This is a genomic window from Haemophilus sp. HMSC71H05 (assembly GCF_001838635.1).
Lineage (GTDB): Bacteria > Pseudomonadota > Gammaproteobacteria > Enterobacterales > Pasteurellaceae > Haemophilus_D > Haemophilus_D parainfluenzae_R.
Genome location: NZ_KV838037.1, coordinates 208063 through 265131, shown reverse-complemented (window position 1 = coordinate 265131; position 57069 = coordinate 208063). Strand labels below are relative to the sequence as shown.

The 57069-nt window shown below is 39.4% G+C and carries 60 protein-coding genes, 6 tRNA genes and 1 other annotated feature (1 of these 67 only partly in view); of the genes, 25 read left to right on the top strand and 41 right to left on the bottom strand.

All coding sequences use genetic code 11. The features are described 5' to 3' along the window. From hscB to HMPREF3279_RS07520, 19 genes are all read right to left on the bottom strand, one after another. On the bottom strand, positions 1-444 hold the 5' portion of the coding sequence (gene hscB / locus HMPREF3279_RS07605) for a Fe-S protein assembly co-chaperone HscB (protein WP_070868777.1). It extends 78 nt beyond the left edge of the window; only the first 444 of its 522 coding nucleotides appear in the window; it begins with the start codon at positions 442-444; the stop codon falls past the left edge of the window. 9 nt (positions 445-453) lie between these two features. Next, positions 454-777 carry an iron-sulfur cluster assembly protein IscA gene (iscA, locus tag HMPREF3279_RS07600; protein ID WP_032822628.1) on the bottom strand — a complete coding sequence of 108 codons (324 nt, stop codon included), beginning with the start codon at positions 775-777 and terminating at the stop codon, positions 454-456. Between the two features lie 50 nt (positions 778-827). Continuing rightward, a complete protein-coding gene (gene iscU, locus HMPREF3279_RS07595; RefSeq protein WP_005696665.1) occupies positions 828-1211 on the bottom strand; it encodes a Fe-S cluster assembly scaffold IscU in 384 nt (127 codons plus the stop codon). 54 nt (positions 1212-1265) lie between these two features. Beyond that, positions 1266-2480 carry an IscS subfamily cysteine desulfurase gene (locus tag HMPREF3279_RS07590; protein ID WP_049369200.1) on the bottom strand — a complete coding sequence of 405 codons (1215 nt, stop codon included), beginning with the start codon at positions 2478-2480 and terminating at the stop codon, positions 1266-1268. A gap of 63 nt (positions 2481-2543) precedes the next feature. Then, positions 2544-2999, bottom strand: a complete 456-nt coding sequence (gene iscR / locus HMPREF3279_RS07585) for a Fe-S cluster assembly transcriptional regulator IscR (protein WP_049366379.1) — start codon at positions 2997-2999, stop codon at positions 2544-2546. Between the two features lie 59 nt (positions 3000-3058). Beyond that, positions 3059-3778 (bottom strand): tRNA (cytosine(32)/uridine(32)-2'-O)-methyltransferase TrmJ, encoded by a 720-nt coding sequence (trmJ, locus tag HMPREF3279_RS07580; protein WP_083327181.1) that lies wholly within the window; start codon positions 3776-3778, stop codon positions 3059-3061. 122 nt (positions 3779-3900) lie between these two features. Continuing rightward, a tRNA-Lys gene (locus tag HMPREF3279_RS07575) sits at positions 3901-3976 on the bottom strand. A 29-nt stretch (positions 3977-4005) separates the two neighbouring features. Then, a tRNA-Lys gene (locus HMPREF3279_RS07570) sits at positions 4006-4081 on the bottom strand. A 25-nt stretch (positions 4082-4106) separates the two neighbouring features. Next, a tRNA-Lys gene (locus HMPREF3279_RS07565) sits at positions 4107-4182 on the bottom strand. A gap of 176 nt (positions 4183-4358) precedes the next feature. Beyond that, positions 4359-4826: a peptidoglycan-associated lipoprotein Pal gene (pal, locus tag HMPREF3279_RS07560; RefSeq protein WP_005696669.1), complete on the bottom strand. Its 468-nt coding sequence runs from the start codon at positions 4824-4826 to the stop codon at positions 4359-4361. 24 nt (positions 4827-4850) lie between these two features. Further along, a complete protein-coding gene (tolB, locus tag HMPREF3279_RS07555) occupies positions 4851-6134 on the bottom strand; it encodes a Tol-Pal system beta propeller repeat protein TolB (RefSeq protein WP_049364498.1) in 1284 nt (427 codons plus the stop codon). Between the two features lie 41 nt (positions 6135-6175). After that, positions 6176-7423 carry a cell envelope integrity protein TolA gene (gene tolA, locus HMPREF3279_RS07550; protein WP_070868776.1) on the bottom strand — a complete coding sequence of 416 codons (1248 nt, stop codon included), beginning with the start codon at positions 7421-7423 and terminating at the stop codon, positions 6176-6178. Positions 7424-7441: 18 nt separating this feature from the next. After that, on the bottom strand, positions 7442-7861 hold the full coding sequence (gene tolR, locus HMPREF3279_RS07545; protein ID WP_032803822.1) for a colicin uptake protein TolR: 420 nt from the start codon (positions 7859-7861) through the stop codon (positions 7442-7444). A 78-nt stretch (positions 7862-7939) separates the two neighbouring features. After that, positions 7940-8626 carry a protein TolQ gene (gene tolQ / locus HMPREF3279_RS07540; RefSeq protein ID WP_049369196.1) on the bottom strand — a complete coding sequence of 229 codons (687 nt, stop codon included), beginning with the start codon at positions 8624-8626 and terminating at the stop codon, positions 7940-7942. Positions 8627-8646: 20 nt separating this feature from the next. After that, positions 8647-9075: a tol-pal system-associated acyl-CoA thioesterase gene (gene ybgC, locus HMPREF3279_RS07535; protein ID WP_005696676.1), complete on the bottom strand. Its 429-nt coding sequence runs from the start codon at positions 9073-9075 to the stop codon at positions 8647-8649. 71 nt (positions 9076-9146) lie between these two features. Then, positions 9147-9434: a cyd operon protein YbgE gene (gene ybgE / locus HMPREF3279_RS07530; RefSeq protein ID WP_070868775.1), complete on the bottom strand. Its 288-nt coding sequence runs from the start codon at positions 9432-9434 to the stop codon at positions 9147-9149. 2 nt (positions 9435-9436) lie between these two features. Further along, positions 9437-9535 carry a cytochrome bd oxidase small subunit, CydX/CbdX family gene (locus HMPREF3279_RS10105; protein ID WP_101494276.1) on the bottom strand — a complete coding sequence of 33 codons (99 nt, stop codon included), beginning with the start codon at positions 9533-9535 and terminating at the stop codon, positions 9437-9439. 11 nt (positions 9536-9546) lie between these two features. Next, positions 9547-10686, bottom strand: coding sequence for a cytochrome d ubiquinol oxidase subunit II (gene cydB, locus HMPREF3279_RS07525; protein WP_070868774.1), 1140 nt, complete (start codon positions 10684-10686; stop codon positions 9547-9549). Positions 10687-10700: 14 nt separating this feature from the next. Continuing rightward, positions 10701-12266 (bottom strand): cytochrome ubiquinol oxidase subunit I, encoded by a 1566-nt coding sequence (locus HMPREF3279_RS07520; RefSeq protein ID WP_070868773.1) that lies wholly within the window; start codon positions 12264-12266, stop codon positions 10701-10703. Between the two features lie 459 nt (positions 12267-12725). Here HMPREF3279_RS07520 and HMPREF3279_RS07515 point away from each other — a divergent pair, with 459 nt between their 5' ends. Beyond that, positions 12726-13037 carry a DUF5339 domain-containing protein gene (locus HMPREF3279_RS07515; RefSeq protein WP_070868772.1) on the top strand — a complete coding sequence of 104 codons (312 nt, stop codon included), beginning with the start codon at positions 12726-12728 and terminating at the stop codon, positions 13035-13037. 56 nt (positions 13038-13093) lie between these two features. Here the strand turns inward: HMPREF3279_RS07515 and ruvB are convergent, their stop codons facing one another. The 8 genes from ruvB to aspS all read right to left on the bottom strand — a co-directional run bounded on the left by ruvB (position 13094) and on the right by aspS (position 20517). Next, the gene (gene ruvB, locus HMPREF3279_RS07510; protein WP_070868771.1) at positions 13094-14101 is read right to left on the bottom strand and encodes a Holliday junction branch migration DNA helicase RuvB; all 1008 of its coding nucleotides are present in this window, start codon (positions 14099-14101) and stop codon (positions 13094-13096) included. A 13-nt stretch (positions 14102-14114) separates the two neighbouring features. Next, a complete protein-coding gene (gene ruvA, locus HMPREF3279_RS07505) occupies positions 14115-14726 on the bottom strand; it encodes a Holliday junction branch migration protein RuvA (protein WP_049366387.1) in 612 nt (203 codons plus the stop codon). 58 nt (positions 14727-14784) lie between these two features. Then, on the bottom strand, positions 14785-15357 hold the full coding sequence (ruvC, locus tag HMPREF3279_RS07500; protein ID WP_005697069.1) for a crossover junction endodeoxyribonuclease RuvC: 573 nt from the start codon (positions 15355-15357) through the stop codon (positions 14785-14787). A 50-nt stretch (positions 15358-15407) separates the two neighbouring features. Continuing rightward, complete coding sequence (locus HMPREF3279_RS07495) at positions 15408-15842, bottom strand: hypothetical protein (protein ID WP_049372933.1); 435 nt, start codon at positions 15840-15842, stop codon at positions 15408-15410. Positions 15843-15859: 17 nt separating this feature from the next. Continuing rightward, complete coding sequence (locus HMPREF3279_RS07490) at positions 15860-16600, bottom strand: YebC/PmpR family DNA-binding transcriptional regulator (RefSeq protein WP_049372934.1); 741 nt, start codon at positions 16598-16600, stop codon at positions 15860-15862. Between the two features lie 47 nt (positions 16601-16647). Then, entirely contained in the window at positions 16648-17106 is a 459-nt protein-coding gene (nudB, locus tag HMPREF3279_RS07485) for a dihydroneopterin triphosphate diphosphatase (RefSeq protein WP_070868770.1), read from the bottom strand. A gap of 101 nt (positions 17107-17207) precedes the next feature. Next, positions 17208-18476 (bottom strand): NRAMP family divalent metal transporter, encoded by a 1269-nt coding sequence (locus tag HMPREF3279_RS07480; protein ID WP_070583071.1) that lies wholly within the window; start codon positions 18474-18476, stop codon positions 17208-17210. Positions 18477-18750: 274 nt separating this feature from the next. Continuing rightward, a complete protein-coding gene (gene aspS, locus HMPREF3279_RS07475) occupies positions 18751-20517 on the bottom strand; it encodes an aspartate--tRNA ligase (protein WP_070868769.1) in 1767 nt (588 codons plus the stop codon). 184 nt (positions 20518-20701) lie between these two features. Here aspS and cmoA point away from each other — a divergent pair, with 184 nt between their 5' ends. After that, on the top strand, positions 20702-21427 hold the full coding sequence (gene cmoA / locus HMPREF3279_RS07470) for a carboxy-S-adenosyl-L-methionine synthase CmoA (RefSeq protein ID WP_049381649.1): 726 nt from the start codon (positions 20702-20704) through the stop codon (positions 21425-21427). Positions 21428-21516: 89 nt separating this feature from the next. On the opposite strand, the gene HMPREF3279_RS07465 is transcribed toward cmoA, so the two are convergent. After that, positions 21517-23226, bottom strand: a complete 1710-nt coding sequence (locus tag HMPREF3279_RS07465) for a pectate lyase family protein (protein WP_257283929.1) — start codon at positions 23224-23226, stop codon at positions 21517-21519. Positions 23227-23472: 246 nt separating this feature from the next. On the opposite strand from HMPREF3279_RS07465, the gene gloA reads away from it, so the two are divergent. The 4 genes from gloA to priC all read left to right on the top strand — a co-directional run bounded on the left by gloA (position 23473) and on the right by priC (position 26904). Then, the gene (gene gloA, locus HMPREF3279_RS07460; protein ID WP_070868767.1) at positions 23473-23880 is read left to right on the top strand and encodes a lactoylglutathione lyase; all 408 of its coding nucleotides are present in this window, start codon (positions 23473-23475) and stop codon (positions 23878-23880) included. A 10-nt stretch (positions 23881-23890) separates the two neighbouring features. Further along, the gene (gene rnt / locus HMPREF3279_RS07455) at positions 23891-24580 is read left to right on the top strand and encodes a ribonuclease T (protein ID WP_083327180.1); all 690 of its coding nucleotides are present in this window, start codon (positions 23891-23893) and stop codon (positions 24578-24580) included. A 117-nt stretch (positions 24581-24697) separates the two neighbouring features. After that, positions 24698-24824, top strand: a sequence feature (His leader region). 106 nt (positions 24825-24930) lie between these two features. Beyond that, positions 24931-26283, top strand: a complete 1353-nt coding sequence (locus HMPREF3279_RS07450) for a Na+/H+ antiporter family protein (RefSeq protein WP_070868765.1) — start codon at positions 24931-24933, stop codon at positions 26281-26283. Positions 26284-26322: 39 nt separating this feature from the next. Next, positions 26323-26904 carry a primosomal replication protein PriC gene (priC, locus tag HMPREF3279_RS07445; RefSeq protein ID WP_070868764.1) on the top strand — a complete coding sequence of 194 codons (582 nt, stop codon included), beginning with the start codon at positions 26323-26325 and terminating at the stop codon, positions 26902-26904. Between the two features lie 69 nt (positions 26905-26973). On the opposite strand, the gene HMPREF3279_RS07440 is transcribed toward priC, so the two are convergent. Both HMPREF3279_RS07440 and rne read right to left on the bottom strand, forming a co-directional pair. Continuing rightward, positions 26974-27063, bottom strand: a tRNA-Ser gene (locus HMPREF3279_RS07440). A gap of 155 nt (positions 27064-27218) precedes the next feature. Beyond that, entirely contained in the window at positions 27219-30020 is a 2802-nt protein-coding gene (gene rne / locus HMPREF3279_RS07435) for a ribonuclease E (RefSeq protein ID WP_070868763.1), read from the bottom strand. A 427-nt stretch (positions 30021-30447) separates the two neighbouring features. On the opposite strand from rne, the gene rluC reads away from it, so the two are divergent. From rluC to hflX, 3 genes are all read left to right on the top strand, one after another. Then, entirely contained in the window at positions 30448-31428 is a 981-nt protein-coding gene (gene rluC, locus HMPREF3279_RS07430) for a 23S rRNA pseudouridine(955/2504/2580) synthase RluC (protein WP_070868762.1), read from the top strand. A gap of 86 nt (positions 31429-31514) precedes the next feature. Further along, positions 31515-31796, top strand: a complete 282-nt coding sequence (hfq, locus tag HMPREF3279_RS07425; protein WP_070868761.1) for an RNA chaperone Hfq — start codon at positions 31515-31517, stop codon at positions 31794-31796. 9 nt (positions 31797-31805) lie between these two features. Continuing rightward, on the top strand, positions 31806-33161 hold the full coding sequence (gene hflX, locus HMPREF3279_RS07420) for a ribosome rescue GTPase HflX (RefSeq protein WP_070868760.1): 1356 nt from the start codon (positions 31806-31808) through the stop codon (positions 33159-33161). Here the strand turns inward: hflX and HMPREF3279_RS07415 are convergent. The 6 genes from HMPREF3279_RS07415 to mepM all read right to left on the bottom strand — a co-directional run bounded on the left by HMPREF3279_RS07415 (position 33151) and on the right by mepM (position 39411). Continuing rightward, positions 33151-34101, bottom strand: coding sequence for a sigma 54-interacting transcriptional regulator (locus HMPREF3279_RS07415; RefSeq protein ID WP_070868759.1), 951 nt, complete (start codon positions 34099-34101; stop codon positions 33151-33153). The two genes, hflX and HMPREF3279_RS07415, sit on opposite strands and share 11 nt — an antisense overlap. A gap of 120 nt (positions 34102-34221) precedes the next feature. Further along, on the bottom strand, positions 34222-35130 hold the full coding sequence (locus HMPREF3279_RS07410; protein WP_070868758.1) for a siderophore ABC transporter substrate-binding protein: 909 nt from the start codon (positions 35128-35130) through the stop codon (positions 34222-34224). Between the two features lie 14 nt (positions 35131-35144). Next, positions 35145-35906 carry an iron ABC transporter ATP-binding protein gene (locus HMPREF3279_RS07405; protein ID WP_070868757.1) on the bottom strand — a complete coding sequence of 254 codons (762 nt, stop codon included), beginning with the start codon at positions 35904-35906 and terminating at the stop codon, positions 35145-35147. Next, positions 35897-36856, bottom strand: coding sequence for an iron chelate uptake ABC transporter family permease subunit (locus tag HMPREF3279_RS07400; protein ID WP_070868756.1), 960 nt, complete (start codon positions 36854-36856; stop codon positions 35897-35899). The genes HMPREF3279_RS07405 and HMPREF3279_RS07400 overlap by 10 nt, the downstream gene beginning before the upstream one ends. After that, positions 36849-37802 (bottom strand): ABC transporter permease, encoded by a 954-nt coding sequence (locus tag HMPREF3279_RS07395; protein WP_070868755.1) that lies wholly within the window; start codon positions 37800-37802, stop codon positions 36849-36851. Before HMPREF3279_RS07395 ends, HMPREF3279_RS07400 begins: the two co-directional genes overlap by 8 nt. Before the next feature lie 133 nt (positions 37803-37935). Next, positions 37936-39411: a murein DD-endopeptidase MepM gene (mepM, locus tag HMPREF3279_RS07390; protein ID WP_070868754.1), complete on the bottom strand. Its 1476-nt coding sequence runs from the start codon at positions 39409-39411 to the stop codon at positions 37936-37938. Positions 39412-39589: 178 nt separating this feature from the next. On the opposite strand from mepM, the gene znuC reads away from it, so the two are divergent. From znuC to tilS, 5 genes are all read left to right on the top strand, one after another. Further along, complete coding sequence (znuC, locus tag HMPREF3279_RS07385) at positions 39590-40381, top strand: zinc ABC transporter ATP-binding protein ZnuC (RefSeq protein WP_049369153.1); 792 nt, start codon at positions 39590-39592, stop codon at positions 40379-40381. A 9-nt stretch (positions 40382-40390) separates the two neighbouring features. Next, entirely contained in the window at positions 40391-41176 is a 786-nt protein-coding gene (znuB, locus tag HMPREF3279_RS07380; RefSeq protein ID WP_005699689.1) for a zinc ABC transporter permease subunit ZnuB, read from the top strand. An 87-nt stretch (positions 41177-41263) separates the two neighbouring features. Beyond that, entirely contained in the window at positions 41264-42211 is a 948-nt protein-coding gene (gene accA / locus HMPREF3279_RS07375) for an acetyl-CoA carboxylase carboxyl transferase subunit alpha (RefSeq protein ID WP_049369151.1), read from the top strand. Between the two features lie 117 nt (positions 42212-42328). After that, positions 42329-43195 (top strand): pyridoxal kinase, encoded by an 867-nt coding sequence (pdxY, locus tag HMPREF3279_RS07370; protein ID WP_049366409.1) that lies wholly within the window; start codon positions 42329-42331, stop codon positions 43193-43195. Then, positions 43195-44487 (top strand): tRNA lysidine(34) synthetase TilS, encoded by a 1293-nt coding sequence (gene tilS, locus HMPREF3279_RS07365; protein WP_070868753.1) that lies wholly within the window; start codon positions 43195-43197, stop codon positions 44485-44487. The genes pdxY and tilS overlap by 1 nt, the downstream gene beginning before the upstream one ends. Before the next feature lie 14 nt (positions 44488-44501). Here tilS and mutH read toward each other — a convergent pair whose 3' ends face one another. From mutH to HMPREF3279_RS07350, 3 genes are all read right to left on the bottom strand, one after another. Next, on the bottom strand, positions 44502-45173 hold the full coding sequence (gene mutH / locus HMPREF3279_RS07360; RefSeq protein WP_049366411.1) for a DNA mismatch repair endonuclease MutH: 672 nt from the start codon (positions 45171-45173) through the stop codon (positions 44502-44504). After that, on the bottom strand, positions 45170-45709 hold the full coding sequence (locus HMPREF3279_RS07355; RefSeq protein WP_070868752.1) for a methylated-DNA--[protein]-cysteine S-methyltransferase: 540 nt from the start codon (positions 45707-45709) through the stop codon (positions 45170-45172). Before HMPREF3279_RS07355 ends, mutH begins: the two co-directional genes overlap by 4 nt. Positions 45710-45799: 90 nt before the next feature. Next, on the bottom strand, positions 45800-47170 hold the full coding sequence (locus HMPREF3279_RS07350; RefSeq protein WP_070868751.1) for a porin: 1371 nt from the start codon (positions 47168-47170) through the stop codon (positions 45800-45802). Between the two features lie 208 nt (positions 47171-47378). Between HMPREF3279_RS07350 and HMPREF3279_RS07345 the strand changes: the two genes are divergently transcribed. From HMPREF3279_RS07345 to mtgA, 10 genes are all read left to right on the top strand, one after another. Beyond that, on the top strand, positions 47379-47666 hold the full coding sequence (locus HMPREF3279_RS07345; RefSeq protein ID WP_049369142.1) for a YfcZ/YiiS family protein: 288 nt from the start codon (positions 47379-47381) through the stop codon (positions 47664-47666). A 153-nt stretch (positions 47667-47819) separates the two neighbouring features. After that, complete coding sequence (gene purM / locus HMPREF3279_RS07340) at positions 47820-48857, top strand: phosphoribosylformylglycinamidine cyclo-ligase (RefSeq protein WP_070868750.1); 1038 nt, start codon at positions 47820-47822, stop codon at positions 48855-48857. A 68-nt stretch (positions 48858-48925) separates the two neighbouring features. Next, positions 48926-49564: a phosphoribosylglycinamide formyltransferase gene (gene purN / locus HMPREF3279_RS07335; protein ID WP_070868749.1), complete on the top strand. Its 639-nt coding sequence runs from the start codon at positions 48926-48928 to the stop codon at positions 49562-49564. A 111-nt stretch (positions 49565-49675) separates the two neighbouring features. Beyond that, positions 49676-50431, top strand: a complete 756-nt coding sequence (locus HMPREF3279_RS07330) for a beta-methylgalactoside transporter (protein WP_070868748.1) — start codon at positions 49676-49678, stop codon at positions 50429-50431. 1 nt (position 50432) lies between these two features. Further along, positions 50433-50987, top strand: a complete 555-nt coding sequence (locus tag HMPREF3279_RS07325) for a septation protein A (RefSeq protein ID WP_049366418.1) — start codon at positions 50433-50435, stop codon at positions 50985-50987. Beyond that, positions 50987-51457 carry an acyl-CoA thioester hydrolase YciA gene (yciA, locus tag HMPREF3279_RS07320; RefSeq protein ID WP_070868747.1) on the top strand — a complete coding sequence of 157 codons (471 nt, stop codon included), beginning with the start codon at positions 50987-50989 and terminating at the stop codon, positions 51455-51457. The genes HMPREF3279_RS07325 and yciA overlap by 1 nt, the downstream gene beginning before the upstream one ends. An 11-nt stretch (positions 51458-51468) precedes the next feature. Then, positions 51469-51765 (top strand): YciI family protein, encoded by a 297-nt coding sequence (locus HMPREF3279_RS07315; protein WP_070868746.1) that lies wholly within the window; start codon positions 51469-51471, stop codon positions 51763-51765. Between the two features lie 66 nt (positions 51766-51831). Further along, positions 51832-54024, top strand: a complete 2193-nt coding sequence (locus HMPREF3279_RS07310; protein ID WP_070868745.1) for a transglycosylase SLT domain-containing protein — start codon at positions 51832-51834, stop codon at positions 54022-54024. 32 nt (positions 54025-54056) lie between these two features. Next, on the top strand, positions 54057-54365 hold the full coding sequence (trpR, locus tag HMPREF3279_RS07305; RefSeq protein WP_070868744.1) for a trp operon repressor: 309 nt from the start codon (positions 54057-54059) through the stop codon (positions 54363-54365). Beyond that, the gene (mtgA, locus tag HMPREF3279_RS07300) at positions 54343-55089 is read left to right on the top strand and encodes a monofunctional biosynthetic peptidoglycan transglycosylase (RefSeq protein ID WP_070868743.1); all 747 of its coding nucleotides are present in this window, start codon (positions 54343-54345) and stop codon (positions 55087-55089) included. Before trpR ends, mtgA begins: the two co-directional genes overlap by 23 nt. A gap of 56 nt (positions 55090-55145) precedes the next feature. Here mtgA and HMPREF3279_RS07295 read toward each other — a convergent pair. Further along, positions 55146-55221, bottom strand: a tRNA-Ala gene (locus tag HMPREF3279_RS07295). Between the two features lie 80 nt (positions 55222-55301). Further along, positions 55302-56744, bottom strand: coding sequence for a glutamate--tRNA ligase (gene gltX / locus HMPREF3279_RS07290; RefSeq protein ID WP_014064865.1), 1443 nt, complete (start codon positions 56742-56744; stop codon positions 55302-55304). Between the two features lie 172 nt (positions 56745-56916). Here gltX and HMPREF3279_RS07285 point away from each other — a divergent pair. Then, positions 56917-56992 (top strand) — tRNA-Val (locus tag HMPREF3279_RS07285). The last annotated feature ends 77 nt before the right edge of the window (positions 56993-57069 follow it).

Genomic DNA, 57069 nt, shown 5'->3' with positions numbered 1-57069 from the left:
CTGTGCAGCAGGTGACCATTGTTGCTCATTAAGCTGTGCTTCAAGTGCGGTCAACATTTCTTTTGTTTCTTTTTTGACACGTTTTGCAAAGGATTCTAGCGCATTTTCATCCTGGCTTTGCTCAATATTTTCGAGCTCTTCTCGCCATTCTAATTGCTGCATTAAAAATGTGACATCTTGCGTACTTTTTTGCTCTAAATCCTGTGTTTTCCCTGTATTTAACGCAATAATCGCTTCCGCGCGTAAAATCGGGTCTTTCAAGGTTTTTAATGCATCATTAACTTCTGTGGATTTTTGCATTGCAATGCGTTGTTCTTGCGTATCTGCCGTAACAAAATTATCCGGATGCAAACTCTTTTGAAGCACTAAATAGCGTTCAGATAAAAGTGTTTGATCAACATTGAAAGCAACGGGCAAATCAAAAATAGCAAAAGGATTTGTCATCTTTATTCCTTAAACATGGAAACTTTCACCACATCCACATGATTCTTTCACATTTGGATTGTTATATTTAAAGCCTTCGTTCAATCCTTCTTTGACATAATCTAGCTCAATGCCATCTAAATAAACCAAGCTTTTTGGATCGACTACCACTTTCACGCCATGCTGCTCAAAAACAAGATCGTCATCATTGAGCACATCAACGAATTCAAGCACATAGCCTAAACCCGAACAACCTGATGTTTTCACACCTAAGCGTAAACCGATGCCTTTTCCACGATTTTCAAGAAAAGTACGAACTCGTTGTGCCGCTTTTTCAGTGAGTGTTATAGACATATTCTGATCCTTAAATTGATAAAGTGCGGTCATTTTCACCCGCACTTTGATTACTTACCTTGTTTATTTTTATAGTCAGCGATAGCGGCTTTAATTGCGTCCTCTGCTAAAATTGAGCAGTGAACTTTTACTGGTGGTAATTCAAGTTCTTCCGCAATTTGACTGTTTTTGATTGCACCTGCTTCATCTAAAGATTTGCCTTTTACCCATTCGGTGATTAAAGAACTTGATGCAATCGCAGAGCCACAACCATAAGTTTTAAATTTCGCATCTTCAATAATGCCGCTGTCATTTACTTTGATTTGTAACTGCATAACGTCACCACAAGCCGGTGCGCCAACCATACCCGTTCCTACTGAATTATCTTTTTTATCCATCGAACCTACATTTCGTGGATTTTCATAATGATCGATAACTTTTTCGCTGTACGCCATATTATGTTCCTTTCCTAAATAAGTTGCTATCAGACGGTCTAGCCGCCTTGAAAATTAGTGGGCCGACCACTCAATTGTATTTAAATCAATGCCTTCTTTGAACATATCCCAAAGTGGCGATAATTCACGAAGTTTTGCGACTGCATTACGTGTTAAATTAATGGTGTAATCAATTTCTTCTTCCGTTGTCCAACGACCGAGCGTGAAACGAATTGAGCTATGTGCTAACTCATCATTACGACCTAATGCACGTAGTACATAAGATGGCTCTAAACTCGCGGAAGTACAAGCTGAACCAGAAGAAACTGCCACATCACGCAATGCCATCATTAAGGATTCACCTTCAACATAGTTAAAGCTGATATTTAAATTATTTGCTACGCGGTGTTCCATTGATCCATTTACATAGGTTTCTTCAATTTCTTTTAAACCATTATATAAACGATCGCGTAAAGCTCTGATACGCGGAATCTCTGTCGCCATTTCTTCTTTTGCAATACGATAAGCTTCGCCCATACCCACAATTTGGTGTACAGGTAATGTACCTGAACGCATACCACGCTCATGACCACCACCATGGATAATTGCTTCTAAACGAACACGCGGTTTACGACAAACATATAATGCACCGATACCTTTTGGTCCGTACAATTTGTGGCTAGACATTGACATCAAATCAACCGGTAATTCAGCAAGATTAATTTCGACTTTACCGACACTTTGGGTCGCATCTACGTGGAAAATCGTTTTATTTGCACGGCAAAGCTCACCAATTGCTTTAATATCCTGAATCACACCAATCTCATTATTCACGTGCATAATTGACACAAGAATCGTATCTGGACGCAATGCAGCTTTGAATTTCTCAAGATCGATTAAACCATCTTCTTCTGGATCTAAATAAGTGACTTCAAAGCCTTCACGCTCTAACTGACGACAAGTATCCAATACGGCTTTGTGCTCAGTTTTACAAGTAATAATGTGTTTACCTTTTGTTTGATAAAAGTGCGCCGCACCTTTAATTGCAAGGTTATCTGCTTCTGTTGCACCTGAAGTAAACACAATTTCACGTGAATCTGCACCAATCAAATCCGCAATTTGATTACGTGCAATATCAACCGCTTCTTCAGCTTGCCAGCCAAATTTATGTGAACGAGATGCAGGATTACCGAATACACCATCAATGGTTAAATATTCCATCATTTTTTTAGCCACACGTTCATCAACTGGACATGTTGCAGCATAATCTAAATAAATTGGTAATTTCATTTTCACTCCTAAATAACCACTAAAAATGCTATCAATTTGACCGCACTTTAATCTACTTTCCCATTATTGGTTGACTACAATTAAGTCATCAAAATCTTTGTGAGCTTTATGCTTCCCAGCTTTTTTCTCTACAAGCTCAGCTAATGTAATCTCATCTAAAAAATCAGAAATACGATCACTTAAATCTTGCCATAATGTATGAGTTAAACACTCAACTCCACCTTTGCAATTTCCTTTACCAAGACATCTTGTGACATTAATATTCTCATTTACGGCTGAAATCACCATGCCAATAGAAATTTGATCAGTTGGTAACGCTAAACGATAGCCACCACCTGGGCCACGAACACTTTTTACTAATCCACCACGACGCAATTTTGCAAATAATTGCTCAAGATAAGAAAGTGAAATATTTTGACGTTCTGAGATATCCGCTAAACAAACTGGATTTGTTCCTGCGTGTAGTGCGATATCTAAAATTGCGGTAACCGCATATCGTCCTTTAGATGTTAGTTTCATAAAGCATCCCTATAAATCGCCATCTGGGTAGTTTACCTATCTGACTATGATAGTCAATTTTACTCTTTTTGCAGATTAAGGCGTTTTTCAACCGCACTTAACATTCCTCGCAAAATATTTAGTTCATTTTTTTCTAGAGAAGAACGGTTATAAAGTCGTCTTAACTTTTGTATAACCCCTTGATTTTGAATAAAACCAAGAGACTGATACACCTGTTCCGTATGAGCAAAAAAATACTCCATTTCTTGTGCTGTTGGATAGATATCTTCTATCGTTGAAAGTGCATTTTCCGTTTTATCTTTCGCTAAAAATGCCATTCGCATTTCATAACTTACCAACTGTACTGCCATCGCTAAATTGAGCGAAGAATATTCGGGGTTAGCAGGGATATTTAAATGATAATGACATTTAAGTAATTCTTCATTTGTGAGCCCAACACGCTCACGACCGAACACGATCGCTACTTGACCTTGATGTGCACTGGCTTTCTCTGCACACTCTCTTGGCTCAATCAGCGTACTCTGTAAATGACGTAATCTCGCACTCGTACCAATCACTAATGAGCAATCTTCTATTGCTTGTTCAAAAGTATCAACAATGTGGGCATTACGCACGACATCATCAGCACCTGCTGCTAATGCAATAGATTGCTCATCCACTGATTTTGGTGAGACCAAATAAAGATTGGATAATCCCATTGTTTTCATCGCACGCGCCGCAGAACCGATGTTCCCGCTATGTGATGTTTCAACCAAAACAATTCGAATATTTTGTAACATTTTATGCCCGACTTAAATTTGTGGATATTCTACCATAATAACCGCTAAATATAGTCAAGAATTTTGAAAATATTTTAATTTTTTGTAAATTTTTTAACAAATAGGAGGAATAAGATGTTGACTGGTGGGCTGTGAGAGGCTCGAACTCTCGACCGACGGATTAAGAGTCCGCTGCTCTACCAACTGAGCTAACAACCCAACCGGTTAAATAATGATCTTTAAATAGATGGTGGGTCGTGAAGGATTCGAACCTTCGACCAACGGATTAAAAGTCCGCTGCTCTACCGACTGAGCTAACGACCCATTTGGGAATTCTTCGAAATAAAAGTGGTGGGTCGTGAAGGATTCGAACCTTCGACCAACGGATTAAAAGTCCGCTGCTCTACCGACTGAGCTAACGACCCACATCATTTCGTAACAGGTGCGTATATTACCGATTTTATTTTCTGACGCAAGAAAAATCTGAAGAAATTGTGTTAATTGCGTGAATACTCGTCAATTTCTGACAATATCTTAGAATAAATAAAAAAGGAGAGTATTTCTACTCTCCCTTTTTCTAAGAATCAAAATTCTCTAAAAATTAGTATGCTAACACTGCACGACGGTTTTTAGAGTATGCTGCTTCATCGTGACCTAACACCGCAGGTTTTTCTTCACCGTAAGAAACAGTTGATACTTTACCAGCGTCAACACCTTTACCAGCTAAGAAACCTTTAACTGCATCAGCACGACGTTGACCTAAAGCGATGTTGTACTCTGGAGTACCACGTTCGTCAGTGTTACCTTCAACAACAACTTTAGAAGCTGGAGTTGCATTTAAGTATGCAGCGTGAGCATCTAAGATTTGAACGTATTCACCTTCGATGTTGAATTTGTCGAAACCGAAGTAAACGGTGTTGTAACGTTGTTGAAGATCTTCAACAGAGTAACCACCGAAAGTTTGACCGTTGTTAGCACCGTTGCCTGCTGCATCGTTGTTTGATGAGCTACATGCTGCTAATGCAGCTACTGAACCAGCAACTAATAATGATTTAACAAATTTGTTCATTAGATTTCTCCTCAATGAGTTTTTTTATTTAGTCAAGTATGGAGACCAAGCTGGAAATTTCACTTGGCCATTACTTCCTGGAAGACTCGCTTTAAAGCGACCATCTGCAGAAACTAATTGTAACACCTTTCCTAGCCCTTGTGTAGAGCTGTAAATAATCATGATACCATTAGGAGAAATACTTGGGCTTTCACCTAAGAAAGATGTACTTAATACTTCAGAACTACCGCTAGTGAGATCTTGTTTCACCACGTTGTTATTACCGTTGATCATCACGAGTGTTTTACCATCACTACTGATTTGTGCACTACCGCGACCACCAACTGGTGATGCACCACCACCACTTGCGCTCATGCGATAAACTTGTGGCGAACCGCCTCTATCTGAAGTAAAGAGAATTGAGCTACCATCTGGAGACCATGATGGTTCTGTATTATTACCCGCACCTCGAGTTAATTGAGTCGGTGTACCACCATTTGAGCCCATTACATAGATGTTTAACAAACCATCTTGTGAAGAAGCAAAGGCAAGTTTAGAACCGTCTGGAGAGAATGCTGGCGCACCGTTATGTCCTGGGAAAGAGGCGACCACTTTACGAGAACCTGAACCTAAGTCTTGTACAACAAGTTGGGATTTTTTGTTCTCAAAAGATACGTATGCTAAACGTTTACCATCTGGAGACCAAGCTGGAGACATAATTGGTTGTGAGCTACGATTTACGATAAATTGGTTATAACCATCATAATCTGCTACACGAACTTCATAAGGTTGTGAGCCACCATTTTTTTGTACCACATAAGCGATACGAGTTCTGAAAGCACCACGAATACCGGTTAATTTTTCAAATACTTCATCACTCACAGTATGTGCACCATAACGTAACCATTTATTTGTCACTGTATAGCTATTTTGTGCAAGCACCGCACCAGGTGTACCTGATGCACCTACCGTATCAACCAATTGGTAAGAAATGTTATAACCGCTACCAGTTGATGTCACTTGACCTACCACAACAGCATCAATACCTAAAGCAGTCCAAGCTTCTGGCTTCACTTCAGCTGCAGTCGTTGGTTGTTGTGGCATTTGGCTTACTGGAATTGGGTTAAATTTACCACTATTACGTAAGTCATCTGCAACAATTTGACCAATATTTTCAGGTGCAGAACCTGCGAAAGGAACAACTGCGATAGGACGAGCGCCATCAACACCTTCATCAATCACAATTCGAACTTCATCTTCTGCCATTGCTGTGCTTGCAAATGCAAACATCACCACAAATAGCCCCATAACACGTTTGATCAATTTCATTTAATCACCTTATTTTAACGTTGTTACTTTCTTAAAACCGATTATCGAGCATTGATATCAAAATCGATAGTCGGCGCTTTATATTTCTCATAAATAGCATCAGATGGTGCTGCTGGAACTTTTTTCGTTCTCGCTACCGCACTTAATGCTGCAGTACAAATATCATCAGGTCCAGAAACACGTTGGTAGCCTAAAATAGTACCATCTCGACCGAGCTGGATTTTAATACTACAAACTTTACCGGCAAAGCTTGGGTCTTTTAAGAAACGGCGTTGAATTTCACGTTTAATGACACCCGCATATTGGTCACCAACTTTACCACCATCTCCAGCACCAAGTCCTGCACCACTACCTTGTGTACCACCTTTATTTGCATTACCACCTTTAGATGCACTACCACCACCGACATCACCGCCGTTCATGAAGTCATCTAAAGCCGCTTGATCTGCTTTACGTTTTGCTGCGTCAGCTTTTGCCTTCGCATCAGCCTTCGCTTTCGCTTCTGCATCCGCTTTAGCTTTAGCTTCAGCCTTCTCTTTCGCCTCTGCATCGGCTTTCGCTTTTGCATCGGCTTCAGCTTTTGCCTTAGCCTTGGCATCCGCCTCAGCTTTCGCTTTAGCATCTGCTTCTGCCTTGGCCTTCGCTTTTGCTTCAGCATCGGCTTTCGCTTTTGCCTCAGCCTTCGCTTTAGCATCAGCTTCAGCTTTTTCTTTTGCTTTTTGAGCTTCAGCTTGTGCTTTAGCTTTTGCTTCTTCCTCAGCCTGTTTAGCGGCTGCCGCTAAACGTTTCGCTTCCGCATCAGCTTTTAACTTCGCTGCTTCAGCGGCTTGTTTTGCTTTCGCTTCTTCAGCTTGTTTCTGCTTTTCTAACGCCTCTTGACGAGCAAGTTCTTGTTGCTGTTTTTGCTTCTCAATTTCTTGCTGCTTTTGTTTTTCAAGTTCTTTTTGACGTTGAATTTCCTGCTGACGCTTAATCTCTTCTTGTTTCGCAATTTCTTGCTGATTTGGTTCAGGTTCTGGCTCTGGTTTTTTCTCTTCGACTACAGGTTCTGGTTTTTTCTGTTTATCAGTTTGACCTTTTTTCTGTTGTTGAATACGTCCCCATTCCTGCGCTGCGCTGCCAGTATCGACCATCACAGCTCCCATGGCATCACCTTCACCTTCTCCACCACCCATTATTTCAACGGTTTGATAAAGAGAGCTCCAAATCAACAAACCAAACAATGCAAGGTGCATCGCAATAGAGATGACAAACTCATTTGCACGTTTTTTTCGTCGATTATTCTGCACGGTTTTACCTACTTATTCTTAAATTGGGTTGGTCATTAAACCCACAGACTTAATGCCGGCAAGATGTAGTAAATTCAGTGCTTTAATCACTTCTTCATAAGGTACATCTTTTGCTCCGCCCACTAAGAACATTGTGTTATTGTCTTTATCAAATTCTTGTTTTGATAATTGGGTTACCATTTCTTCGTTAAGGCCTTCTTGGCGTTGACCACCAATAGAAATCGAATACTGCCCTACACCTGCTACTTCTAAGATAACCGGTGTTTTATCTTCATTTGATACATTTTGACTTTGCACCGAATCAGGGAGTTCCACTTGAACGCTCTGACTGATAATCGGCGCGGTTGCCATAAAAATTAACACTAAAACTAAAAGAACATCGAGAAATGGCACGATGTTAATTTCAGATTTAATGTCTTTACGCTGACGACGAGCCATAATTTCCTCTAAAACTTCGCTAAAATCCACCGCACTTTTCGTCTTATTTATTAAGTGCGGTCAATTTTTCATTTATTTTTAATGGGGCGCTTTACCAAAAGCTTGACGATGTAAAATTGTGGTGAATTCATCAATGAAGTTACCATAATTTTGTTCAATCGCATTTACACGTAAGCTTAAACGGTTATACGCCATTACAGCTGGAATCGCCGCAAACAAACCAATTGCGGTTGCGATCAAGGCTTCTGCGATACCTGGAGCAACCATTTGTAATGTTGCTTGTTTCGCACCACTTAATGCCATAAATGCGTGCATGATCCCCCAAACGGTACCAAATAAACCAATATATGGACTTACAGAAGCCACTGTTGCTAAGAAAGGTACACGACTTTCAAGCGCTTCTACTTCACGATTCATCGCAAGGTTCATCGCACGAGTCGTACCTTTGATAATTGCCTCTGGCGCATTCGCATTCACTTGTTTTAAGCGAGAGAATTCTTTAAAGCCGACAAAGAAAATTTGTTCGCTACCCGTTAATACTTCACGACGATTAGATAAACCATCATAAAGCTTATTTAAATCTTCACCAGACCAAAAACGATCTTCAAAAGTGTTTGCTTCTTTTAACGCGCTCGTCAAAATACGGCTACGTTGAATGATGATTGCCCAAGAAATAATTGAGAACGAAATTAAGATCACAATTACAAGTTGAACAACGATACTCGCTTTTAGAAAAAGATCTAAAAAGTTCAATTCTGCAGTCATTGCATACTCCGAAAAGTTATTTACTTTAAAAATGCCGCTTTTAATTCTTCAGGAATTGCGACAGGTTTCATTTTGCCTAGATCAACACAGGCTACCTTAACAGTAGCCTTTGATAACACCACCGTCTCACGAACTAACCGCTGTTCAAAGAGAATTGTTGCTCCTTTCACTGCCGTTATTTCAGTTTCGACAATAAGATAATCATCCAATTTTGCCGGAATACAATAGTCAATAGACATGGTTTTGACCACAAAAGCTAATTGTTGTTCCTGCAATAATGATTGTTGGGAAAAATTAAGCGTTCTTAAATATTCAGTTCGCGCACGCTCAAAGAAATGTAAGTAACGTGCGTGATACACTACTCCGCCCGCATCCGTGTCCTCATAATAGACACGAACCGGAAAGGTAAAACATTGGTTATTCAAAATAATGCTCAAATTATCAGCCATAACAAGCCACTTATTTTAGAACCTGTTCATTAGATGTGCAAGCTCCAAATAATAATATTTGTCTATCGTTCTTATAAAAACCAATGCTGAACAATAGCAATTATTGTGGTGAAATAACCAATATATGGCAAGAAAACAAGCTGCCATATTGCTCGGCGAATATCGAATCCGATACCGTGGATCCACAAATTAATCAATCCCCAAAAAATCGCAAGAACCCAAGCTGGATGTGCAGTACGAAGTGCGGTCGAAAATTGATTTAAATTTAAAAAGAAAGCCGCGGTTAAAAATAACGCTAAAATAAACGAAAGGGTTCGCAAGGAACCCTTATTACTTAATTGATAGAGTGAATTAATCATCATTACTCGTCAAATTTACCTGACTTTTCTTTGCCAATGGTTAATTTAGCACTCACCATAACTGCAGCCAACACACCCACTACCCAAATTACATATAACATATTGTTTCTCCTTAGTATAATGAGTTTTTGTTGTCTTCAACAAAGCTTTCATCCAAGCGGCCAAACATTTTGTAGTATGACCAAATGGTGTAAAGCAATGAGATGGTAACAAATACTAATGCCAAGTAGAACATTAGAGTTAATGTTAATTCACTTGACGTTGCATCCCACATTAACAAGCTTTGTTCAGGGTGAGTACTTGAAGGCATTACAAATGGGAACATTGATACTGCCGCAGTAATAATCACACCAGCCATGGTTAATACAGAGAAGAAGAACGCAAAACCACAACGATTTGCTTTAGATGCAACTACATTTAATAATGCACCAACCACAGCTAATACGGGGAATGCCCATAAAGCTGGATTTTCATTGAAGTTTTTGAACCATGCACCTGCCTCAACTGCCACTTGTTTACCTGAAGCTGGCGCTGATGCTGCAAAGTGATCAATCGTGCTAGTCACCATATAACCGTCTTTGAAAGAAAGCCACACACCTGCAAGCACAAAAGTAATTAATGTCACTAATGCACCGATTTGTGTAATTGCTCTTGCGCGATCACGCAACGCAGCAGTGGTTTTCATTTGTAACCAGTTTGCACCGTGAGTCACTAACATTGCAAGGCTTAACACACCGCAAAGTAATGCGAATGGGTTTAATAATGCAAAGAAAGAACCTGTGTAAGTTGCTTGTGAAAGCTCATTTAATTCGAATGGCACACCTTGTAATAAATTACCAAATGCCACACCGAATACTAATGCAGGTACAAAACCACCCGCAAACAAACCCCAATCCCACATCGCACGCCATGTTGGATTATCAATTTTCGCACGATATTCAAAACCAATTGGACGGAAGAATAACGCAGCTAACACAAGGAATAAGGCAATATAGAAGCCTGAAAACGCTACAGAATAAACAATCGGCCATGCCGCGAAGATTGCACCACCTGCAGTTAATAACCAAACTTGGTTACCATCCCAGTGTGGAGCAATAGAGTTAATCATAATACGTCTTTCTACTTCTTTCTTACCTGCTACGGGTAAAAGTGCGGTCACGCCCATATCGAATCCATCTGTTACAGAGAAACCGATAAGCAATACAACAACTAGCACCCACCAAATAATACGTAGAATTTCATAATCAAGCATAATCCATCTCCTGCTTATTTAGATGATTGCTCAAAATAGTATTTGCCGGTTTTCAATGCACTTGGACCTAAACGTGCATATTTAAACATCAAATACATTTCCGCAATGATGAAGAAGAAGTAAAGTACACAAATTAAACCGATAGAGAACCATAAGTCACCTACACTCAAGTTAGAGGCAGACACACCTACCGGTAATACTTCATAAATCGCCCATGGTTGACGACCAAATTCAGCTAAGAACCAACCAAATTCAATCGCTAAGAATGGCAATGGAATACCCCAAAGCAATGCTTTAAGTAATAAGCGAGAAGAAGTCACTTTGTTACGTAAATTTTGAACAAATGCACCGAAAGCTAATAAGATAATTAAACCACCTGCCGCTAACATACCACGGAACGCCCAGAAGTTAGGACCTACGTTTGGAATAGTATCACGTGCTGCTTGTTTAATTTGTTCATCCGTTGCATCTACAACTTTATCTGTGTAACGTTTTAATAATAAACCAAAACCTAAATCACCTTTGACTTCATCAAATTTTGCTTTAGTTTCTGGATTTACTTGGCCTGCTGATTTTTTCTCTGCTTTTAATTGTGTGAATAAATCATAAGCAACCATACCGTTACGAACACGACCTTCATTTTTTGCTTGAATTTCTTTCAAACCAACGATTTCAGTATCTAAAGAACGCGTTGCAATTAAACCACCTAAATATGGGATTTCAATCGCAAAATCATTTTTCATTTCTGCAGTATTTGGAATCGCCACTGGGTGGAATGGGGCTGGTGCAGGATGAGTTTCAAACTCAGCTTCCATTGCAGCTAATTTCACAGGTTGCGCTTTACCGATGTCGTAACCTGATTCATCACCCATAATTAATACAGCTGATGCCGCGATAAAACCAAAGGTTGCCGCTACAGAGAATGAACGTTTAGCAAAACCGATATCGCGGCCTTTTAATAAATAGAATGCGCTGATACCTAATACAAACATGGCACCGGTTGTATAACCCGCTGTTAATGTGTGTAAGAATTTACTTTGAGCAACTGGATTTAACCAAAGATCTAAGAAGCTGGTCATTTCCATACGAACGGTTTCAAAGTTAAACTCTGCCGCTACCGGATGTTGCATCCAACCATTTGCCACTAAAATCCACATCGCAGAAAGGTTTGAACCAAAGGCTACGCAGTAAGTTGCGAGTAAGTGTTTACCTTTAGTTAAACGATCCCAACCGAAGAAGAATAGCCCCACGAAAGTGGATTCTAAGAAGAATGCAAGTAATGCTTCGATCGCTAATGGTGCACCGAAAATATCACCTACATAGTGAGAATAATAAGACCAGTTTGTCCCGAATTGGAACTCCATAATAATACCGGTCGTTACCCCTAGAGCAAAGTTAATACCAAATAACTTACCCCAGAATTTAGTCATATCTTTATATACTTCTTTGCCCGTTTTAACATAAATGGTTTCCATGATCACAAGAACGAAAGATAAACCTAATGTTAATGGTACAAAAATGAAGTGATATAACGCAGTTAACGCAAACTGCAAGCGTGAGAGATCAACAACGTCTAACATCTCAACTCCTTGTATAAATCTACAAGATTTTCACTTTATGATTACCAAGGATAATCCCAAATAATCACCCCAAACTACTCAACAAAAATCGTTAAGAAACATTGAATTATTTACGTAATAATTGCCTTTTCTATTCTCAAAACAGAATGCAGTAACCGATTACAATATAAACATTCAAAATTTTGCCCTATTCTACTACTATTTATGAGGATAAAAAATAGAAAAAACCGTTATATTGATCACATTTTTTGATATAAGTTACAAAATACCCTATTTAGCGTAACTACAGCGAAATTGATCTACATCAAATCTTGCATATTTATCTCGAATGAAAAAATTTATCTCTATCATAAGGAAACTTTATCGAAAAGAAATAGACAAAATAACCACTAGACAGGGCGACAAGATTTTGCTATTTTTTAGCCTAATGATATTTGGAAAGATTTGTAGGGATTTACAATGAAGAAAATTTGTGTAATTTTGACCGCACTTTTCGGTTCGATGGCACTATCAGCCACTGCAGCACCTATTACAGAAAACAAAGCTGCTCTTCCACAACAATGCACACAGTTATTTAAAGAAACAGAAAATTTGATTGCCCAAGCAGAAAAACAGCCTGGCACTCATACTCAAGTAGGCAAGATCAAAAGCAAACTTAATCAAAGCAAGCAGCAAATTCTTGAAATGGAATTAGCAACTCAACAAAAAAGCTGTGATGTGGGTTTAGCAAGATTAAATAGCATGAAGAGCTATACTGAAGGAACTAACTAAGCAGGTTTCAAAAAGAAAGGACATATTGATATCAATATGTCCTTTTTTTATATCGCTTATTCTGATGGCTTCTGAAGTCCAAAGTGTCGATAAGTTAATGAAGTCGCAATTCTACCTCGAGGCGTACGCTGCAAAAAGCCTTGTTGAATCAAGTAAGGTTCTAAAACATCCTCGATAGTGTCTCGTTCTTCACCTATTGCTGCTGCCAAGTTATCTAATCCAACTGGACCACCATCAAAACGTTCAATCACAGCGGTAAGTAATTTTCTATCTAAGTAATCAAAACCTGCATCATCTACATCTAACATTGAAAGCGCTTGTTTAGCAATGTCTGCTGAAATAATGCCATCATTACGCACATCTGCAAAATCTCGAACGCGACGTAATAAACGGTTTGCAATACGAGGCGTACCACGTGAACGACGCGCGACTTCAAAAGCGGCTTTATCTTCTAATGCTAGATTTAAGCAAGAGGCACTTCTTGTCACAATAGAAGTTAAATCTTCAACGGAATAAAATTCTAAACGCTGAACGATTCCGAAACGATCACGTAATGGCGAAGTTAACGAACCTGCCCGAGTTGTTGCACCAACTAATGTGAAAGGTGGCAAATCTAATTTAATCGAACGCGCAGCAGGCCCTTCACCAATCATAATATCCAGCTGATAATCTTCCATTGCTGGATAAAGCACTTCTTCAATCGCAGGAGAAAGACGGTGAATTTCATCAATGAATAACACATCATGGGGTTCAAGATTTGTCAGCATTGCCGCTAAATCACCCGCTTTTTCAAGTACAGGTCCTGATGTGGTGCGGATATTAACACCCATTTCATTTGCCACAATATTAGCTAGCGTCGTTTTTCCTAAACCTGGAGGACCAAAGATCAACAGATGATCTAAAGCATCTTGACGCAATTTTGCGGCCTTGATGAAAATATCCATCTGCTCTCGCACTTGTGGTTGTCCCACATAGTCGGCTAAAAGCTTTGGACGAATCGCACGATCGATGACATCTTCATCCATTTTTGCCTGACTGCTAATAATTCTATCTGCTTCGATCATATCTGTTTAATCTTTATAACGCGGCTTTTAAAGCTTCGCGAATTAATTGCTCACTGGTTAAGTCTGCTTTAGCCACTTTTTTCACCATTTTTTCAGCATCGGTTGGTTTATAGCCTAATGCAATCAATGCAGCAATCGCTTCATCTGCTGAGCTTTCAGCTTGGCGTAATTCTGAAGTTGAAGGAATATGTTTGCTCTCCACAAAGAAATCACTTTGACGAACATCTTTAAACTTCCCTTTTAACTCCACCAATAAACGTTCAGCCGTTTTCTTGCCCACACCTGGAATTTTAACTAATTTTGATAGTTCTTCTCGCTCAATAGCGTAAGCAAACTGCTCTACTGACATAGCTGATAAAATCGCGAGTGCCAATTTAGGTCCAACACCATTGGTTTTAATTAATTCACGGAATAAAGTGCGGTCAGTTTTTTGGGCAAATCCAAAAAGAAGATGAGCATCTTCACGTACAACAAGATGGGTAAATAAAGTGGTTTCTTGTCCGATTTCAGGTAAGTCATAAAAACTGGTCATCGGTAACAATAATTCGTAACCGACGCCTTGTACATCAAGCAAAATTTCAGGAGGTTGTTTTTCTAATAAGATGCCTTTTAAACGACCGATCATAAGATTTCCATGTAAAAAATTTTTGCATAGAATAAAATAAAACTGGATATTAATCCAGTTAAATTTTTAATCTAAATCGACCTCGGCTATACCTTGTTTTTAAAAGTGCGGTCATTTTTTCGTGAGTTTCTGTGGTTTTGACCGAGCCCGCAATATGTAAGGAATGCTGAATAGTGTGAGCATGAGTGATCGCAATGGCCAAAGCATCTGCCGCATCTGCTTGTGGTTTGTCTGATAGCTTCAAAATTCGTGTCACCATATCTTGTACTTGAACTTTATCTGCAGAACCAATCCCTACGACAGTCTGTTTCACCAAGCGAGCCGCATATTCAAATACAGGTAAATCATGGTTCACTGCTGCCACAATCGCCGTACCACGTGCTTGCCCCAGTTTTAAAGCTGAATCCGCATTTTTAGCCATAAACACTTGTTCAATGGCAAACATATCGGGCTGAAATTGTGTAATGATTTCTGTCACACCGGCATAAATTCGTTTTAATCGTGTAGGTAAATCCTCGACCTGCGTGCGGATTGCTCCACTGCCGAGATATTCTAAATGGCGACCATTTTGTCTAATCACACCATAGCCCGTTACACGAGAACCAGGGTCAATGCCTAAAATAATACTCATAAATTCTCAAAAATAAACGGCCGGTCAATGCCGGCCGTTTTTAGCGTTAATTATTGGTTTGCTTTTGCAGTTGCTTTTGCATCTACATCACAGTTTTTCACAACAATTTTATCTGCTTTTTTGCCTTTGATTAAAAGATTTACTGGCACAACAGAATCGAATTTATCTAAAGTTAAACCACTGTCTACGTTCCAAACATATTTGCCAGAAGTAAATGAAGTGAAGTCTTTTTGAGCTGCATCACGAGCAAAATCTTTCGCAACAACTTTGTTGCCTACCATTACCATTGCCGCTGTTGGCTCTTGGTTTTCGAATTGATAAACTGCAGTTACAGTTTTCTTGTTACAAGTATAAACTACTGTTTTATCCGTTACAGTAGGTGCTGCAGTTTGCTCTGCCTTGTTTTCCATTTTTGGTGCATCGCTTGCACAAGCTGATAAAACAACAAGAGCGGCCATTGCAGGTAATACTTTAGCTAATTTCATTCTAAATCTCCTTAAAATTACAGCTGAGCTGCAACTTCATCACTAATTTCACCGTTATGATATACGTTTTGTACATCGTCACAGTCTTCTAACATGTCAATTAAACGCAACAATTTAGGCGCAGTTTCAAGATCAAGATCAACCGTTGTTGATGGAATCATTGTGACTTCTGCGTTATCAATTTTAAATCCTGCTGCTTCGATTGCATCGCGCACAGAACCTAAATCTTCCCACGCAGTATAGATTTCGAATGAACCATCATCTTGTGGCTGAATATCATCCGCACCGGCTTCGATTGCCGCCTCCATTAACGCATCTTCTTCACCTTCGCTAATTAAAATCAAGCCTTTTTTGCTGAATAAATAGCCCACAGAACCTTCAGTCCCTAAGTTACCACCACATTTAGTGAAACTTGGGCGAACCTGTGAAATGGTTCGATTTGCGTTGTCACTTAGACACTCAACCATCACAGCAGTTCCACCCGGACCATAACCTTCGTAAATTCTTGTTTCCATATTGGTGTCATCACCACCGCCCACACCGCGTTCAATCGCACGGTTAATGGTGTCGCGAGTCATGTTGCTTGATAAAGCTTTATCTACTGCTGCACGTAAACGCGGGTTTGCACTGACATCACCGCCACCAATTTTTGCAGCAGTGACTAATTCACGAATTAATTTTGTAAAAATTTTACCGCGTTGCGCATCTTGTGCTGCTTTACGGTGTTTAATATTTGCCCACTTACTATGGCCTGCCATGTTGTTTTCCTTCTTATCTTAAAAACGTTTGTAAATTATACCCTCTTCTATAGAGGAAAGCCGTTCATCAAATATTTTTTGATAGCCTCGGCATTATTCGGCGATTTCATCATTTGGATCGCTTGTTCAGGTGAAACCCATAGATACGCCAAATGCTCACTTAATATCGGCTCAAATTCCTGCTCAACTGCCAATAAAAACCAATGTTCATGACAGTGAGTCACATTCGGTGCGTATTTATAGCGGAAATGCGGGAAAATTTCAAATTCTATGCTCTTTTTGCAATCAAAAAGTGCGGTCGAATTTTCTTCTATTTTTAATCCAACTTCTTCCCAAACTTCCCGAATGGCGGTTTCTCTTGGTGTTTCATTTCTTTCTAATGTCCCCGTAACAGATTGCCAAAAAGTAGAATCATCTTGACGTTGAAGCATAAGAACACGATGCGTGCTTTCCGCATAAATTACCACGAGAACCGATTGATTATTTTTATATTTCAAACTAGTCATCTGTATAATTGAGAATGGGCAGCATCATACCTTTTCTACTAAAAACTTTCAAAAAAATTACCGCACTTTAAAACTAAAGTGCGGTAATTATCTCAATTATTTTAGTTTAACCAGCCAGCTTGTTGAGCAATAAACAATCCTGCAAAGGCGGTTAAGTAGAATAATCCTATAAGGGATAACCACAATAAGCCGCCTTTTACACTGTGTTTCGCGTGCTTAGTCAGAGATAAATTCAACCAAGCGAAGATTGGCGCAGAAACAAATGAAGCAATCATCGCAAATTTCAGCATTGGACCCACTGCATTATTAAAGTAGAAAATAATCGCTAAACCCGACAATGCGGCTAAAATCATGCCAATGTTTAAAACTCTTACTGAGCTTTCTTGTTTACCAGACAAAATACGTACTGCTTCAACATTAGTACGAGAATAACCATCAATTACCGTAATTGTTGTACCAAACATACACATAAACGCAATCACCGCAATTAATAAGCGAGACCATTCACCGATAGTACTTGCATACATATTGATAAGTTGGGCGATATATTTTCCACCCACCATCTCTACGGTTTCTGGCGAACCATATTGTACTAATGCACCAAGGGCTAAGAAAACAACAGCTAAAATGGCAGTACCGATGTACCCCACATTAAAGTCAAACAAACCATCTTGATAAGACACTTTGGTTAAACGGCGTTTTGCCACCACCCACATTGAGTTAATTGCAGAAATTTCAATTGGTGCAGGCATCCATCCCATCAAAGCAACTAAAAACGCTAATTTACTTAATTCCCATGGAGAAGGCGCGACAAAATCAGGTGCAGCTACGCCATGGATACCATTACGCATAAAGGCGATCACTACAGCGCTCACGGTGGTTACCGTTAAAGCAATCATGATAATTTTCGATAAGCTATCTAATAGACGGTATTTCCCTAACAATAAAATGCCGGTTGTCACAAGGATCACTAATGAGCTCAATACTGGCATTGGTAGAGGGATTGGGGTGATAAACGTTAAAATTGCTGCTGTTAATAACCCTACTGCAGCAGTATTAATCACAGTCGCAAAAATGTTTAAAGCAAGGAATAACCAAAGATAGAATTTCCCTTTTTGACGGTAACCTTCTAACAAGGTATTCCCCGTATCTAAGGTATATTGAACACCGAAACGGAAGAAAGGATATTTGAATAAATTAGCAAGAATAACAATGCTCACTAATTCCCAACCATAGATCGCACCGGCTTGGGTGGATGCAATAATATGTGAACCACCAACAGCTGCTGATGCCATCACGATTCCAGGGCCTAAGGCAGAGAATTTACTCGCCCATGTTGATTTTTCTACTGGAGTTGAAACTTCACTCATAAAATTTTCTCTTATAAATTGACCATAAACCGAAAAAGGCCTTATTTATAATAGAATTTTATTCTTGAGTAAAGTAAATAAAATTCACTTTAAAGATTCAACAAAGAATAAAAATCTAATTATTCTAATTTTTTAGAATATAAGTTCAAAATAAATAAAATCACCACATATTCATGCCAGAAAAGTAATGTGTTTAAGTGAATAAAATTTTTTCAATAAAAAGAAAGTGCGGTCAAAATTGACCGCACTTCTTTATTTTTTAATATTGGCAAAACTACTCAGCTTTAGTCACTGCAATACTCAACTCACCTAATGCCTGCGGATTCGCAAAACTTGGCGCTTCTGTCATTAAACAAGCTGCTGCCGTTGTTTTCGGGAATGCAATCACATCACGGATATTTTCAGTGCCAGTTAAAAGCATCGTTAAACGGTCTAAACCAAATGCTAAACCTGCATGTGGCGGTGTACCGAATTTTAATGCATCCAATAAGAAACCGAATTTTTCACGTTGTTCTTGTTCATTGATACCAAGAATGCGGAATACGGTTTGCTGCATTTTCGGATCGAAAATACGGACAGAGCCACCACCTACTTCGTAGCCATTAATCACCATATCGTAAGCATTTGCTACCGCACTTGTTGGATCTGCTTCTAATTGCTCAGGACTAAAATCTTTTGGTGAAGTGAATGGGTGATGCATTGCAGCAAGATTACCCTCTTCATCACGTTCAAACATTGGGAAATCGATCACCCAAAGTGGTTGCCACTCATCTAAACGAGTTAAGCCAAGATCACGACCTAATTTCAAACGTAACGCGCCCATTGCATCCGTGGTGGTTTGCCATTTGTCTGCACCGAAGAATAAGATATCGCCAGTTTGAGCTTTCACACGTTCAGCTAAGGCTTTCCATACATCTTCATTTAAGAATTTCGCAATCGGGCTTTGTACGCCTTCAAGACCAGCATTAATGTCATTTACTTTTGCCCAAGCTAAACCTTTTGCACCGTAAATGCCAACAAATTGTGTATATTCATCAATTTGTTTACGAGTGATTTCTGTGCCATTTGGTACACGAATGACTGCCACACGGCCGTTTGGATTGTTTGCTGGCTCATTAAATACTTTAAATTCAACGTCTTTAACGATATCAGCTACATCGACTAATTCAAGCGGGTTACGCAAATCTGGTTTATCTGAACCAAAACGAGTCATCGCTTCTTGCCAGGTCATTTGTGGGAATTTACCTAAATCCACACCAATGATGTTTTGCCATAAACCGTGCACCATGCGCTCCATGATCTCACGTACTTCTGGCGCAGTTAAGAAAGAAGTTTCCACATCGATTTGAGTAAATTCAGGCTGACGATCCGCACGTAAGTCTTCATCACGGAAACATTTCACGATTTGATAATAACGATCAAAGCCAGACATCATTAAAAGCTGTTTGAAAAGCTGTGGTGATTGCGGTAATGCATAGAATTTGCCTTTATGTACACGGCTTGGCACTAAATAGTCACGCGCACCTTCTGGTGTCGCTTTAGTAAGCATTGGAGTTTCGATATCAAGGAAACCATTGTCATCCATAAAACGACGCACAAAACTGGTGATTTTCGCACGAGTTTTTAAACGTTGAGCCATTTCTGGACGACGTAAATCTAAATAACGATATTTTAAGCGTTGTTCTTCTGTGTTGTTTTGGTTGAAGTCTAGTGGTAAAGCGTCAGAAGCATTGTAAATGCGTAATTCTTTCGCCAATACTTCTACTTCGCCTGTCGCCATATTTTTATTAACTTGATTATCAGGACGCGCGATCACTTCACCTTTAATTTGAATACAAAATTCATTACGTAAGCCTGAAGCTGCAGTTAACGCTTCTTGATATTTAGGGTCAAAACAAACTTGCACAACACCATCACGATCACGCATATCAATAAAAATTAAACCACCTAAATCGCGACGACGGTGAACCCAACCGCTTAATGTTACTTCTTGTCCAATATGGTTGCGGTTTAATGCACCGCAATAATGTGTACGCATCATTTCTATATTCCTTTCATTTTTCTAAAAATGGATAATTAACGCGTTGATTATACGGAAAAAGACGTGCCTTTTAAATTGAAAAGCGAAATTTATTTGATCCTTTAAAAACTTTCACTAAAATGACCGCAGTTTTTTGCATTTTATCTAAATAAATTCCCTCTCAAGACAACGATAGAACTCAAGAATGATGAAAGATACAATTTTTGCCGCCCCGATTGAAAAACTGGGCGATTTTACTTTTGATGAAAGCGTAGCGGAAGTTTTTCCCGATATGATTCAACGCTCTATTCCGGGCTACTCCAACATTATCACCGCGATTGGTATGTTGGCTGAACGTTTTGTGACTGCCGACAGCCAAGTCTATGATTTAGGCTGTTCACGCGGTGCGGCAGCCCTTTCTATGCGACGTAATATTAAACAACCTAATGTGAAAATTATTGGTGTCGATAATTCTTTGCCAATGGTGGAACGCTGCCGTCAGCATGTGGCGGCTTATCATAGTGATGTGCCCGTAGAAATTCTTTGCGATGATATTCGTCAAATTGAAATTAAGAACGCCTCAATGGTGGTGCTCAACTTCACGTTGCAATTTTTACCACCAGAAGATCGTGTAGCCTTGCTCACAAAAATCTACCAAGGTTTAAACCCAAACGGTGTATTGGTGCTCTCTGAAAAATTCCGTTTTGAAGATGAAAAAGTGAATGAGCTGCTTATTGATCTCCACCACCAATTCAAACGTGCTAACGGTTATAGTGAACTTGAAGTAAGTCAAAAACGCACCGCACTTGAAAATGTAATGCGTACTGACTCAATTAACATCCACAAAGAGCGGTTAAAAAACATCGGATTTTCACATGTAGAATTATGGTTCCAATGTTTTAACTTTGGATCGATGATTGCGGTGAAATAAACTGAAAAAATAAAGTGCGGTCAAAAACATCATGTTTTTTGACCGCACTTTTTATATGTAATTAAGGCTTATGGAATAAGATAGCCCAATTATTTCCCCGTATAATTATCTATTAACGCTTCCAATGCAGGAATTGGTGCCGAGTTATTATCTTCTACAGCATTATCAAACTTAAATTTTAACGAACCATGATTAAGACGACCAGCACCATAATAGCCTGTTACGCGTTCAGGCACCATAGATGTTGCATCTGGTGTATAGGAATACATTAACGATGAAGTCGTATCAAAATTGTTATAAGTATTACCTCCGTTGAGTGATACTACCGAAGATGGTACTTTCTCATCACGAGAAGTTGCTTGGAAGAAATCAAAGCTTTTATTGTTAGCTGCATAGGTAATTGGAGAATAACTTTCTGCTGTTCCCTTCTCTGCAAAAATACTTCCATATTCTTTTATCATGCCGCCTGCTTCACCAGAGAATTTACCTGCACCATTTGCATCATTACCTTGTCGAGAAATCAAAATAGGCTCTTTCGTTGCCCGGAAATAGTTATTTTCAGAAAATACGCTCGATCCCATCGTTGCACCAATACCATACTTAGCACAACCATCATAGAAATTGTTCCACATATGTACACTCATTGTGCGAACTCGAGCATGACGAGAATCACTGTGGTCAAACCAATTATGATGATAGGTAATGTAATTCGGTCCAGACTCACTCTTCATTCCAGCCATACTTGTTTTTCCTGTATCCCAGAAATGACAATGATCAATTGTAACGAATTTAGAATTTGTCTTCACATCAATGGCGCCATCACCTTTCGCATGATCACCACTTCCAGATTTGCCATAAAAGACATCAATATGGTGAATCCAAATATTAGAATTATCAGTATCAAGTGATATGCCATCATCCATCGCTCGCATAATTCCTAAATTGCGAAACTCGACACTCTTAGCATTTCTGACTAAGAAACCAAAACCATAGATAGTAGCATCTTCTCCAATACCTTCGATGGTAATGTTCATTTCGCTATCAGCTTTCTTTCCTTTAATTTGAATGCCTTCAGAGCTACTTCCAAAGGTATCTGTATCGCCATTTTTTATTAAACCCAGAACTCTCACTACCAATGGCGTAGTAATATTACCTTTCTGATAAGCATTGAGAATAGATTGAAGTCCAGTAAAGGAGCCATTACCTAAATGAGCAGTGACAGTCTTCGCATTGTCTTTATTCACATAAATCACTACTGCATTGGATTTCAGCGAGCCGTCATCGTTATAAGCTCCAACGCCAGAGAAGTCTTTATGGGCAAAACCTTCTCGACTGTAATTTTTCACTTGTAGAGCTGTTACTTCACTAAACAAGGTTTCAACCCCTCCTTTTATCGCCACCACTTTCAATGAATAGCTACCCGCCTTAAGTCCTGGAATATCTGCTCTCATATATCCACTATATGCACGTATCAATTCAGCATCAATAGGCATGTAACCCGTATATTGTCCGCCTTTGATATAAACACGATAGGAATCTACTCCTTCTAAAGGCATCCACTTAACATAAACACTTTCTAACCACCCTTTCGCTTCAATAATACTTACGCCATTGTCAGCAACGTTAGAACTAGCGCTGTTATTAGTACTTTGACCATTCGTTGCAAATAAATTTACGGGATGTTCAACATTCGAGTGAGCCTTATTTACTGAAGGTGATGAACTATCATTCAATGATTGTGCCCCAATAGACATACTCGTACATGCAAGAAGCACTGAGAGTAAAATATTTTTTTTCATATAAATACCCATATTTACTTTAGTTTGATTTAATAGTGACATCTATGAGTTATTTTTTCTTATCACAAAGATAACCATATTTTACAATTCAACATCACTATCGATATTTGTCAGATTATGACTATAATTTCACCAAAATAGAAGTATAAAAAAATATTTTTCTTGAATCTAAATTTTAAGTTCCATTCGCGCCAAATCGCATTCTATGGCATAATTTAGCAAACACAATTAAAGAAGGAAAACAACATGAAAATTTTACACACAATGCTTCGAGTAGGTGATTTAGACCGCTCTATTAAATTTTATCAAGATGTTTTAGGTATGCGTTTATTACGCACAAGTGAAAACCCTGAGTATAAATATACACTTGCTTTTTTAGGTTACGAAGATGGCGAAAGCGCTGCAGAAATTGAATTAACATACAACTGGGGCGTAACGGAATATGATCTTGGTAATGCTTACGGACATATTGCTATTGGTGTAGATGATATTTACGCAACTTGTGAAGCGGTACGTGCTCATGGCGGTAAAGTGACTCGCGAAGCCGGCCCGGTTAAAGGCGGCACAACTGTGATTGCATTCGTTGAAGATCCGGATGGTTATAAGATCGAATTTATCGAAAACAAAAGTGCAAAATCAGCTTTAGGGAATTAAGGAATATATTGTGTCAGATACACCTGAAATTCCTTATCATCACCAATTAAAAAATCGCTTCCGTGGCTACTTTCCTGTCATTATTGATGTGGAAACGGCAGGGTTTGATGCCAAAAAAGATGCACTTTTAGAGCTTGCGGCAATCACCTTAAAAATGGATGAAAATGGCAATTTGCAACCTGATCAAAAATGCCATTTTCATATTGAGCCATTTGAGGGGGCGAATATTAATCCCGAATCACTCAAATTCAATGGGATTGATATTCACAATCCATTACGTGGTGCGGTATCTGAATTAGATGCCATCACAGGATTGTTCCAAATGGTGCGTCGTGGACAAAAAGATGCTGAGTGTCAGCGTTCTATCATCGTGGCACACAACGCGGCTTTTGACCAAAGCTTCGTGATGGCTGCTGCTGAACGTACGGGCGTAAAACGTAATCCATTCCACCCTTTTGGGATGTTTGATACGGCAACACTTGCCGGTTTTATGTTTGGACAAACAGTGCTCGTCAAAGCCTGCCAAGCGGCAAAAATTCCTTTTGATGGTAAACAAGCACACTCTGCGCTATATGATACCGAACGTACGGCAGAATTATTTTGCTATATGGTGAATCATTTAAAAGAGCTTGGTGGTTTCCCGCATATTGCTCAAACAAATGAAACGGAAAAAACAGCTGAAAATCAGACCGCACTTTAATTTTCAAAATTTTTTAGAAAAAAGGCTTGCAATCGTTTTCGGTTTACCGTATTTTAAAAAGTAATTCGATTTAGTTATCTAAATAAGAGAGTTTCAAATGAACTTTATCCTTCGTCACCATCATCGCCATTCAACTGAATAATCTTTCAGGCTGTTGGCGTGCTTGGAAGATTTCTTCCGAGCTGACAAGATAAAGATCAAAAAATCTTACCCCTCGGAAGGCAACTTTCGAGGGGTTTTGTTTTATTATCAATTTACAGGAGTTTATTACTATGCGACATCTAACCTTAAATCAATTTTCTTTTATTATGCGACCTTTTTCTTTTAATTAATCAATAAGGAACAACAATATGCTATCTAATCCCGTTGTTATTTCAATTGTCGTGCTACTGGCGTTAAGCCTACTGCGCGTGAACGTGGTTATCGCACTTGTGATTTCTGCTCTTACAGCTGGCTTATGCGGAGACCTAGGTTTAAGCAAAACCATTGAAGCCTTTACAGGCGGTTTAGGTGGTGGTGCTGAAGTCGCGATGAACTATGCGATGCTCGGTGCATTTGCCATTGCGATTTCAAAATCTGGCATCACTGATTTGCTTGCCTACAAAATTATTACCCGCATGAACAAAACACCAACTGGTAAAAATTTAGCCTGGTTTAAATATATGCTACTTGGTATTTTGCTTTTATTCGCCATTTCATCCCAAAACTTACTCCCAGTGCACATTGCATTTATCCCGATTGTAGTGCCACCTTTACTTTCTATTTTTAACCGTTTAAAAATCGATCGTCGTGCAGTTGCTTGTATTATTACCTTCGGTTTAACCGCAACCTATATGATCTTACCGGTTGGTTTCGGGAAAATCTTTATCGAAAGCGTTTTAGTAAAAAATATCAATCTTGCTGGGGCACCACTCGGTTTACAAACTAGTGTTGGTGAAGTTTCTTTTGCTATGCTTATCCCTGTTATTGGTATGATTCTTGGTTTACTCACTGCCGTATTTGTTACCTATCGCAAACCGCGTGAGTATATTGTGACAACGGCAGAACCAACTACAACTGAAATTGAACAACACATTGCAAACATTAAACCGATTCAAATTACCGCAAGTGCGGTCGCCATTGTCGCGACTTTTGCCACACAGCTTTTCACAAGCTCAACTATCATTGGTGGTTTAGTCGGTTTAGTAATTTTCGGTGCTTTTGGTATTTTCAAACTCAAAGAAAGTAACGACATTTTCCAACAAGGTTTACGCTTAATGGCGATGATTGGCTTTGTGATGATTGCGGCTTCTGGTTTCGCCAATGTGATTAATACCACAAGCGGTGTAAAAGAGCTAGTTGATGCACTTTCAACCGGTGTGATTCAAAGCAAAGGCGTTGCGGCATTCTTAATGCTACTCGTTGGGTTATTGATTACCATGGGTATTGGTTCTTCTTTCTCAACCGTGCCAATTATCACCTCAATTTATGTACCACTTTGTCTCTCTTTTGGTTTCTCACCACTTGCGACAGTGGCTATCGTAGGTGTAGCGGCGGCATTAGGGGATGCGGGTTCACCAGCTTCTGACTCCACTCTTGGTCCAACATCCGGTTTGAATATGGATGGTAAGCACGACCACATTTGGGATTCTGTTGTACCAACCTTTATTCACTACAACATTCCATTATTAGCGTTTGGTTGGATTGCAGCCATGACCCTTTAATCGTTATAATCCCTGCATTCATTATGCGGGGATTTTTTTATGTCTATTCAATCATTACTCAATACGCTCGAACAAAAAGTACAGCAACTGACTCAAGCCTATCAAGCTGACTCTGATAAAAAAATCAACGCTAAATTTAACCGCACTTTATTTACTGAAGATTTTGAAACCGTCGGTTTTTATCTCAAAGAAATCCAGCAAAGCTTAACGAAGCTATGTAACCTTCCCCATCAAAATGAAGAACAAATTGTATTTATGGCTGAACATCTTTTAGGGCAATGTACCGCATTGACTGAAGCCATGAATCGCAAACATAGAAAACCCATTCAACAGAAGAAAACAGAACAACCAGTTACAAGCAGTAAATCACAGCACAGCATTCATCGACTTCCGCCAAGAGAGCGTTTAGAGAAATATTATGAAGCCTTGCAGCAACTCACAGAGAAATACGGAGAAGCTAAAGCACAAGCGGATACGGCTCAAACAGATATTCAACGAGATATGCATAAGCAAACAGCCGCAATTTATTTAACGCGTCGTCAAAAATGTTTAGAAGCCATTGAGACCTTAGAAGAATACCTTGTCTTCAAAGAAGCACAAGAAAGTGCGGTCAAAAAATAAGATTTTTTTGAAATAGACTGAAAAGCAAAAATCCCTAAATCTTTCGACTTAGGGATTTTTTGAATTTGATGGCGGAGGAAGTGAGATTCGAACTCACGGAGGGCGTAAACCCTCGCCGGTTTTCAAGACCGGTGCCTTCAACCACTCGACCATTCCTCCGTGATTTAAGCGAGGTGAATAATACGTTTTTTCCCCCACCCCGTCAAGCAAGAAAATAAAAAAATTATCTGACTGACTACTTTTAAATCACTATGTTTTAAAAATACACAAAATAAAAAACGGAACCTATTGGTTCCGTCTTTATGATTAAGATATTACTCTGCTTTCGCTTGTGTCGGTTCAGAATAAATATGGCTAATTGCACTATGATGTCCTGCCGCGCCTTTACCATTAAAGTAATAACGAGACTCCGTCCATTCTACAATTGGGAATGGTTTAGACTCTTCATCTGGTGCTTTCGCTAATGTCATGGCTGCTTTTGTATGTGGCACGGCTGAAATCGTACCAGCACGACCTGTGAACACATAAGAACTTACAAATTTTGCTTTTTCTTGTGGTTCAACTTCTTCAGTTGTGACTTGAGCAACAGGTTCTGATTTATGATGCAAACGTTCTAATGATTCTTGCACTTTCTGTTGAACCGCTTCATTTGCCGGTTGAGTAATGAAATCTAACGCAGGTTGTGCTTCAACTGATTTCTCTTCCACAACAATACCTGTTGCAGGCGTAATCACACCTTTTTTCGTTTTTTCTTGCTCAAGCAACTCATCCACCGATAAGAAATTATTTTCTTTCGGTGCATTCACAGCAGAATAATCGATGCATACTTTACCGCTTGCTAATTCTGGTGAAGCCACCGCAGCAAATAATGGCATTGGGGATTTCACTTCATTACGACGACGGCGTTGATTATTCGATGCACGTAAATGACGAGGTGTACGACGCTGACGTTCTTGACGTGGTTTATCTTCTGTATTATCAACAGCGTTGTTTTCAACCACGTCATTTTTAATTGCAGAAACTTCAACCGCTTCAATCACATTCTCATTTGCATTATTTGTATTGTCATCAATGCGAACGCGTTTACGTAACTCACGACGTTGACGACGCTCAGCTACCGGTTTCTCTGCCTTTTCTTCTTGACGATTATCATCAGAAACATTCGCTAAATTAACCGCACTTTCTGAAATAACCTCTTCATTAACGTTGCGACGATTACGACGATTATTCACACGCTCACGAGTTGGACGTGCATTTTCTTCGTCTGTATTTTTCGCATTGTCACTATTTTCGTTGCGAGAACGACGATTATTACGACGATCTTGATTACGACGATTATTACGATTGCCGTTACGATTATTACGATTGTTTTGGTTTTTCTCTTCTTCTTTTGGCTCAGAAGCAAATAAACCTTTAATTGCTGCAACAATTTTCGCAAACAGTGAAGGACCTTCGGATTTACGCTCAACTGGTGCTGGCGCTGCCGTTGGGATCGATAGCGATACTGCAGCACTTTCCATCACTTGTTCAGATGTCACGGCTGCTGTTTCAATATTACGTGAAACAAGGGATTCTTCTGGTACGAATGCATCGTCTTGTGCTTCATGGAATTTTGCTAAGTTGTAGCTTAATTCGTTCAGCTCTTCACCTTCACGTACGCGGAACACGCTGAAATGCGGGGTTTCCATCGCTTCATTTGGCACCACGATAATCTCTACATCATGGCGTTTTTCGATACTGCTTACTGCTTTACGTTTTTCGTTAAGTAAGTAAGACGCAATTTGTACCGGCACGATAGTGTGTACTTGTTTGGTATTTTCTTTTAACGCTTCTTCTTCGATTAAACGTAAGATTGAAAGTGATAAACTTTCGTTATCACGTACTTTACCCGTACCTTGACAGCGTGGGCAAACATGGTGAGAAGACTCACCTAATGATGGGCTTAAACGCTGACGTGACATTTCCAACAAGCCGAAGCGAGAAATACGGCTGATTTGAATACGCGCACGGTCTTGACGCACGGCATCACGGATACGGTTTTCTACTTCACGTTGGTGACGAACCGGTGTCATATCGATGAAATCGATAACCACTAACCCACCTAAGTCACGTAAACGTAATTGACGAGCAATCTCATCTGCCGCTTCAAGGTTGGTATTTAATGCGGTTTCTTCAATATCACCACCACGAGTTGAACGCGCCGAGTTGATATCGATCGCCGTTAACGCTTCTGTTACATCAATGACAATCGAACCACCAGAAGGTAAACGTACTTCACGTTGGAAGGCGGATTCAATTTGAGATTCAATTTGATAGTGGCTAAATAGCGGCACTTCGCCTTGATACAGTTTCACACGATTGATGAAATCTGGACGTACAAGTTTGATGTGTGCTTTTGCTTTTTCAAATACTTTCGGACTATCAATTAAGATCTCACCGATATCACGACGCAAGTAATCACGGATTGCACGAACGATCACATCACTTTCTTGATGAATTAAAAATGGTGCTGGACGGCTTTGTGAAGCTTGTTTAATTGCTTCCCAATGATGTAAAAGTACTTTTAGGTCCCATTGCAATTCTTCTGGTGATTTACCTACACCCGCTGTACGCACGATGAGACCAACGCCTTCCGGTACATCTAAAGAACTCAATGCTTCTTTTAATTCGATACGTTCATCGCCTTCAATGCGACGAGAGATACCACCTGCACGCGGATTGTTTGGCATAATCACCAAATAACTACCAGCAAGGGAAACAAAAGTGGTTAAGGCCGCGCCTTTATTGCCGCGTTCTTCCTTGTTCACCTGAACGATCACTTCTTGACCTTCGGTCAAAATATCACGGATATTTGGACGACCTTGGAACACATAATCAGCAGGGAAATACTCACGGGCAATTTCTTTTAAAGGAAGGAAGCCATGGCGCTCTGCACCATAATCCACAAAGGCTGCTTCTAAACTCGGCTCTACGCGAGTGATTTTTCCTTTGTAAATATTCGCTTTTTTCTGTTCATGACCTGGACTTTCAATATCCAAGTCGAATAAACGCTGGCCATCGACCAACGCAACGCGCAACTCTTCTTTTTGAGTCGCATTGATTAACATTCTTTTCATTGTCAATTTCTCGTTTTGAATTATCTAAAATACCTTGAAAATTAACCGCACTTTACAGATTTACTGACCTTAGCCATCGACCTCGTGTTTCTCGCGAACAGTCAATCTCACGACTGTGTGTTGCTGGGTGCATTGATAGCATACTCAATTGTTATCTAAGACAATTTTCGTAAAACAATGCGGTGTGTTAATTACGCATTGCAAGGAAGCGTCAACCTTCAAGAAAAATATGTTGATTATCAATGTCTTATGCCATTCGCCGCATTGAGTTTTGACCAACATACAAAATCGCTTTCTAAATGCCAAATTTTAGGCGCAGAAAGACGCTCTATTATCCACATTCGGGGCTAAATTAGCAAGGCATTCTTGCTATTATCACCAGGGATATTGTGATATGATTCAGCCCAATTTTTAAAGGACAGATTCAATGACTGAAAAACAAGAAAAAATCATCAATCAATCCGTCAAAATGCTCACTATTTCTGAAGATGAAGCAGGACAACGCATTGATAATTATTTATTGGCAAAATTAAAAGGTGTACCAAAAAGTTTGATTTATCGCATTCTGCGTAAAGGCGAAGTGCGTGTAAACAAAGGGCGAATCAAACCTGAATATAAATTACAAAATGGTGATGTGGTGCGTGTGCCACCTGTTCGTGTTTCTGAAAAAAATACTGCCCCAATTTCTAAAAACTTGAATAAAGTCGCCTCCCTTGAAAGCCATATTATTTTTGAAGATGATTGTTTATTAGTATTGAACAAACCTTCCGGCATAGCGGTTCATGGTGGGAGTGGTTTGAATTTTGGTGTGATTGAGGCCTTGCGTGCATTACGTCCTGAAGCCCGCTTTTTAGAATTGGTTCACCGTTTAGACAGAGATACATCGGGTATTTTATTAGTCGCAAAAAAACGCTCTACCTTACGCAACTTACACGAACAACTTCGTGTTAAAACCGTGCAAAAAGATTATCTCGCACTCGTACGCGGCCAATGGCAATCTCATGTAAAAGTCGTGCAAGCGCCTTTATTGAAAAATGAACTGGCCAGTGGTGAACGCATCGTCAAAGTCAGTGAGCAAGGTAAACCTTCAGAAACGCGATTTGCTATCGAAGAACGTTATCAAAATGCGACCTTAGTAAAAGCTTCACCCGTAACGGGACGGACCCATCAGATCCGAGTTCATACCCAATATGCCGGTCACCCGATTGCGCTGGATGATAAATACGGTGATAAAGAATTTGATAAATATATGCAAGATCTCGGGCTTAATCGCTTGTTTTTACATGCGTTTTCTATTCGCTTTGAGCACCCTAAAACGGGTGAAACATTACGCCTTAATGCTCAACTAGACGAAAAAATGAAAGCAATTCTGAAAAAACTGCGTGAAAGCAAAGAGATAAACCCATAGACAAGAAAAATGTTTATTGTTATATTTGATGACGGAGACAACTCGTTTCTATCATTAATTAACATATAACAACAAAGGATAGCAAAATGGCAAAAGGACAATCATTACAAGATCCTTATTTGAATGCGTTACGCCGTGAACGTATTCCTGTTTCGATTTATCTCGTTAATGGGATTAAATTACAGGGTCAAATCGAATCATTCGACCAATTCGTGATTTTATTAAAAAACACGGTTAATCAAATGGTGTACAAACACGCAATTTCGACTGTGGTTCCAGCACGTTCTGTTTCTCACCACAATAATGGCGGTCATCATGCAGCACAAACTTCTGATGCTGTAGCGGAAGTAGAAACACAAGCAGAATAATTCTGTTCAATGAACGATTTCATCAGTTTAAGTGCGGTTGAAAATTCACCTGAAATTTCAACCGCACTTTCGTCATCTAAAACAGTCGACAATAGCCAATCGACAAAAGATAAAGCTGTCGTCGTACATGTTTTCTTTTCCCAAAATAAAAACATTGAAGATCTACAAGAATTCCAACTTTTAGCGGAATCTGCCAATGTTGAGATTTTACAAATCATCACCACGAGCCGTGCTACACCACAAGCAAAATATTTTATCGGTGAGGGGAAAGCACAAGAAATTGCTGATGCAGTGAAAGCCTTAGATGCCGATGTTGTTTTGGTGAATCATCAATTAACCCCTGCACAAACCCGTAATTTAGAAAGCATTTGCCAATGTCGTGTAGTGGATCGCACTGGGGTGATTTTAGATATCTTTGCCCAACGAGCCCGATCACACGAAGGGAAATTGCAAGTTGAATTAGCTCAACTTAAGCATTTATCCACTCGATTAGTCCGCCGAAAAACAGGTTTAGATCAGCAAAAAGGTGCAGTTGGATTGCGTGGCCCTGGCGAAACGCAGTTAGAAACGGATCGCCGTTTAATCAAGGTTCGTATCGCACAGTTGCAAAATCGTTTGGCGAAAGTCGAAAAACAACGCAATCAAAATCGCCAAACACGACAAAAAGCGGATATTCCGACCATTTCCTTAGTAGGCTACACCAATGCGGGGAAATCGACACTCTTCAATTTCATCACGCAAGCCAATGTCTATGCGGCAGATCAGCTTTTTGCCACCCTCGATCCCACATTAAGACGTTTGCAAATTCAAGATGTTGGCACAGCGATTCTCGCCGATACCGTTGGTTTCGTTCGCCAACTTCCCCATGATTTAGTTTCCGCTTTTAAATCTACCTTGCAAGAAACGGTAGAAGCCAGTTTGTTATTGCATGTCATTGATGCAGCAGACGCTCGAAAGATCGAAAATATTGAAGCCGTGAATTTAGTATTGGAAGAAATTAAGGCTGACAAAGTACCAGTATTGCTGGTATATAACAAAATCGATTTATTGGAAAATGTGGCACCCCATATTGAATATGATGATGAGAATAAGCCCGTTGCCGTTTATCTTTCAGCACATTCAGGTGAAGGATTAGAGCTGCTACTTGAAGCCATTAAAGTGCGGTTGAAAAATGAGATACTTTCTTTCACCCTTACACTGCTCCCACAAGAGGGAAAAATTCGCCACGCGCTCTATCAATTAAATAGCATTCGTCACGAACAAATTTCAGATGAGGGTGAATTTATCCTCAATGTACAAATTGATAAAGTCGAATGGCTCAAACTTTGTAAACAATTCCCTAAACTGTCAGAAATTATTTACTAATACCGTATTGTTTTAATTTATTGGCAATCGCCGTGTGTGATACACCTAATCGTTGTGCCAATTTACGCGTACTTGGATACTGGGCATAAAATGCACGCAATACACTCGCCTCATATTGTCCCATGATCTCATCCAGCGTTTGCTCACCAAAATCCTCCGCAGAAATGACCGCACTTTGTACGGGTTTTAAATTTAAACTTTCAATATCAAGCTGGTTATTTTTCGCTAAGGAACAGGCGCGATACAAGACATTGTAAAGCTCTCGCACATTACCTTGCCAAGGCTGCCCTTTTAAATAATTCAGAAAATCAGCATTATATTGCGGCATTGAAATCTTAAGCTGAGCACTTATTTCTTGTAAAAAACCGTCCGTTAAAGGTTGAATATCCTCCACTCGCTCACGCAAAGGCGGCACATTTAGCGCTAAAACATTTAAGCGATGGAATAAATCACTGCGTAATTTCCCTTGCTCTAACAGTTTTTCCATAGGTTCTTGTGAAGTACAAATCACTCGAACATTCGCATGATGTTCTTTTTCTTCACCCACTCGACGGAAAGAACCATCCGTTAAAAAACGCAATAATTTTGCCTGTAAACTTAATGAAAGCTCAGCAATGCCATCCAGCAACACCGTGCCTTCGTTAGCATATTCAAAAAAACCAGTGGTTTCACTATCACCTACTTTACGCCCAAACATTTCACTTTCCGCATCTTCATCCGGCAAGCCGGCACAATTTACCGCAATGAATTTTTTCTCACGACGCAAGCTCGCAAAATGGCAAGCTTTTGCTAATAAGTCTTTACCCGTACCCGTTTCACCTTGAATTAAAAGCGGCACATCAAACATCGCAAAACGTTGTGCATTTTCGACCGTACTTTTCATGGAAAGGCTTTGAGTGACAAAGCAAGAGAAAGGATCTTGTGGATTAAATGTCAGCATAAAATAAGCTCAATTTTATTGAATGATGCCAATATGATAGGGAGTTTATTGATATGTGTAAAGATTAATTTACATATAAAAAGGGCAATCCTTGACTGCCCTTTTAGATGGTTTTTTGTATTATTTTTTTACTGCACGATCAAGTTCTTGTGCGATGGTTTCCATGCTTTCTAAACCACCAAACGCAAGATACCAATTGGCTGCATCAAGATACACAATATGTCCATCTTTATACGCTTTGGTTTGTTTGATGATATCGTTATCTAATACTTTTTGTGCGTTGTTAGCTTTTTCTGTAATCGCCGCTGTACGATCCACGACAAGTAAAAAGTCTGGATTTTTTTCTAAGATATATTCAAAACCAACACTTTGTCCGTGCGTAGACGATTTGATGCTGTCATCAATCGGTTTAAAACCAAATTTTTGATACACCATACCATAACGAGAACCATCACCAAAGGCACTGATTTTACTTTCATTAACAAGTACCAATAAGGCGGTTTTACCTTTCGCATCTTTGGCGACTTGGTCAACCTTACTTTCTAATGCTGAAAGTTTTTCTTTCGCAACATTTTCTTTACCAAAGATCTGACCAAGTGCGGTCACATTTTGTTGAAAACTCGGGTAGTAATTCGTGTAGTCATTTTCAACATTAAATACTGGCGCAATTTCTTTAAATTTGTCGATCATTTTTTCTTGACGTTTAGACGCGATGATCAAATCCGGATTGAGTTCATTAATTTGCTCCAATGATTGTTCTTTCAAATCACCGACATTCTTATATTTTTTGTCTGCAAATTCTGAAAGATAGTTTGGAATTTTTCCACTTTGTGGGAAGCCCACGATTTTATCTTGTACACCTAATGCACGAAGTGTGTCTGCCGCCCCAAAATCAAGCACAATGACACGCTGTGGATTTTGTGGCACAACCTGTTTTCCAGCGGCATTTTCAACGGTAATATCTGCTGCTTGAGCAACACCGACCAAAGCAAAAAGTGAAAGTGCTAATGTTGATAGTGTTTTTTTCATGAAGATTTCCTTATTTATCTAAAATAAACGGCAATTTTATGGTTGTCGATATCCTGAATAGGTATCGCCATATCATAAATATCTTGTAGCACGGGTGATTGCATAATGTGGTTAACTTCCCCTTGGTGTACCAATTTTCCATTTTTCATGGCAACAATGTAGTCTGAGTAACAAGAGGCAAAATTAATATCGTGAATCACAATCACCACGGTTTTGTTGAGTTCTGTCGCTAATTTGCGCAAAACTTGCATGATCTGCACTGAATGTTTCATATCCAGATTATTTAATGGTTCATCCAATAAAATATAATCCGTATCTTGTGCAAGCGTCATCGCAATATAAGCGCGTTGTCGCTGACCACCACTTAAGTTGTCGATATATTGATGACGAATATCATCTAAATTCATATAGGCAATGGCATTATCAATAAAAGTGCGGTCAGTTTGGGTTAAGTTTCCTTTGCTATAAGGAAAACGGCCAAAAGCGACTAAATCTTCAATGGTTAGACGCAAATTAATGTTGTTCGTTTGCTTTAAAATCGCAAGTTGTTTTGCAATATCGCTACTTTTCTTACGATTGAGCAATTCACCGTTGAGATAGATCTCGCCACTATCAGCATTCAACAAACGGCTCATAATAGACAGCACCGTACTCTTCCCCGCGCCATTCGGCCCGATAAAAGACGTAATTTTCCCCGTAGGAATGGTGATGGACACATTATCCACCACCTTTTTGCTTCCGTAACTTTTAGTAATATTGCGAATTTCTATTGCCATTTTTTGTTTGCTCTTAATAACAAATAAATAAAGTACACGCCACCGACAAAATTAACGATGATGCTTAATGTCGTGCGGAACGTAAAAATATGGGTCACTAATAATTGTCCTAAAACCAAGGTTATGATGGAAATTAACATCGCGGCAGGAATTAAGACTTTATGGCGATAATCACGAATAAATTCAAAGGTCACATTCATTACCAATAACCCAAGGAAAGTAAGTGGACCAACAAGTGCGGTCGACACTGACGTTAAAATTGCCACGAGAATTAATAGGACTTTTAAGGTCTTTTGATAATCAATCCCTAAATTAATAGCATTTTCTCTTCCTAACGCCAACACATCAAAGCAATGCCAATATCTCAAACTGAAAACAATTGTCACCACTAAAATGACTAATGCCACCCACAAGATTTGTGTATTGATTCGGTTGAAGCTTGCAAAGCCAATATCTTGTGCGATCTGGAATTCATTTGGATCAATCAACACTTCCATAAACGTCGTTAAGCTGCCAAAGAAGGTGCCGAAAATAATCCCAACAAGCAATAAGAAGAAAATATTTTGGTTTTCTTTCTTAAACAGGAAGTGATAAAGCGCTAATGAAAACGCCATCATTAATCCCGTACACAATACAAACAAGGCAATGGAATTCATTGAAAGCAATGTGGTCGAACCGAAAAGGAAAATAATCGCCGTTTGAATCAATAAATACAGCGAATCTAACCCTAAAATACTTGGGGTAAGAATTCGGTTATTCACAACCGTTTGGAAGATCATCGTAGCAAGTGCAATTGCAGCACCTGTGATCACAATCGCAATTAATGATAAGGCACGATTTTCCAAGGCATATTGCCAACGGTTCGGTAAGTTGTAGCCTAAATAAAGTGCAAGAGAAACCATGGCTAACAACGACAATACAATCAGTTGAGAAGAAGATTTCTTAGCCATTTCTATACCGTTTTAATAATAAAAATAAGAAGATACCACTGCCAAATACACCAACTACGGCATTAATGGAAATCTCATAAGGATAAATCACACTTCGACCTAAGATATCGCAGAATAAAACAAATACAGCACCTAACAAGGCTGTATGAGATAACACTTTCTTCAAGTTATCCCCTAAATAAAGGGTGACGATATTCGGAATAATTAGCCCTAAGAAAGGGATCACACCCACAGACACGATAATAATCGAAGACACCACCGCCACAATGAGCAATCCGAGATAAAGTACTTGGTTGTAATTTAGACCAAGATTAACCGCAAAGTCTTTCCCCATCCCGACAATAGAAAAACGATGCGCAAATAAATAAGCCACGATGAGTGTAGGAATACTGAAATACAACAATTCATAACGACCAGACATCACAAGCGAAAAATCCCCTTGTAACCATCCCGATAAGTTTTGTAACAAGTCTTCTTTGTAAGCAATAAAGGCGGTAATCGAGCTAATAATATTACCAAACATAATCCCTACTAAAGGTACAAAAATGGTGTCCTTGAATTTCAAACGGGACAGAATCGTCATAAATAACAATGTACCAAGGAAAGAGACGATCACTGCAATCGCGGTTTTTAACAACATTGAGGCCGTTGGGAAAAATAGCATCGCCATTAAAATCCCTAATCTTGCACTATCCATGGTGCCCGCAGTGGTGGGAGAAACAAATCGGTTTCGACTGAGTTGCTGCATCACTAAGCCACAAATACTTAAGGATGCACCCGCAATCAAGATACTGATTAAACGAGGCACTCGACTGATGAAAAATATCTGCCATTGATTACCTTCAAAATTCAGTAACCCTTGCAGATTAACAGTACTTACCCCGAGAAAAAGTGAAACAAAGGAAAGCACGATCAAAAGAAAAATCAGATAACGTCGCTTAATCATAAAAATGAGAATAATTCTAAAATGCAAAAAGAATAGCATATTGAAGGAAAAGAGAAAAGATGAAGTGCGGTCAGTTTTCGGCTAATTTTTAGGCGTATAAAAAATGCGGTCAAATTTGACCGCACTTTATTCGCTATAATTTTAATGTTCTTTCAACTTCTTTCGCTCGAACTAAGAATTGCTTACGTTCTGCTGTTGCCATTCCACTGCTGGTACCTGGCAATTTCACCGTAAGCGGGTTCACCGCACGTTCATTAATATGAAACTCATAGTGTAAGTGTGGACCGGTTGAAATCCCTGTATTACCGGTTAATGCAATACGCTCCCCTTTCTTCACAGTTTGACCTGCACTCACCAAAGCACGACTTAAATGCATATACACCGTTTGATATTCACGACCATGGCGTATCACCACATAACGTCCTGCACCACCTGCTTGATAAGCCACTTTTTCTACCACACCTTCTGCTGGCGCAATAACTGGCGTGCCTGGTGAAACAGCAAAGTCCACCCCTTTATGCGGTCGAACACGTCCTGTTACCGGATGTCGGCGATTTGGGTTAAATGGTGATGAAATACGCGCTTGACGTTGCAATGGATAACGTGCAAAGCCTTTACCAAGGGTTTCCCCTTGCTTATCGTAGTAACGACCATTGGCGGCTTGAATACCATAATAGCTCTTACCATCTGCCATGATGTGAATGGCTTCAACGTTACCTTGACCGGTTAATTTATCACCTAAATATTCACGTGATACTAAAATCGCAAATTTGGTGCCTTTACTGAGTTTTTGAAGACTTACCTGCCACTGTAACGCAGAGCTTAACTGGCTGATTTGACGACCATCCAAACCTAAATCACGCAAACTTGATGCAAAAGATCCGTTAATCGTGCCTTTTAGCACCTCTTTCTTCCAGATACTTTTCTTCTCTAGAATTTGGCGTTTAAACTTACCGTCTTCCGTGCGTTCATAAATACGTTCTTCTTTTTCAGACACCAACCAGTTTAAATACTCCAGCTGATCTTCTTTATCTAAAATCCAATAGAACTGCTGACCGGCGCGTAAGTTTTTTAATTCAGGATATTCGGCAATTAAATTTTTCGCCGTATCATCTTCTAAACCAGAAAGCTCTAACACGTCTTTTAAAGAGTCGCCACGCACCACGGTATGACTAAATTGATCGGTAATACGCAATGCCTGATCAGCTACATCTAAAATGCCACTGAGCGCATCTTGTGCATCTTTTGGCAAATCAGTTAGCTCATCAAACTGTGGTTTAATTTCATCTACTTCATCATCTTTGGCTTGAAGATCATCATCGTAAGAAGTCGCATCTTCCGTATTCGCATTCTGCTTAGTTTCAGGATGTTCGCCTGCTTGAGTTTGTTGCTTATCTGATTCTGTTTTTTCAGGTGTAAGGGATTGATATTGAACGTTATCCACCATCTCTGGCTCAAGATTACTTTGCAAAGAAGGATCATAATCAGCGGTATCTTTAAAAGCGAGGAAAATACCCGTTAAAATAAGCAAAAGTGCGGCAAAAAAAATCGCCGCTTTTATACGGGATTTTCGTTTCCGTCGATCTCTAGCTAATTTAACGTGTTGCAAAATAGATACCTTTAAAATGAATAAAAAGCTTTTCGCTCTTCAGACTACAAACTCTAAAAAAAATTCATTTTACCCTAAAAATGTCAAATCTTATGCCTAAATATTAGGCATAGTCAGAATTTCTTGAGAAAAACAAGGAAATGAGCTATTTTAGTGAGCCATTTTTAAAGGGGGGATTATGCAGATTCACGCCATTCAACCAGCCCAACCAACACCATTAATTACGCTGAAAAATATCAATGTGGTCTTTGAACAAAAGACAGCATTACGGGATATTAATTTCAGCATTTATCCTAATTCAATTATCACCATTGTAGGCCCAAATGGTGGGGGGAAATCGACCCTCTTGAAAACCTTATTAAAATTACAACCGCCGACATCCGGTGAGGTGATTTATAGCACCAATGTCAGAATTGGCTATGTCCCACAAAAAATTCACCTCGATCACAGCTTACCAATGACGGTTGAGCGTTTTCTGGCACTCAAAAAAGGGGTTAAAACGCAAGAAATATCAACCGCACTTGAGCAACTCTCTATCACTCATTTGAGAAAAAATAATATGCAAAAACTCTCAGGTGGGGAAATGCAACGCGTGTTATTAGCTCGTGCGATTTTGAACAAACCCAATTTACTGGTGCTAGATGAACCAACTCAAGGGGTCGATATTAATGGTCAAGCTGAACTTTATCAGCTGATTCACCGTACTCAACAAGCCTTAAATTGTGCGGTTTTAATGGTTTCCCATGATTTGCATATCGTGATGGCGGACAGTAAAGAAGTGTTGTGCATCAATCAACATATTCGCTGTGCCGGCACACCCGAAAGTTTATCGAATGATCCAACATTTATACGCCTTTGGGGCAACCAAATCTCACAAAATGTGGGCTTTTATACGCACCATCATAATCATCATAATATGCACGGTGATGTTTGTAGTTGCAGTGCCAATCCATCTGAATGCCAACAATAAGGAAAAATCATGTTTGAGATTTTATTTCCCGCCTTGCTTACAGGCTTACTGCTTTCCTTAATTACCGCACCACTGGGTGCTTTTGTGGTGTGGCGTAAAATGGCTTATTTTGGTGATACCCTTTCCCACTCAGCCTTGCTTGGTGTGGCGTTAGGGATTTTCTTACAAATTAACCCTTATGTTGCCATTGTAATTTTGACGATTATTCTCGCCGTATTAATGGTTTGGCTCGAAAGTAACACGCAATTTTCAGTGGATACCCTTTTAGGCATTATCGCACACAGTTGTCTTTCCCTTGGTGTGGTTACGGTTGGCTTACTAAAAAATGTCCGCGTAGACTTAATGAGTTATCTTTTTGGGGATTTGCTCGCCATTAATTTTAACGACTTACCTTATATTGGCACGGGTGTCCTCATTGTATTAGGCACACTGCTTTACTTCTGGCAAGCCTTACTCTCCACCACTGTCTCACCTGAACTGGCTCAAGTGGAAGGCATTAACATCAAAAAAATGCGATTTATCTTGATGATTTTGACCGCACTTACAATCGCATTAAGTATGAAGTTTGTTGGAGCCCTGATTATTACATCACTATTAATTATTCCAGCTGCAACAGCAAGACGTTTTGCAAAGACACCTGAACAAATGGTATTTATTGCCATTTTAATCAGTATGCTTTCCGTCGTTGGCGGGTTATTCCTTTCCGCCTTTTATGATACCGCTGCGGGGCCTTCTGTCGTGATTTGTTCCGCATTTTTGTTTTTGTTATCATTACTAAAAAAGGAATATTTATAATCCGCTCCAACCAGTGAAAACCATTTGCACCGCACCTTAAATCTTGATAAAGTGCGGGCAACTTTTGACGATATTTTAGGATAAGAAATGAGCCAAGAATATTTAGATTTTGAATTACCTATTGCTGAACTTGAAGCCAAAATTGAAGCGCTACGTTCAGCATCTGATGACAAAATTGATTTACACGATGAAATTAAACGCTTACAAAAGAAAAGCGATGAATTAACCAAAAAAACCTTTGCAAATCTTGATGCATGGCAGGTTTCTCGTATGGCACGTCACCCAAATCGTCCATACACGCTTGATTATATCGAACATATTTTTACTGATTTCCAAGAACTTGCAGGCGATCGTGCCTTTGCAGATGATAAAGCAATCGTAGGTGGTCTTGCTCGTTTAGATGGTCGCGCAGTAATGATTATCGGCCACCAAAAAGGTCGTACAGTAAAAGACAAAGTGACTCGTAACTTTGGTATGCCTGCACCTGAAGGTTATCGTAAAGCTTTACGTTTAATGCAAATGGCTGAGCGTTTCAACTTACCTATTATTACCTTTATCGACACGCCAGGGGCTTACCCGGGTATCGGTGCGGAAGAACGTGGTCAATCTGAAGCGATTGCTCGTAACTTACGTGAAATGTCTACCTTAAAAGTACCTGTTATCTGTACCGTAATTGGTGAAGGCGGTTCCGGTGGTGCGTTAGCCATTGGTGTGGGTGACAAAGTGAATATGTTGCAATATTCAACTTATTCCGTTATTTCACCAGAAGGTTGTGCGTCTATCTTATGGAAGAGTGCAGAAAAAGCCTCTACCGCAGCAGAAGTCATGGGCTTAACTGCAACTCGTTTAAAAGAGTTAGGTTTAATTGATAATATCGTTCCAGAGCCATTAGGTGGTGCACATCGTAATTATCATGAAATGGCACGCAATTTAAAACAATGTCTTGTTGAAGAACTAAACGAATTAGATACTTTCGACAAAGATGGCTTATTAGAAAGACGTTACGAACGTTTAATGTCTTACGGTTATTGTTAATAATGTATAAAAAGAGCGGTTAATTTACCCGCTCTTTTTTTGTGTTTTGAGAAATAATGCATGGATGTCAGAAAATGCATCAATGCTAAAATAAAAATAACGTAAAAGGAGTTCAAAATGAAAAATGTATTAGCAATTCAATCTCACGTGGTTTATGGATTTGCCGGTAATAAATCTGCCACTTTCCCAATGCAGCTATTAGGCGTGGATGTATGGGCACTTAATACCGTGCAATTTTCTAACCACACCCAATATGGCAAATGGACAGGCATGGTGATTCCACAAGAACAAATTGGTGAAATTGCCAACGGTTTAGATGCGATTGGAAAACTGCAAGAATGTGATGCGTTACTTTCTGGCTATTTAGGTTCAGCAGAACAAGTTGATCAAATTATCTATGCTTTAGAGAAAATCAAAGCTCGTAACCCCAATGCACTTTACTTGTGCGATCCAGTGATGCCAAATGCCGAAAAAGTCTGCGTAGTAGCTGATGGTGTACGTGAACGCTTAATTGAAAAAGCCATTCCACGTGCGGACATCATGACCCCAAATCTTTCCGAACTTCGTACGCTTTCTGACTTCCCTATCAACACCTTTGACGATGTGCTGAAAGCTGCCAAGGCATTAGTTGCTAAAGGTGTGAAGAAAGTGTTGGTTAAACACTTAGGTAAAGCAGGTAAATTAAATGATCCTGATACCTTTGAAATCATTATGGCGACACCTGAAGGCGTATGGCATTTAAGTCGTCCGCTTTATAAATTTAACTTTGAACCTGTTGGTGTGGGTGATTTAATTGCGGGTACTTTCTTGGCGCATTACTTAAACTGTGGCAATGATGTTGAAGCTTTTGAAAAAATGAATAATGCCGTGGCGGGTGTGATGAAAACCACCTTTGATTTGAAATCTTACGAACTCCAACCTATTGCTGCACGTTTTGAGATCTTAAATCCAAGCACAAACTACAAAGCTGTTAAAGTTGCCTAATGGATCTTCTTTCATTATTCCAAGCGCAAATCCCTACCACCGCCAATAAGCTTCTCATCGCTTTTAGCGGTGGTTTGGATTCAACTGCACTGCTTTCTTTAGTTAAAAAACTCAGCGAAAAACGACCGCACTTAAGCCTGCGAGCTATTCATATCCATCACGGATTAAGCCCGAATGCGGATACTTGGACGGCTCATTGCCAACAACTCTGTGAACAATTTGCGATTCCACTTATCATTGAAAAAGTCAAAGTGGAAATGCACGATGGTATTGAGGCTGGCGCAAGAGAGGCCCGTTATCAGGCTATTTCAACACATATTCAGCCTGATGAATATCTGGTCACAGCGCATCATTTAAATGATCAAACTGAAACCTTTTTCCTTGCATTAAAACGAGGTGCCGGGTTACAAGGTTTAGGCGCTATGCAAAAAGAAAGTCAATTATTCGGGATGCCTATCCTGCGTCCGCTTCTTTCTTTTAGTCGAAGTGAATTAGAAAATTACGTACAGCAAGAAAATCTGTCTTGGGTCGAAGACGAAAGCAATCAAGATAATCATTACGATCGCAACTTTTTACGCAACCAAATTTTGCCTGAATTACGCCAACGTTGGGGGCATTTTGATCATTCGGTTCAGCGTGCCGCACAACATTGTTTTGAGCAACAACAACTGATTAATGAATTATTACAGACCTGCTTTGAGCAGCACATTCTTGAGGTTCAAAAACAGTTTTCGTTCCTAAACTTTCTAGACTATTCATTGCAAAAACAAACCGCACTTTTACGCATGTGGCTGGCTAAAAATCAGATTGCTATGCCAACACAGGTTCAATTAATGCATATTATTAATGATGTGATTAAGGCTAAAGCGGATGCCTCTCCACTATTTCAACTTGGGGAACATATTATTCGCCGTTATCAACAATGTCTCTATTTAACGGGAAAATTCACTGATTTGTCACAAACTTGTCTTGATATGCCGTTAAATCAACAGATTACCTTGCCTGATAATCTTGGTACAATTTATGCAACCCACAAGGCGAAAGGCATTTTAGTCAATTGGAACGAAAAACAGGTTCAACTTGCTGATACTCAAGAGCCGATTCAAATACGATTTGCTTATACTGGCAAAGTAAAACGCCAACATAATCGTCCTGCCGAAACCATGAAAAAAATTTGGCAAGAGCTCGGTGTTCCGCCTTGGCAACGAAATCGTATTCCACTCATTTTTTATGGTGAGACTTTACAAAGTGCGGTGGGATTTTTCCGTGTTTTTCAAAGTGAAGAGAAATAAAAATGGGTGATGATTCACCCATTTTTATTATCTAGAAAAGCGTTTAAAATGCCTGCCGTAAATTCTTTCCGTAAATAAAATCCCAGCGGCAAGGTATCAATCACTTCTCCATTTTTACCAATGCCTTTCGTGATAGCTTTGCTATTTGCACCTTTTGGACGCAATTGCATAACTTCACCAATACGCGCCGTAATCTGATCTAACTTTCCAAGCACAATATAATCCATCAACTCTTCCCAATCTTGGCGTAATTGATGTTCTTGCTCAATCGAAGGTTGCCATAAGATAGGCTGACCAATATGGCGCTCACGCAAAGGAATGTCTCGGCTGCCTTCAATGGGAATCCACAAGACTTTCGATAATTTATGACGAACGTGTGAATTTTCCCAATTTACTCCTGAGTTTTGCACCAAAGGCGCAAGGCTCACAAACGTGGTTTCCAACGGAAAACCTTCAGCATTGATGGGTAAGGTTTTTAATTCGATGCCTAAATGGGAAAAATCCTGCTCTGCTTTACTGCCGGCAGTCGCTCCTAATGCGGTTTCAAGCAACATTCCAACCCAACCTTTATCGCGTTTTAAATCAGGCGGAACGGGAATATTTAACTCATCTGCAAGTTCGCCAAAGGTTAACCCCGCAATAGATTGCGCTTTTTCTAATAAGGCTTGTTCGGTTTGTGGGATCATTCGTGGTATTTCTTCAATAATTTCGGTTTAACGTATTCTACGCCTTTGTCGATGTAAGGAATATTTTCTAGTTTCAATAAAAAGCGTTTTGCCGGCAATCCACCACCAAAACCAGTGATTTCACATTTTTTCCCCAATACACGATGGCATGGAATGATAATACTAATGGGATTACTCCCTACCGCACCGCCAACGGCTCGCACCGCCTTAGGGTTATTAATGCTTTCTGCTAATCCACCATAACTCGCTGTTTTTCCATAAGGAATTTGACGCAATGCTGTCCAAATCGCTTGTTGAAATGCGGTACCTTTAGGCGATAAAGGAATATCGGAGAAACTTTCTGGCTCGCCATTAAAATAACGCATTAAAGCATAGTGTACTTTTTTAAAAAGCGGTAAATCGTCTCGTAAAATCCAATTTGGATTTGGCGTGGTTTGTTCTAATTCACAATCTAAATTTGTGAGATTTTCACCATCAGAAAGCATTAATAACCGACCAATTGGTGAGTCCATGTAAGCATAAAAAAGTGCGGTCATTTTTCTCTCGTTTTTTATGGAGTGGTATAAGAAAAAAGCACACCGAACATACATTCGGTGTGCTGCGTATTATGCTAAATTTTTTACAAATTAGAAACTGTAGTTTAAGTTTAAACCGTAAAGGTTAGCACTTGCTTTAGAGGTATAATTCGCTGTTACTGTCGCTAAGCCACCAATTGATTGGCTTTCGGTAAAGTGAATTTTTTTACCACGTAAGTGTGCAAAGCCTGCATCAATAGAAAGATTAGGGGTAAATTTATAAGTTGCCCCTACGCTATACCACATACGATCAGTATCTGGAATAGATGCACTTGCATGCTCTGTTGGTGCAGCAGCTTCATCATAAGCAATACCGGCACGAAGCGTTAATTTATCATTTACATTATAGGTTGCACCTAATGCATAACGAGAATTGCTACGGTATTTTTCATCTTTATGGAAAGCGAGCTCACCGTCATTAAAGGTGGCGTGTAACTCTTTGAAACGGCTCCAGTGTGTAAATTTGTAGCTGTAGTGCAATGCCAAATTATCTGTCACTTGGTGGAAACCTGATAATTCTAAATAATCTGGTAAGTGTAATGTTAATCCACCTGCAGCAGGGCCTTGACCACGAATAGTACGACCTGCACTCACGGCGTTATCATCTTCAAAGTCAATATCGACTTTTGAATGATAGGCTAAACCAACACGGTTATTTTCGTTGAACTCATACATTAAACCAGCATTCCAACCAAAACCCCATGCATTTTTATCCTGTAAGTGGGTTAATACAGTTTCTTTATTCACACCTTGTAATTTTGCTAAAGAAGCGGCCGCGTTTGGTGAAATTCGTCCAGCTTTCACTAATGCAGGAACTAATGGCGCAGCATTTTTCACTGCATCACTTAAAATACCTGCACGACGCTCAATTTCTGCTTTGGCATAAACTGCATTTAAACCCACACCAGCAGTTAAACCTTGAGAGACACGATATGAACCGCTTAAATTTAAGTTAATCGCACTTAAATCAGTTTTACCGCCGAATACTCCCGCGTTGTAATCTGATTCATATTCACTTTTTAATCCAAAATTCACATTCATACCACCACCAATGGCAAATTTGTCATTAATTGGTGCTACAAAATACATATTCGGAATCAATGAGCCAGGAACAACACTATTATGATCTGCAGAACCTACAGCAACAGTACGACCTAGCGCATTAACTGTAACTGGACCACTCATGTGAATTTTAGAATCCACATAAACGCCGCCCACAGAGAATTGATTAGTTTTGAATAAGCTCATTAATGCAGGGTTAGTGGCAACTACTGCAGCATTATCAGCAATTGCTGCTTCACCCGCATAAGCACGACCAAGACCTGATGTAGAAACTTCTGCTAATTGGAATGCGGCAGCATTTGCACCGCTTGCTGCTAACAATGTAGTCATTGCTAATAGCGTTTTATTAAATTTTCTCATTTGGAACCTTTTGTTATTAATAATAATGAAAAAAGCCGCGAGATTCTAAAACTCCAATAAATGGAGTGCAAATTATTTTAGATTAATTTTAAAGTGTTCCGACCAGTGATAAATAAATGATATTTAAATTAAAAAATACGGCTACTTTGGCAGAGCGTTTTAAAAATGCTAGAATAGAACCAATCTTAATTTTAAATAAGGAAATCCTATGACAGTAACATGCAAAGCAGAAGAATCTCTCACTTGTAGTTGTGTTGATGTGGGTACGATTATTGACGGTTCAGATTGTTCTGTTGATATTCATCAAACCTATGCGAATAAAGCTGAAGCTGAAGCTGCACTTAATCGTTTCATTGAAAAAGCTCGCAAAACAGAAAGCGATCCTTGCGAGATTAAAAGTGAAATCACAGAAACTGAAAATGGCGCCAATTTAACGGCGCGTTTTACATTTAGCTGCCAAGCTGAAGCGATGATTTTCGAATTAGCAAATCGCTAAAAATATTTTAGAAATTGACCGCACTTTATCATGCAAAATAAAGTGCGGTTATTTTTTTGCTTAAATCCTAATTAAATCACTATCGCAAACGTTTGCTTAATCTGATACAATCACGCCGTTTTATCATTTAACCTAAAAATATAGGATAGCATTGTGAGCAAACCATCATTAAGTTATAAAGATGCAGGCGTGGATATTAATGCCGGTAATGAATTAGTTGAACGTATTAAACCACACGTGAAACGAACTACTCGTCCTGAAGTCATCGGGGGATTAGGTGGGTTTGGCGCATTATGTGCTATTCCGGGCAAATATAAAGAACCGATCCTCGTTTCAGGTACAGACGGTGTAGGAACAAAACTACGTTTAGCCATTGACTTAAAAAAACACGATACCATTGGTATTGATTTGGTTGCAATGTGTGTTAACGATTTAGTGGTTCAAGGCGCCGAACCATTATTCTTCTTAGACTACTATGCGACAGGAAAACTTGATGTGGATGTTGCCTCTGATGTGGTAAAAGGCATTGCAGAAGGCTGTGTACAATCGGGTTGTGCATTAGTGGGTGGCGAAACCGCTGAAATGCCGGGTATGTACCACGCTGGCGATTATGACCTAGCAGGCTTCTGTGTGGGTGTCGTCGAAAAATCAGAAATCATTGATGGTAGCCAAGTTAAAGTAGGAGATGCTTTAATTGCACTAGGTTCAAGTGGCCCGCATTCAAATGGTTATTCTTTAATTCGTAAAGTCATTGATGTTGCTGGCGTCAACCCAGCCACTGAGCAATTAGATGGTCGTCCATTAAGTGAACAAGTGCTTGCACCGACAAAAATCTATGTAAAATCTGTTCTCGCCTTAATCAAACAAACGGAAGTCCATGCTATCGCACACTTAACGGGTGGCGGTTTCTGGGAAAATATCCCTCGTGTATTACCGAAAAATACCAAAGCTGTTATTGATGAAAGCAGCTGGGAATGGCAACCGGTGTTCAAATGGTTACAAGAAAAAGGCAACATTGAAACCTATGAAATGTACCGCACATTTAACTGTGGCGTGGGCATGGTGATTGCATTACCACAATCACAAGTGGAAACCGCTTTAGCGATTTTAAAACAATCTGGAGAAAATGCCTGGTTAATCGGCCATATCGAAAGTGCAACAGATAATGAACCACAAGTCATTATTAAATAATTTCTCTTTTCCATTTCAGGGCGAAAATTTCAGAATGAAAGGTTCGCCCTTCTTTTATGTAGAATAATATGAAAAAAATTGCCGTCCTAATCTCAGGGCAAGGATCAACTCTTCAAGCAATAATTGAGGCTTGTCAAACTGGGTTTATTCCAGGAAGGATTGTGACTGTCATCAGTAATAAAATCGATTCATTTGGCTTAGTACGCGCTAAAAGTGCGGGCATTCCTAGCCGCGTTTTTTTACGTCAAGATTTTACCTCCAATCTCGATATGGATAAGGCTATCGGTGATTATTTAGAAGATCTCAGTGTTGATCTCATTGTGTTAGCCGGTTATATGAAAATCTTAACTAAACCATTTACACAACGTTTTGCTGGGAAAATTTTAAATATTCATCCTTCCCTTCTACCAAAATATCCAGGGTTACATACTTATCAAAGAGCGCTTGAGAATGGCGACAGCGAACACGGTACAACCGTGCATTTTGTTAATGAAGAGATCGATGGAGGCGCTATTGTATTACAAGCTAAAGTGCCTATTTTCCCTGGCGATACTGTCGAGGAGATAGAGCTTCGAACTCGTGAACAGGAATATCACATTTATCCTTTAGTGATTAAATGGTTTGTCGAAGATCGGTTAAAACTCATTGAAAATCAAGCTTATTTAGACAGCAAACCGTTGCCACAGAATGGTTACGCTAATGAGTAAAGCAATATGCGATCTTGAAAAGAGTGACTCAAATCACCATTAAACAATCTGATTTTATGAAAAAAACAATAAACCCTGTATAATCGGGGTTTTATTATTGTGGGATATAATATGCCAATTAACTTTACTCAGATTTTTCAAGATAGCCTCAACTTTATGCGTAATCAGCGAAAAACGGTGCTGATTTTCGTTGGGATTTTCGTCGTTTCACAATTAATTAGTGCATTAGTCAGTGTCCCAATGCCGAGTTTGGGTGATAATCCTAATCCATCACAACAGGACATTATTGATGCATTAAGCAAAGTAGAGCCAACTGCACTGATTGGATCTTTTTTATTCCAACAATTGTTGATGTCTTTTATTGCAACCTTCGGCATTGCAACTATTCATCATATTAGTCAGCAAAATGAAAATCCGATTAATCAAGGTCTCATGCTGACATTGCGCCGTTTTTTAGGTGTGATCGTTTTAGATATTTTTATGAGTTTGCCACTTTTATTTGGCCTTGCTGATGTTATGAGCTCATTTTTAAGCAAAAATGCCCTCTCACCTCTAGCCTTTGTTTCAATGGTATTTGGTTTATTTTTCTTTGTTCGCCTATGCTTATCGCCTGTGCACTATATTGCCTCCAATCAATCTATCGGGCAAAGTGCTTTACAAGTATGGCGTGCGGGTATTAAGCGTAATGGCGTATTAATTATTTATGCTTTACTCACTTATTTACTTCTTCCTTTAGTAGTGAACACCATTGGTGCAATCTTAGGTTCATCATTTTTAAGTACTCTCGTTGGTATCTTGGCTGCATTATTTCAAATGTTTATTTTGGTATTTACTTACCGTTTTTACAGCTTATTTATGAAGGCATAATATGAAACAACTTCTTGAATTTATTCCTCTTGTTCTCTTTTTCATCACCTACAAAATGTTTGGTGTGCGTGATGCTGCCATCGTATTAGTGATTGCAACCATTGTTCAAATGATTGTGCTAAAACTGAAATATGGTGTGATTGAGAAACAACAAAAAATCATGGCGATTGCTGTCATCTTCTTTGGATTGCTTACTGCTTATTTCAATGAAATCAAATATCTACAATGGAAGGTCACCATTATTAATGCTCTCTTTGCCATTGTGTTATTGGTTGCACAATTCCAATTCAATACACCACTAGTGAAAAAGTTATTAGGCAAAGAAATCCAATTACCGGATAATGTGTGGAACAAATTGAATGTGGGCTGGGCAGGATTTTTCATTCTGTGTATGCTTGTAAATATTTATATCAGCCAAAATATGTCTGAAGATGCTTGGGTTGATTTCAAATCTTTTGGTTTACTTGGTATGACCTTTGTTGCAACAATCGTCAGCGGTGCTTATATTTACCGTTACTTACCTAAAGATGATCAAAAAAATGACGGGGACAAATAATGGTTTCAAATCTTATCGATAAAGACGGTCGTCAATCTAAAGGCGTATTATTACTTCGCACCTTAGCGATGCCTTCAGATACTAACGCTAACGGCGATATTTTCGGTGGCTGGATTATGTCACAAATGGATATGGGCGGAGCAATTCTCGCGAAAGAAATCGCTCATGGCCGTGTCGTTACCGTTGCCGTAGAAAGTATGAATTTCATTAAGCCTATCGCTGTCGGTGACGTGGTCTGTTGTTACGGCCAATGTCTCAGTGTGGGTCGTTCCTCTATAAAAATCAAGGTAGAAGTATGGGTGAAAAAAGTTGCGAGCGAACCAATTGGTGAACGTTACTGCGTGACAGATGCCGTATTTACCTTTGTCGCGGTTGGAAAAGACGGAAAATCTCGCTCTATTCCACGTGAAGGTAATCTTGAACTAGAACGCGCATTAGCCTCTATCGAAGAATTACAATTAAATTGTTAAAAGGAGAAATGATGTATTACGTAATTTTTGCCCAAGATGTTCCTGGCTCTCTAGAAAAACGTCTTTCAGTACGTGAGCAACATCTTGCTCGTTTAAAACAATTACAAGCAGAAGGTCGCTTATTAACAGCAGGTCCCAATCCAGCCATTGACGATGAAAATCCAGGTGAATCTGGCTTTACAGGCTCGACTGTGATTGCTCAATTCGAAAATCTGTCTGCAGCAAAAGACTGGGCGGCACAAGATCCTTACGTAGAAGCGGGCGTTTACGGTGATGTGATTGTGAAGCCTTTCAAAAAAGTTTTCTAAATAAAACGAACTCTACACTCAAAGACGGATCTAAATATCCGTCTTTCTCTTTATATGGAATCTCCTATGCGAGCACTTAAACACACGACAATTTCGTTATTAATTTTAACCGCACTTTCAGGCTCAGCTTTGGCTAATCAGCATGCCCATAAAAGCAAAAATGAAACTGTGCCACAAATTAACCTTGCAGAAGAACAAGCCAAATGGGCACAGCAACAGCATGCTCATGAATTAAAGCTGATTGAACAACGTGCGACTTTTCTGCAATTAGAATCGCTCCTAAAAAGTGCGGTCAAAAATAATCATGTTTCTAATAATGCGAAGTTATTCCTGAGTTTGATTGATTCCTTAAAAGGCTATCCATTGCAAACTGATGCTATGGCAGCTTATTTAGATGCACGTGTAAAAACCGTTAATCGCGATACGCCTCGAGAAGAAGTGAATGCATTGCGAACAGACATTGAACAATTTATTCAGCAACATGCCTCTCATTTTCTACGTGGAAAATTAGAACAAAGCATTTTTACGTTGTTAATCAATGCTGAAGATACTCAAGCTCTCACCAAACTCACGCCAAATAATTTGGAAACACAAATTGCCGTGCTCACGGCTAAATATCAAATAGAAGCAGCCAATACCAATCAAACAGCAGAAAATCAATCAAACGATAAGAATAAATCGGCTATTTTATCTGAGTATGAACAACTTTGGCTTAACAATGCGGAGCTTCCTAATGATGCTCAACTTTGGACGGCATGGTATTCACAGGGCGGGCGTACTCCAGAGAAAATCTATCAAAAAGCTGAAATGCTTTTTAGTAAAAATGACGCTAAAGGTCTCGAAATACTAACTAAAGAATTAGAAAAAGTTGATGGTGCGAAAGAAAATGCTCAGGTAAATATCGATTTGGCTCTTTATTTGGATCTCTTAAAAAATCCAGCAAATCTGAAAACACTCGCTGAGAGCCTGCCATTAATTGATGGTAATACGAATAAAATTATCCATAAATTTGCCGTAATGCTAGGTTTTGCTCGTTATTTACGAACCATTCCGGAAAATATGAATGAGCCAACCTTCATCCCTTACGAGCAATGGGCTAAGACTTGGCAATTAGACGAAACTGAATTACGTGATTGGAAAATCGCATTTATTAGCCGTTTCTTTGATAACGAAAGCCCTAATTTTGTGCAATGGCGCGATCAAGAACTTCTCAAACTTAATGCAGATAATCTCATTGAGCGTCGTTTACGTACGGCTATTTGGCAAAAAACGGATTTATTAGCTTGGTTAAATGCACTTTCAGATGAAGCAAAACAAAAACAAGAATGGCGTTATTGGATGGCTAAAACAACCGCTCAAGCATCCGATAAAGAAGCTAAACAACACTTAGAAGCTTTATCGAAAGAACGTGGTTTTTATCCAATGTTGGCTGCAGTCAAATTAGGTCAGTCCTACAAACTGGAAATGCCTAAAATTTCTCAAGAGTCCAATATCCAAGAGAAGTATACAACTGAATTAGCTGAGGTTGCAGAACTACGTCAATTAGATCGATTAGGCGCAGCCAAACAACGCTGGCGTTCTCTATTGGAAAAATTACCGCAAGAGAAACAACTTGCGTTAAGCCAATATGCGAATGAACAAAATTGGTTTGAATTGGGCGTAGATGGCTCGATTATTGCAAAAGCTTGGGATTATATCGACTTACGCTTACCAAATGCTTACAGTCAATATTTTGATATTGCCCTCAGTAATGTGAACCTTAGCGCAACAGAACCTCAAGCCATTGTGGATAATCGTGTCACCAAAACCTTCGCCATGGCCATTGCTCGCCAAGAAAGCGCTTGGAATCCAATGGCACAATCTTCCGCGAATGCGCGTGGATTAATGCAGTTATTACCGAGTACTGCACAAAAAACGGCAGAAAATCAGCAACTTCCTTATAACGGTGAGCTAGATTTATTCAAACCGCTTAATAATATTTTACTCGGTACGGCTCACTTAAATGAGTTAAATGCTAAATATCCAAATAATCGCATTTTGATCGCCTCTGCCTATAATGCCGGAGCAAGCCGTGTAGAAAAATGGCTTGCGAGAGCTAATGGCAAATTGGCTATGGATGAATTTATTGCGTCCATTCCATTCTTTGAAACTCGGGGTTATGTTCAAAACGTATTAACTTACGATTTTTACTATCAAAACCTACAAAACAAAGAAAAATTACAAACCTTTAGCAAAGAGGAATACGATCGGCTATACTAGTCGCACTAGTTTAATAGTATAGGATTGTTGATATGTATATTAGTCGCAATTTAGAACAATGGAATGCTTTCCTCACAACCTTGCAAACCGCATTTGAACAAGGGAAAGCACAAGATTTCTTAACGCTTCTGCTCACGCCTGATGAGCGCGATGCAGTGGGTTTGCGTTTACAAATCGTGGCTCAGTTATTGGATAAAAACCTCTCTCAACGAGAAATTCAACAAAATCTCAATACCAGTGCTGCAACCATTACGCGTGGTTCTAATATGCTCAAAACAATGGATCCGGATTTTATAAACTGGGTGAAAAGCCAACTCGATGAGCAAGCTGCAAAAAACTAAGCAAATTCTGACCGCACTTTTACATTTTTTTCGCCCATCTTGGTGGAAAAAAAATTGGCAACGGGTTGCGTGGCGTTTCTCTCTCGCAATCCTGGCGTTTTTCATTTGTTTTCGCTTTATCCCTGTTCCCTTCTCTGCCTATATGGTACAGCAAAAAATCGGCCACTTATTACAGTTAGATTTTAGCTATTCAATCAAATATGATTGGGTGAGTCTTGATGAAATCTCACCGAATATGCAGCTTGCGGTGATTGCCGCTGAAGATCAAAAATTCCCCCACCACTGGGGCTTTGATTTTGAGGCAATTCAAAAGGCTTTTAAATTCAATGAAAAATCTCGCCGAACCCGAGGCGCTTCAACGATTTCACAGCAAACTGCGAAAAACCTCGTTCTCTGGCATGGACAAAGTTGGTTTCGTAAAGGGTTAGAAGTTCCCACAACAGCATTAATGGAAATCTTTTGGTCCAAAGAACGGATTTTAGAAGTGTATTTAAACATTGCAGAATTTGGTAATGGCATCTTTGGTGTAGAAGCTGCCAGCCGTTATTACTTCAAAAAATCAGCAAAGAATTTAACTCAATCAGAAGCAGCATTACTCGCTGCGGTTTTACCAAACCCTATCATCTATAAAGTGAATAAGCCTAGTGCGTTAGTTCGTCAAAAACAAAGTTGGATTATGCGGCAAATGAATGGATTAGGCTTGAATTATCTAAAAGAAATGTAGATTCGTTATAAAGAAAAAAACCTTGAAACTCACTTTAAGTTTCAAGGTTTTAAATTTGGTGGAGATAATCGGGATCGAACCGACGACCTCTTGAATGCCATTCAAGCGCTCTCCCAACTGAGCTATATCCCCAAATAACGCAAGCTATGATAAATTTCGGCTGATAAACTGTCAATATTGAAATAATCAAATCCCGCTTATCAGCCTAAATATTAAGCGTTTTGAGATTTAATAAAATCAATGGCACGTTGGATACGCGCTAACACGCGTTCACGGCCGATGCCTACTAATGTCACATCCATTGAAGGTGATTGACCTGAGCCTGTTACAGCCACGCGTAACGGCATCCCAACTTTACCCATCCCTACTTCTAATTCAGCTGCGGTTTGTTCAATCGCTTCATGAGTAGAATGTAAATCCCAGCTAGAAAGTGCGGTCAATTTTTCTTTTACTTTTTCAAGTGGTTCAATCGCCGCTGCTTTAAAGTGTTTCTTCACCGCTGCTTCATCAAAACTTTCAAACTCTTCAAAGAAATAACGGCTTGCTGATGCCATTTCTTTTAAAGTTTTGCAACGTTCTGCAAGCATCGTCACGATTTCAGTTAATGCCGGGCCATTTGAAGTATCAATACCTTGATCTTTATAGTGCCATGCAAGGTGTTTTGCTACATATTCAGGTGGTAATTCACGAATGTAATGATGATTTAACCACAATAATTTTTCCGTGTTAAATGCACTTGCTGATTTACTCACATGATCTAATTCGAAGTATTTAATCATTTCTTCACGCGTAAAGATCTCTTGGTCACCATGCCCCCAACCTAAACGAACAAGATAGTTGATTAAGGCTTCTGGTAAATAACCATCATCACGATATTGCATCACACTTACCGCACCATGACGTTTTGAAAGTTTTTGACCATCATCACCATTAATCATAGAAACGTGCGCATATACTGGAATTGGTGCGCCTAACGCTTTTAAGATATTAATTTGACGCGGAGTGTTGTTAATATGGTCTTCACCACGTACAACGTGAGTAATACCCATATCCCAGTCATCCACCACTACACAGAAGTTATAGGTTGGTGAACCGTCAGTACGACGAATAATTAAATCATCTAATTCGCTATTGCTGATTTCAATACGACCACGCACCGCATCATCAAACACGACTGAACCTTCTGTTGGGTTTTTAAAACGTACTACGTGTGGCTCATCGGCTGCATGATTGTGATCATGTAAACAATGACGGTCATAACGTGGTTTTTCTTTGTTTTGCTCTTGTGTATGGCGTAATTCTTCTAAACGTTCTTTAGAGCAATAACAACGATAAGCCAAGCCTTGTTCAATCATTTCATCAATCACTTGATTGTAACGATCAAAGCGTTTGGTTTGATAATAAGGACCATGTTCCCAAGCAAGGTTTAACCACTCCATTCCTTCAATGATTGCCGCTGTTGCTTCCGGTGTAGAACGCTCTAAATCGGTATCTTCAATACGTAGTACAAACTCACCGTTGTTATGTTTTGCAAATAACCAAGAGTAAAGGGCTGTACGTGCGCCGCCTACGTGTAAATAACCTGTTGGGCTTGGGGCAAAACGCGTACGTACTTTGACATTCGGATCTAATTCAAAAGGAGGATCAATTTTCATTTTCTTAATAACCTATTCATTTACAAAAATTACCTTTATTTTACTACGACTTGCGTGAGTTCTAAATAAAAAATCTGATTTTATGCCTATTTTTGCAACAACTAGACGCTTTTTCATAAAAATATATTGACTGAAATCTCATTATACTTATAATGCCAATCCACAGCATTAAGGGCGATTAGCTCAGTTGGGAGAGCACCTCCCTTACAAGGAGGGGGTCACTGGTTCGAGACCGGTATCGCCCACCACTTTTTTCAAAGTTGGCTTTAATGTTGTAAAAGTTTGACCAAGCGGGCGATTAGCTCAGTTGGGAGAGCACCTCCCT

Bases quoted from the DNA above. Each gene is read 5' to 3' on its own strand.
- yciA (WP_070868747.1), top strand. From the start codon at position 50,987: ATGGTTTCAAATCTTATCGATAAAGACGGTCGTCAATCTAAAGGCGTA.
- aspS (WP_070868769.1), bottom strand. From the start codon at position 20,517: ATGATGCGTACACATTATTGCGGTGCATTAAACCGCAACCATATTGGA.
- HMPREF3279_RS07410 (WP_070868758.1), bottom strand. From the start codon at position 35,130: ATGAAAAAAACACTATCAACATTAGCACTTTCACTTTTTGCTTTGGTC.
- HMPREF3279_RS07395 (WP_070868755.1), bottom strand. From the start codon at position 37,802: ATGATTAAGCGACGTTATCTGATTTTTCTTTTGATCGTGCTTTCCTTT.
- pal (WP_005696669.1), bottom strand. From the start codon at position 4,826: ATGAACAAATTTGTTAAATCATTATTAGTTGCTGGTTCAGTAGCTGCA.
- tolR (WP_032803822.1), bottom strand. From the start codon at position 7,861: ATGGCTCGTCGTCAGCGTAAAGACATTAAATCTGAAATTAACATCGTG.
- iscA (WP_032822628.1), bottom strand. From the start codon at position 777: ATGTCTATAACACTCACTGAAAAAGCGGCACAACGAGTTCGTACTTTT.
- HMPREF3279_RS07345 (WP_049369142.1), top strand. From the start codon at position 47,379: ATGACAGTAACATGCAAAGCAGAAGAATCTCTCACTTGTAGTTGTGTT.
- HMPREF3279_RS07450 (WP_070868765.1), top strand. From the start codon at position 24,931: ATGCTATCTAATCCCGTTGTTATTTCAATTGTCGTGCTACTGGCGTTA.
- rne (WP_070868763.1), bottom strand. From the start codon at position 30,020: ATGAAAAGAATGTTAATCAATGCGACTCAAAAAGAAGAGTTGCGCGTT.
- HMPREF3279_RS07465 (WP_257283929.1), bottom strand. From the start codon at position 23,226: ATGAAAAAAAATATTTTACTCTCAGTGCTTCTTGCATGTACGAGTATG.
- znuC (WP_049369153.1), top strand. From the start codon at position 39,590: ATGCAGATTCACGCCATTCAACCAGCCCAACCAACACCATTAATTACG.
- HMPREF3279_RS07405 (WP_070868757.1), bottom strand. From the start codon at position 35,906: ATGGCAATAGAAATTCGCAATATTACTAAAAGTTACGGAAGCAAAAAG.
- ruvA (WP_049366387.1), bottom strand. From the start codon at position 14,726: ATGATCGGTCGTTTAAAAGGCATCTTATTAGAAAAACAACCTCCTGAA.
- trmJ (WP_083327181.1), bottom strand. From the start codon at position 3,778: ATGTTACAAAATATTCGAATTGTTTTGGTTGAAACATCACATAGCGGG.
- HMPREF3279_RS07330 (WP_070868748.1), top strand. From the start codon at position 49,676: ATGCCAATTAACTTTACTCAGATTTTTCAAGATAGCCTCAACTTTATG.
- HMPREF3279_RS07350 (WP_070868751.1), bottom strand. From the start codon at position 47,170: ATGAGAAAATTTAATAAAACGCTATTAGCAATGACTACATTGTTAGCA.
- HMPREF3279_RS07520 (WP_070868773.1), bottom strand. From the start codon at position 12,266: ATGTTAGACGTTGTTGATCTCTCACGCTTGCAGTTTGCGTTAACTGCG.
- hflX (WP_070868760.1), top strand. From the start codon at position 31,806: ATGAACGATTTCATCAGTTTAAGTGCGGTTGAAAATTCACCTGAAATT.
- HMPREF3279_RS07355 (WP_070868752.1), bottom strand. From the start codon at position 45,709: ATGACCGCACTTTTTTATGCTTACATGGACTCACCAATTGGTCGGTTA.
- cydB (WP_070868774.1), bottom strand. From the start codon at position 10,686: ATGCTTGATTATGAAATTCTACGTATTATTTGGTGGGTGCTAGTTGTT.
- gloA (WP_070868767.1), top strand. From the start codon at position 23,473: ATGAAAATTTTACACACAATGCTTCGAGTAGGTGATTTAGACCGCTCT.
- znuB (WP_005699689.1), top strand. From the start codon at position 40,391: ATGTTTGAGATTTTATTTCCCGCCTTGCTTACAGGCTTACTGCTTTCC.
- iscR (WP_049366379.1), bottom strand. From the start codon at position 2,999: ATGAAACTAACATCTAAAGGACGATATGCGGTTACCGCAATTTTAGAT.
- HMPREF3279_RS07515 (WP_070868772.1), top strand. From the start codon at position 12,726: ATGAAGAAAATTTGTGTAATTTTGACCGCACTTTTCGGTTCGATGGCA.
- trpR (WP_070868744.1), top strand. From the start codon at position 54,057: ATGTATATTAGTCGCAATTTAGAACAATGGAATGCTTTCCTCACAACC.
- HMPREF3279_RS07310 (WP_070868745.1), top strand. From the start codon at position 51,832: ATGCGAGCACTTAAACACACGACAATTTCGTTATTAATTTTAACCGCA.
- HMPREF3279_RS07400 (WP_070868756.1), bottom strand. From the start codon at position 36,856: ATGGCTAAGAAATCTTCTTCTCAACTGATTGTATTGTCGTTGTTAGCC.
- mtgA (WP_070868743.1), top strand. From the start codon at position 54,343: ATGAGCAAGCTGCAAAAAACTAAGCAAATTCTGACCGCACTTTTACAT.
- tilS (WP_070868753.1), top strand. From the start codon at position 43,195: ATGGATCTTCTTTCATTATTCCAAGCGCAAATCCCTACCACCGCCAAT.
- HMPREF3279_RS07480 (WP_070583071.1), bottom strand. From the start codon at position 18,476: ATGAGTGAAGTTTCAACTCCAGTAGAAAAATCAACATGGGCGAGTAAA.
- HMPREF3279_RS10105 (WP_101494276.1), bottom strand. From the start codon at position 9,535: ATGTTATATGTAATTTGGGTAGTGGGTGTGTTGGCTGCAGTTATGGTG.
- HMPREF3279_RS07490 (WP_049372934.1), bottom strand. From the start codon at position 16,600: ATGGCAGGCCATAGTAAGTGGGCAAATATTAAACACCGTAAAGCAGCA.
- HMPREF3279_RS07315 (WP_070868746.1), top strand. From the start codon at position 51,469: ATGTATTACGTAATTTTTGCCCAAGATGTTCCTGGCTCTCTAGAAAAA.
- gltX (WP_014064865.1), bottom strand. From the start codon at position 56,744: ATGAAAATTGATCCTCCTTTTGAATTAGATCCGAATGTCAAAGTACGT.
- pdxY (WP_049366409.1), top strand. From the start codon at position 42,329: ATGAAAAATGTATTAGCAATTCAATCTCACGTGGTTTATGGATTTGCC.
- ybgC (WP_005696676.1), bottom strand. From the start codon at position 9,075: ATGGCTGATAATTTGAGCATTATTTTGAATAACCAATGTTTTACCTTT.
- tolQ (WP_049369196.1), bottom strand. From the start codon at position 8,626: ATGACTGCAGAATTGAACTTTTTAGATCTTTTTCTAAAAGCGAGTATC.
- cmoA (WP_049381649.1), top strand. From the start codon at position 20,702: ATGATGAAAGATACAATTTTTGCCGCCCCGATTGAAAAACTGGGCGAT.
- hfq (WP_070868761.1), top strand. From the start codon at position 31,515: ATGGCAAAAGGACAATCATTACAAGATCCTTATTTGAATGCGTTACGC.
- purN (WP_070868749.1), top strand. From the start codon at position 48,926: ATGAAAAAAATTGCCGTCCTAATCTCAGGGCAAGGATCAACTCTTCAA.
- mutH (WP_049366411.1), bottom strand. From the start codon at position 45,173: ATGATCCCACAAACCGAACAAGCCTTATTAGAAAAAGCGCAATCTATT.
- iscU (WP_005696665.1), bottom strand. From the start codon at position 1,211: ATGGCGTACAGCGAAAAAGTTATCGATCATTATGAAAATCCACGAAAT.
- nudB (WP_070868770.1), bottom strand. From the start codon at position 17,106: ATGACTAGTTTGAAATATAAAAATAATCAATCGGTTCTCGTGGTAATT.
- ybgE (WP_070868775.1), bottom strand. From the start codon at position 9,434: ATGATTAATTCACTCTATCAATTAAGTAATAAGGGTTCCTTGCGAACC.
- priC (WP_070868764.1), top strand. From the start codon at position 26,323: ATGTCTATTCAATCATTACTCAATACGCTCGAACAAAAAGTACAGCAA.
- HMPREF3279_RS07325 (WP_049366418.1), top strand. From the start codon at position 50,433: ATGAAACAACTTCTTGAATTTATTCCTCTTGTTCTCTTTTTCATCACC.
- ruvB (WP_070868771.1), bottom strand. From the start codon at position 14,101: ATGATCGAAGCAGATAGAATTATTAGCAGTCAGGCAAAAATGGATGAA.
- HMPREF3279_RS07495 (WP_049372933.1), bottom strand. From the start codon at position 15,842: ATGAAATTAGCTAAAGTATTACCTGCAATGGCCGCTCTTGTTGTTTTA.
- HMPREF3279_RS07415 (WP_070868759.1), bottom strand. From the start codon at position 34,101: ATGCTGACATTTAATCCACAAGATCCTTTCTCTTGCTTTGTCACTCAA.
- ruvC (WP_005697069.1), bottom strand. From the start codon at position 15,357: ATGAGTATTATTTTAGGCATTGACCCTGGTTCTCGTGTAACGGGCTAT.
- rluC (WP_070868762.1), top strand. From the start codon at position 30,448: ATGACTGAAAAACAAGAAAAAATCATCAATCAATCCGTCAAAATGCTC.
- tolB (WP_049364498.1), bottom strand. From the start codon at position 6,134: ATGAAATTGATCAAACGTGTTATGGGGCTATTTGTGGTGATGTTTGCA.
- accA (WP_049369151.1), top strand. From the start codon at position 41,264: ATGAGCCAAGAATATTTAGATTTTGAATTACCTATTGCTGAACTTGAA.
- HMPREF3279_RS07590 (WP_049369200.1), bottom strand. From the start codon at position 2,480: ATGAAATTACCAATTTATTTAGATTATGCTGCAACATGTCCAGTTGAT.